Below are 50,213 nucleotides of genomic sequence, written 5' to 3'. Positions count from 1 at the left end.
CTCACGATGGACACCCTTGCTCTTGGCTAGTGGTTGGCCACTACAAGCCCCCACAGCGGACTTTCACCGCCTAGTTAATCGCCATGCGTGGCGCACTAAAAAAGCCCGCTGCCGAGGCAGCGGGCCGAAATTTCCATATCCCCTATTTCAGCTTGCGGTAATGTACAGGGGACATCCCGGCAAACGATTTAAACACCTTAATAAAATAGCTGGTATTGTCATAGCCGAGCATAGCGGCGATTTGATCGATACTTTTTTCCGTTTGCAATAAATACTGCTGCGCTTGCTCCATTTTGACCCGGGTAACGAATTCGATAAACGTCTCTCCCGTTTCCACCTTGAAAATACGGCTAAAGTGGCTTGCATTCAAATGGAGCTTGCGGGCAACTTCATCCAAACCAATTTTGTGCGCCATATGCGTGCGCACGTATTTTTTCGCTTCGACGATTTCGCATCTTTGGCTTTCGAGCGCCGTACGAATGACGTACTCCATTTTTTCAGCAAGAAATGCCCGAACGTAGGCAAACAGCTCGTCCAGCGATTCCAGCTCGAGAAGCGTTTGATGAAGCATTTCGGCCGAATAAGCGTTTGGAAAATGCTGCTGCGAACGATATTTCAGATCAATATCGGACAAAAGCTTGATCGTAAAGCCACGGATTTCCTCCGCTTTATAACGGCGGCTTTCAAACCGCTCTTTCCATTTCGCCAAAGCGCCGTCGACCTTGTCCGACGCGCCTTCCGCGAGATGATGCTTGAGCTCGTCCGACACTTCCGAATAATATTTGTAAATATCTTCATCCGCGGCCTGGAAAGGCTGCCACCTGTAGAGACTTCCTTCTTTGGCGTAAAACCGCAGGTCCTTGCTTTCCGCCATTTCCTTCAAATGCTTCTTGAGGTCTTGGGGGCTGCTTGAAGGCTCCGAGACCATGAACGATACGGTGATTTTTACGTATTTATTGATGTCCGCTTGCGCCGCTCTGAGCCGCTCGGCAATATCGTCCCGAGCCGGACGCCTCGAATTCGAGCGCAGGGGAAGCAGCAGGAATATTTCGTTCATGCCGAATCGCAGGCTGACGCCAAGCCCGCTCGCATCGATAATCTCGCTAATCGCATTTTCCAACGTATACATAAACAATTCATCCGATAGAAACCGCTGTTTCATTCGGCGATATTGATTGGCGTAGCCATACACGGGTAAATATGCATGCTTCGCAAGATCGATTCCAAATTGCCGCGCTGCGGCCAGCCACCGCTCCGGATCGGTCATCGGCTCCGTAAGCGTAGTGCGGATGAAGTTTTCTTTCAGCAGCGAGTTGCTTTGATCGACGAGCGATTTGAGCTGCTCCTGCCTAGCTTCGACGCATGCTCCTCTTCCAGCTGCTGCCGCACCTTCTCCAGCAGCTCGATCATCGTTTCCGGCTGCATCGTTTCTTTCAGAATATAATCGTTGACGTTCAGCTTGACAGCTTGCTGCGCGAAATGAAATTCGTCATGACAGGATAAAATAATGACCTTCAAATGAGGATGAAGCCGCTTCGCCTCGCGGATAAGTTCAAGCCCGTCCATGACCGGCATCCCGATGTCCGTTATAAGGATATGAGGCATGTCCCGCCGGCAGTGCGCAAGCGCCTCTTCGCCATTCTTTCGCAATCCTGCCACCGTCATGCCGAGCGATCTCCACGGGATCATTTGCTCTAGAGAGTCAAGCACAGGGTAATTATCATCCACCATCAGCACTTTCCACGGCACGCTTCTCGCCCCCATTCGGTATAAACAAATAAATGACGGTGCCTTTCCCCAGCTCGCTCTTCATGTCCATTCGGAATCGGTCGCCATATATGATGGTTAACCTCTCATATACGTTGAACAAACCGAATCCGGACATGCCTTGGTTCGTCTCCGGACGAGCCGCGGAATTTTCCACCCCGCCCTGCAGCCGCTGCCTGAGCTCCGCCACCGTAGCTTCGGCCATTCCGCCCCCGTCGTCTTCGACCGCGATCACGAGCAGCTTATCCTCTTTCCACGCCCGGATCCGAATGTTTCCCGCGTACTGCCGCAGGCCGTGAATAATCGCATTTTCAATCATCGGCTGCAAAATGAAACGCGGCACCAGTTCATGCAGCGTTTCAGAGCTCAAATCGATCTCATAGCGGAACGCATCCTTCGAAGTGAAATTCATTAAGTTCATGTATTGTTTAACAAGCTCCACTTCTTCCTGCAAGGATATGAATTCCCGGTTATTTATAAAAGTCATGCGCAGCAAATGAGACAAGGAGCTGATCACGTCGGCGTTCTCCCGGTCTCCCCGCAGCATGATGCGCAGACGAACGGCATTCAAAATGTTGAATAAAAAATGCGGGTTGATTTGCGCCTGCAGCATGGCAAGCTCCGCTTTTCTTTTCAATTCCTGCTCGTAAGTAATTTGCCGGACCATCGTCTCGATGCTGTCCAGCATGTTGTCGAACGATCTGCCCAGCTTCACGAATTCGTTGGAGCCGGTAATGTGAGACCGGATGGACAAATTGCCCGCTTCAATGCTGGCCGCGACTTGAACCAGACGCAAAATCGGCTTCGTGAACTGGCGCAGTAAATAAATGAGAATGACTAGGAACAGGGCGACAAAACCGATTTCAATCAAAAAGTTGGAACGGAATATCTCGTATACTTGCGATGTCGCGGCCTCGTAAGGTGTGAGGCTGACGAGCATCCATCCTGTCAGCGGCAGCATTTTCTTGACTACGATTTGCTCCTCGCCGCCGACGTTGCGGATTAATGAAGCTACCGGCTTGTTGATTTCCTCAAAGTGCGCGTAAGTTTGCCCGATATCGTTCAGTCCGGACAAAATGACTCCGTCCGCGGAAAGCAGCATCATATTCTGGCTTTGGCTGTACTCCTCGATGATGGCGCGAAGCTGCAATTCATTCACGCTGACGATCACATAAGCATACGGCTTATAAGACGAATCCCTGAGTGTTCGAGCGATCGTGATCAGGTATGGGCTTGTCTCCTTCTCCGACTTGATATACGTAGCTGCACGCCGATCCAATACGTTTCGAACGTATCCAGCCGGTCCATCTGCGCAAACCACGCCTCGCGTCTGAATTGATTCGGGTTGTAATCGTAATTGCTGTAATTGCTGTAATAGCCGCCCTCCGACAGAAGTATCGATACATAAACTCCCGGTTTATCGGAAGTAAGCTGATCCAGCTTTTTTTGGATCGACAGCTGCTCCAGAATGCCTTTGTTGCCTTGCGACGGATTTTTCAGAACGGCGACCATTTCCGTATCAAATTGAATATTGTTGGTAATTCTGATCAAATTGTTCATGTTGTTCGTTATATAAGCTTGCGCCACCTGCAGCGACTCCGATGCGGTATTCTCGGCCCGATCTTGAATCAGCTTGGTGGTGAAGGCGCTCGAGATCATCATGATCCCCGCGGCGGGAACGACTAAACAGAGCAGAGAAGATACCATGATCCGTTTTCTCAAAGTGGATTTCGCTATAAAATCAGTCATCCATTTCATCGTGAGCACCGCTTCCTATCCGCATTGCGAACAGCTTAAACCATAAAAACAAGGAAATCAACGGTCTTTAGCAGCGCTAAAAAGACCGTTGACGGATGAACCTGCGTATGGCCGAGCTTTATTTCTTGCTGTTTTTTTGGATAAGATCCTGAATTTTTTGCGATGCATTTTTGAGAGTGGTATCCAAATCCTGTTCGCCGAGCAGGAATTTATCCGTTTCGTTGGCGTACGCTTTATCCGCTTCGTCCTGATAGGCAGGCGGGATGTACAGCTTTTGCGGAATCGAGTTCTGCATCGTATAGAGCAGCGATTCCTTGTCGATCATGTCCGGCGTCTTCGAGCTGGCGATCAAGGTGTCCATCACTTTGTTCAGGTCCGCTTTTTTCCAGGAAGGAATGTATTTTCCCTGCAGCTGAATGCCTTCCGTCGTATACCAGCGGACAAATTCATACGCTTCCTGCTTATGCGTCGACCTCGCATATACCCCCATCAGGTCGCCGCCGATGTACGTCGTTGTCGGATCGTTCTTATTCACTTTCGGATACGGCGCAAATACCGTTTTGAACGTGGCAGGCAGCTTGTCCGTACCGCCGGCTTCGGGAATCATATAATCGCCCGTTAAAATCATGGCTGCCTTTTGGCTGAAATATTGCGGGCGGTAGCTGAGCTTCTGACTGATCGTCTCCGCATACGGCGTTGCCGATTTGTCGACCTGCTCCGCTTGCTTGCGGATTTCCAGCGACTTCTTGATCAGCGGGTTATCCATGTTGGAGGTGCCGTCGGCTTTGACCAGGTTCGGATTATCCATTTGATTATTCAGGGCCATTATCGTATACAGCGGGAACGTATAGAAGAACGTGCCGAACCGCTTGCTCGCGCCTTCGCCTTTCGTCAGCTTTTTGGCATAGTCCAGAAACTCGTCCCACGTCCAATCTTTCGGAACCGGCAAATTCGCTTCATCCAAAGCGCTCTTGTTCAGCATCACGAAGAACGTCGCCTTCTTTGCCGGAAGCGCATAAACTTTGCCTCCGATGGCCGGGTCGGACGTATATTCGTCGCTGACTTTGTAGCCGTCCTTGGCGATATAGGAATCGAGCGGCTCCATCATGTTAAGACCTACACGCTGTGCATATTGCGTTGGGGCACTGAACATCACCACATCGATTTGGTCGCCGGAGGCGGCGGCAAGATCGAGCTTCTTCAAGTATTCCGTGCTGTTGTTGTCGCCGGCCGTCACCGCTTCGACATTGATATTCGGATATTTATCATGGAACGCTTTAAATACCGCATCCCAATTGTCCTGCTTGACGTTGTACCACATATGCAGCTTTAAAGTCACAGGAGCCGCAGCGCCTTTGGCAGCGGATGATTCCCCCGTCTTGGCGGCTTGCCGGCTGCCTTCATTACCGCCGCATGCGCTTAACAATCCCGCCATCATCGCCGTTATACTGACTCCAAGTGCAATTTTTTTCAACATATATTTCATCCCCTTAGTTGTTATTCATTCGATCGAGATTAACAGCTATCAAGCCGATGCCGTTACATCATCCCTTCACACCTCCCATAGAGATCCCCTCGATGACGTTCTTCTGGCCGATAATGAATATAAGGAGAAGCGGTACGATGGCGGAAACCGCCGCAGCCATAATCAATGAGTAAAACTCGCCGTTGACGTCGGCAAATTTGCGGATACCGAGCTGCAGCGTAAACAACGACTCCGATCGCAGAAAAATGAGCGGATTCTGGTAATCGTTCCAGGTCCAAATAAAGCGCAAAATAGCGTAGGTCGCGATCGCCGGCCGGACGAGCGGGACGGCGATGCCGGTAAAGATGCGGAAATGTCCCGCGCCGTCGATTCGCGCCGATTCGATATAATCGTTATGAATGCCCAGGAAAAACTGGCGCAGCAGAAAGGTGCCGATGACGCTGAAGCAGTTGAGAAGAATAAGACCGGCGTGGTTGTCAAACAACCCGAGCCAGCGGTACAGCAAAAATTGCGGCACGAGAATCGCCTGGCTCGGCACCATGAAAGTAACCAGCACGAGCAGAAACCATGCTTCCCGTCCTTTGAACCTGACCTTCGAGAATCCATAGGCTGCCATGCTGGACACCATGATGGAGATGGCCGTCGTCAGTACAGTGACTTTGATCGAGTTCCAATAATAGTGAGCGAACGGAAAATCTCCGGCCCATACCATTTTATAATTTTCAACGGCATGCCACGTCTTGGGAATCCACTGGATCGGATACGTAAACACATCGAGCTCCGGCTTCATGGAAGCGGACAACATCCATAGAAAGGGGAGCAAGAACAAAACGCCGATTGCCCCCATGACGACGGTACTTACGATTTTGACAGGCTGGCTGGTTCGCAACGGTCATTTCCCCTTTCGTTAATAGTTCACCCATTTTTTTTGCCCGGCCCATTGCAGGAACGTCAGGAATAAAACGAAGATCAGCAGGAATACGGCCATAGCGGAAGCGTAGCCCGTTTTCAAATGGATAAACGCCGTTTGGTACAAATCGTATACGATGACCGACGTTGAATTGGCGGGTCCCCCGCCGGTCAGCACGGCAATGAGATCGAACACCTTAAACGTCCCGATGATGCCTGTAACGAGCAGGAAGAACGAGGTCGGCGACAGCATCGGCAGCGTCACATTGCGGAATTTGTGCCAGACGCCGGCACCGTCAATATCCGCGGCTTCATACAAGTCCCGCGGAATATTTTGCAGCGCCGCGATATAAATAATGAGGTTGAAGCCGATCTGCATCCATACCATGATCATCATGACCGAAACGAGCGAATAATGGGTGTCCGCGAGCCATTTGGGCACATTCTGAACGCCAATGGACTGGAGAAAATGATTCACCGGACCGTAGCTCGGATGCAGCAGCACCTGCCATACCGCCGCTACCGCAACTACGCTGGAAATGTAGGGCATAAAGTAAATGACCTTGAATACATCTTTCCAGTACACTTTGTTGTTCAAGATCACGGCCAGGAGCAGGGAAAGCAGCATCGTAACGGGCACGACGGCAAGTAAAACGATATTGTTTCCGAACGACTTCAGAAACACATCGTCGTGGAACAGCGTTACAAAATTTTGCAAGCCGACGAATTTCATTTGCGAAAGCCCGCTCACAAAGTTCCAATTCACAAGGCTGAGCAATATTCCTGCCATCATCGGAATAACGGTAAGCACCATAATCCCGATCAGCAGCGGCCCGATAAAGATATACCCCGAAACCGTTTCCAACCACCTTTTTTGCGTGACCATGTCATCAACTCCTATCCTGATGTCGATTGCCGTCGAGAGGGACCCTGTTGTTTGTATTCTGAATTTTAGTCAACAACGTCAAATAAAGCATCCAATTTTTTTTGCGACTCTTGAAATATTTTTTCTGAGCAAAAATTTTTCCAGAGTCGCAAAAATCGTTGGATGCGCCGCGGGTCGCCGTCTCCGGCGTCGGCATCGTAAACGGCACCTGTGACGTTTGTTACTTGCTTTTAGTGCGCTCAAGGCATAAACCGAAAAGGAAGAGAACCACTCATTAAAGAGAGAGCATGGAAAAACGAATATGGAAAATGGGTCGCTGTCGTTAGCAGCGACCCATTTTTTTCACATTGTTTACGGAAGTTAGGATCTACCCACGAGTTGGTTTGCCGTGTTTATATAGAACCATCTTACACATTCAAACGCGTGCCACACAGCAGCTTCATTAATCATTTTAAGAAGAAGTTCTTCTTCCTGATCCACTAGATTGATATGTTTGTCCAGTGTGTCCCTAATTCCGCTAATAATATCACGGATGGAGTCTATATATGGGAAATAATCGATTAACAACTCTTCCGCCCTTGCGCTTCCTTTATTTATGATCGACATCGCCTCGTCTTCTGAAATTTGATAGCTTTCTTTCAATAGATCTTTAATTCCGTCCAATAAATCGGAGTATTCGTCCTCTTTTAGCATGCCTAAAGTTAAAGTCATTCTATACCCACCCCCAAATGCGTGTGGTCCTTATTCTTTTGTAAATTGACGAATACTTGAAGGGTTGGCGATGTTTCCACCAGCACAATATCGTATAATTAGATTGTATGAACAATGCAATCATAGCTTATTTTTTGGCCAAAAAGTTATATTCTTCAGTTACAAAATATCACTCAGTTGACATCTTAAATAAATATGATGGATGGTGATGATTGTTGGAACATACCAAGCAAATGGATAAACGCGCAAAAGCGTTTCATGTCCTAAAAAATATGGAGATACAACTTCTATATAGAAAAGTATCCACAAAATCTCCTCTTATCTATTACCATTATCACAAAGGGATCGAGGTATTATTTGTCCATCAAGGTAAAGGAAAGCTGACCCTCAACCGCAAGATCTACAATTTAGACGCAGGATGTGTAGTTATTTTACAACCCTTCCAGCTGCACCGTATCCAATTTGATGCCGATGATCAATGCCCTTACATACGATCGGTTTTGACCTTTGAACCCTCCATCGTTGCACCTTATCTTAAAAGCTTTCCTGCGCTATCCAGTTTTTTTGTGCAGGTGTGGAAGGAACAACTATCCGATCAGGTTTTCCGTGATAAGCGCACCTCGCCTTATATCATAGGAATTCTTGAACGATTCAACGACTTGATTTCGGAGTGGAACGAGAAGGATGGAGATCTTGAGACTGCGTCTATGTTGATTCTCAACATTTTAGATTATCTAAACTCACTGCATCATGGAGGATTTGGAGGAGTCGCACGTCCGGAGAGCCATGCTGAAAAAATAATGAATTGGGTCGAGGAGCATTATACTGAACCTTTTGATTTGATTGAATTGGCAAAGGAACTTCATCTTTCCAAGCATCATGTCTCTCGATTATTTCGGACCGATACAGGAGTGAGCATCACCGAATATGTGATCGCGCGAAGAATAAGACAAGCTTGTTGGTTATTAAAAACAGAATCAAAATCTATAGAACAGATCGGTTCGTTAGTTGGAATACCTAATTTCCCCTACTTTTGCCGTATTTTCAAAAAGATAACGGGCTTGACTCCAATTCAGTACCGAAAAAGCCACTTGAATTAAACGGATCTTCTGCGTTTCTTTAGCAATAAAAACATGAAAAGTCCATGTTTCGTTGCTGCTACGCAACAAAACATGGACTTTTTTAATAGGTCAATCCATGACCAAGTTTGTAGATATTGCCATCGCTATCTTTATAGGCATATTCGAGCCCTTCAGGCATGTATTTGTCCTTGTCATAACCCGGTACATCGTTTCTAGACACACATTTACCGTTTTCATCGACCGCAATAACCGCTTCGCTTGCCGGCAATGTCAATGGCAAAACGCCCACAGGCCGGTAATTGCCCGCCATCACTTCAAACTGTGCCTTATAGAATGTATCGTATCCGGCGATCAAGGCATCTGCCAACGGTTCAACATTTGCAAGAATCCACGGCAAAATCACATTGACACTCACAATGACTTTTCCCCCGCGAATATGAACGCTATCAGCAACTTCCTTCAGATGATGCATACCGTTCAAAGTCGTTTCTTCGTACATAGCCCCATCCAAAGCGGTTAATGTTTTTTTCTCGCATATTTCAAGCTCTAAAAGCCCCGGTGTCGCAGTGAAATAAGCTCCGGATTTGGGATGCAGAATCAAAATGGCGATGTCGGCTTCTTCAACCTTCTCCGTCAACGTAAATTGTCCAAGCTCTTGACATTCCTTCCTTGCCCTTTCCGTATAAGAAGCCGCGCGCTCCGGTTCCTTATGGAAAACCTCCACATAAATCTTCTTGCCTGTAAGCGTGTCAGGGGTTAAAGGCAATGTCCGATCGGAATTTTTAAGAACGGTTACCGACTTTTTATGTGCTTCATAAGCAGCGTCCCAGTTTGCTGGATTGCTTACCACGGCAGTTGCATGTTCCGGAGACACATACGTACGATCATCAAATAGACCTAGCGTAAACATTTCTGTAAGGAGCCGCACATTGGCCTCATCAATACGTTTTTCACTGATCCATCCATTTTGGATCGCTAACTTCAGATTTTCAACATCATTTGTATCGGCAACCAAATCCGTGCCTGCATTAATGGCTTTAGCAAAACGTTCAGCTTCGCTCAAATGCTCAACGCCCCAGCACATCTTATTCGTGACGCCGCTGTCGCTATTGATGTAGCCCTTGAACCCTAGTTTCTCTCTAAGAATATGTTGTATGAAATAATGATTGAAGGTAAATCCAACTTCTTCAAAAGGAATATCTTCCCCCTCGAATTGTTGAACTACACTTTTTTTGATACTTGGGATCGAATAATACGGCATCATGGATGAAGTACCGTGTTCTACCGCTGCCCGAAACGGCGGCAGGTGATAGGTTTCCAAGCTTCCCGGCGTTGGGTATAAATTCCATTTACCTTCTTCATAGTGGGGATCAAATCCATTTTCCCTTGCGCCTCCGCCAGGAAAATGCTTCGTCGTCAATGCAATACTGTGATTTCCCAGGGTCTCTCCCTGAAAGCCGTCAATGATGCGGCCGATGGCATCGGCTATAAACTCCGGATCTTCCCCGAACGTACCGTACGTCCGTTGCCATCTAGGATCTGTGGCCACATCGGCCATATACATATAACCTTTTCTTATTCCTGTAGCATCCCACTCGTCATGGGCGATTTGGGCAAATTGGCTGATCAGTGACGAATCACCGCCATTTTTTATATCTCCTTTAGCTGCTGCAGCAAGCCCTAAAGTTCCCGGCCAAGTGGAAAAAATCCCGGCTGCATCGTTCATCCCAAAGACGGCTTCCGCATTTTCGTTTCTTGAATTCGATGCTATTAAACAGGGAATTCCTAGCCGCGTCCCCTCACATACTTCATTCATGGTATTAATCCACTCTGCCATTTGAGCAGGACTCCAATTGTCTCTATGAATGAAGTGGCGCAAATGCATGTTTTCAATCGTATGCGTTGTTCCCCATATTTTTGAAGCGGCAAAAATATTTTCGCCCTTTTCAACGATAGCTTCATCCAGCACACCGTCATGGCTTGTCTTACTCTTATCTTTTTGAGAAAGCCCCATTTGTCGGTAGTGGATCAGCATCATACCCACTTTTTCATCGAGATTCATCAATGAGACCAAATTCTCCGCACGTTCTGTGGGACTTAAACGCCAATCTTCATAAGGCTCTAACTTCCCGCTATTATTCAGATCTTTAAACTTTAACCCGTCCACTTCAATTATGTTCTTTACTCTGACTTCCAAATTCGGTTGTTTATGACGATGCTCCAATTGAATCCCTCCTCTAAAGAAAGAAATGTTTTGTTGCTGCCAAGTTTGTATTCTGAATTGTAGTCAACAACGTCAAATAAAGCATCCAAATTTTTTTGCATCTCTTGAAATATTTTTTCTAAGGGATGTACGACGTAAAAAGGGCTGCTCCTTCGCCTTGACCTAGGAACAGCCCCTATATTAGTTTAATGACCATATGCCTTCAATGCAGTCAAACAAACGATTGAATCCCGCCGATTTCTACCGTTCTGGTCTCCAAACGGGAGCGTTCGGCGGCGAAGCCGATTTGGTGCCCGTAAATCGATTTTTCCAGTGAAGTGCAGGAAATCGAAGGTTCATTCCCTTGAAGAACTCTTACGAAATCCTCAACCAGCAGCAAATCTCCGCCGCCATGGCTGTCATCCGTGACGTTAACCGATACTCGTCTCTCCGAGTATTCGTGCCCTTTTCGCGGATCGGGATGTCTTACTGTAAAGCTGCCGTCTTCCAAAACGCCTGTGACTTCTCCTTTCGTGCCGACGATGTGGATGGTACGGCACGCTCTGGATGTTGCCCCAACCATATTGTGCGTTGCCGTAGATCCGTCCTCGAATTCGACAATCACCGATTGGTGGTCCACTACATCATTATCGCAATGCCATACGCATCGTCCATACGGATTGTCTGTACGAAGCGATTCTAATTTTTGATCATGGCTCAATTCCGCACCCAGATGGGTATTTTCCCATACATAGAAGCCCCACCGCCCCTGATCAATATAATGTTTTCGCGCCGAGTACGGACATTGTTCTTCGATTGCGCAATCCGCCAAGCAGCGGGTGCCCGCCCCTTGCGGGGCATTCGCCGGCTTAAACTGCATCAGGCTTCCGAAGCTGCTTACTTTTTTGGGCGCGGATCCGGCCATCCAGCTTAAAATATCTAAATCGTGACAGCATTTGGCCATCAGCATGGAAGATTTGCACTTTTCCTGAGAATTCCACTTGCCTCGAATGAAGGATACCGCCATATGGTGATAGCTTACATGCTCGGCCGTCTGAATATTGACGATGTCCCCGATTTCCCCTGATCCGACGACTTCGCGAATCGCTCGGTAAAACGGCGCGTATCGCAATACATGGCAAATCATCACGGTTCGTCCAGCTTTTTCGGCGGTGCGATAAAGCTCCATCATGTTCTCTTCCGACGTAGCAATCGGCTTTTCCAGAAGGACGTCATAACCCGCCTCAAGAAGAGGAATCGTCGTTTTCACGTGGAGGTCGTCCATCGTGCCGTTAATTACCGCATCCGCAATAGGGGGCTTGTCAGCCAGCTCGTCTACCGAGGAGAAGCAGCGATCTTCCTCCAAGCCAAACCGTTCCGCCGTCATTTTGCGCCGAACGGGATCAGGCTCCACGACGCCCGCCACCCGAAGCTTGTCCGGATGGTGCTGGGCATAAGAAGCATAGAGCAAGCTGCGATGCCCCGCCCCCACAATGACTACCGTTACCGGCCGGTTTTCCTTCCCGTATGGGGTACGACTCTGGTCCATCGTATAATTCCTCCGCTATCCCGACTATTTTTTATGTCTTGCGTTATACCATTCGGTGGCTTCTTTAATCACTTGATCGCCGCCGCGTTTTTTCCAATCTTCAACGAACTTGTCAAAGCTGTCGAGCGGTTCCTTGCCCGTAACAATCTTGGCCGCCGTCTCCATCCAAAGGTTGTTTTTCCCCAGTTCCGGTCTTGAAAGCAGTGTGGGCGGCAGCGGCATATCCAGACCGTCGCTTTCCCGGCCTTCGTTTTTTGCCACCTTCAACCCGTTCAAAATGAGATCCGAATCCTTGCGGCCCTTCATAAATTCCTCATTGGCCAAATAGGAAGGGCCGATCAACCGCAAAAACATGAGATGCATATTTTCCTTGTTAATGTCATCTACCGTTTTTGCATATTTGTACTGAATCTTGCCGTTCTCTACCGTATAATCTTCACCTTCCAGGCCGTAATCCAGAAACTTCTGGGCTTCGTCGGTGAAGTACCACTCCAGGAACTTCAGAGCCTCTTCGGGATGCTTGTTCGATTTCGGAATTGCCCATACGTTGCCGACAGGGGAAGCTAACCCCATACCGCCTTTGCCGTCCGGGCCGGTTGGAGCCGGAATATTGATGAGCTGCGCATTCGGATCGGCTTGTCTGACCTCCGACTGCCATTTATCGGGATAACTGGGGTCGTGAGCCCACATGCCTACTCTGGCGGCTCCTTTGATTTTGGCATCCCAGTCTTTTCCTTGCTGCACCAAAAATTCGTTGTCCAAGAGCTGATCCTGATACAGCTTGCGATATACGCCGAGCGCTTGCTTCATTTGCGGCCGGATAAAGTTGGGCACAAGCTGATTGTTTTCATATTTCCAACCGTCCGGAACCACATCGTAAGCTCCAAAAAACTCGTCGGTAAACGCGAAATTTTGACGTCCCGACATTGGAATCTCATCCTGCTTTCCGTTGCCGTTGGGGTCTTGTTCTTTGAAAGCTTTTAACATCGCTACGTACTCGTCGATTGTTTTAGGCACCTGCAAGTGAAGTTTGTCCAGCCAATCTTTCCGCACGTACACGACGTTGTTTCGTACGTAATTCTCGCCCGGAATCGCATAAATTTTTCCGTTTTCGCTGATCATGGACGAATCCCATAATTGCTGCGGAATTTTCTTCAGCAAATTGGGGGCGTATTTTTCAAGCAGATCGTTCAGTTCGTAAAACGCACCGTTTTTTACGGCAGGTGCCGCTTCAGTCGAATTGATTCCATTGATCTGCAAAATGTCCGGCAGATCTCCCGCCGCCAGCATCAAATTAAGCTTTTGCGTAAACTCCTGGTGCGGGATCAGTTCGATATTTACGTTAGTCTTGGACAATTCCCGGAGTTTTTTTACATACTTGTCGTCATTAATGTTGGATGACCCCTCTACATAAGGCAGCCCTCTCGTTTCAATCGCGATTTTGACGACAGGCGTCTCCGCAGTCTTCGCCCCATTCTTGTTGGTGCCCGAACCGGTTTGCTGGGAGCAGCCGGCAAGGATACCGATTGCCGCAACCATACATAGGGCTCGTCTAAAAATGATGTTCTTCATGCAAACTCTCCCTTCTCATAATGGAATTATATGAAACTTACCCTTTAACCGATCCAAGCATAGCCCCTTTAATAAAATGCTTCTGGATCAATGGGTAAATCACCAACACGGGTAAGGTGGCAACAATAATTGTCGCCATCTTGATTCCTTCCACCGACTGCATCGTCATTTGCACGCTTTGCATGACATTCGTCGCATCGCTGGCGATGAGCAATTGACGCAGCTTGACTTGCAGCGGATAAAGACCGGGGTCGCGCAAATACATAATTGCGGAGAAATACCCATTCCAATGGCCAACTGCATAGAACAGCCCGACCGTGGTCAAAGATGGCATGGACAACGGGAGCACAATGCTCCAATACGTCCGGTATTCTCCGCTTCCGTCGATTCGGGCGGCCTCGATCAATCCTTCCGGAATCGCTTGAAAAAACGATACCATGATGATTAAGTTAAAAGCGCTGATTAGGCCCGGTATGATTAAAGCCCATAAGGTATTCAGCATGCCTAGCGACTTGATAAGCAAATACGATGGAATGATCGGAGCCGGAAAGATCATCGTAAACAGAACAAGGAGAATGAAGAAAGTTCGTCCCTTCAGCTCTTTTCTGGCTAAGCCGTATGCCATCAGGGAAGTGAACAGCAAATCGATCAGAGTTCCGACAACCGTAAGAAAAATAGTCACGCTGAACGATTTCCAAATGGCCGCGTTATTGAAAACGGACTCATAATTGGATAATGTGAATTCTACGGGAAATACCGTTACTCGGCCTTGCAAGATCGCATTTCCGCCGCTGAAGGATCCCGCTAATATGTTGACGAACGGCAGCAGCATGACCAGTCCGACAATCGTAAGGAATATATAATTGATGGAAATAAACCACTGTCTCGATGCATGCATCCTAATCACGGAAGGAGCACCTCCTTTTCAATCAGTAGAGCGAATTGCCGGTCAGTTTTTTGCTGATCTGGTTGGCTCCGACAATAAGAATCAAACCCACTACGGATTTGAACATGCCGATTGCCGTTGTATAGCTGAATTGCGAACCAAGCAATCCGACATCATAAATGTAGGTGTCGATAATGTCACCCGTTTCTTTGACAAGAGGGTTCAACAAGATGTAAATTTGCTCAAAGCCCAAATCCAGGAAGTTGCCGATTCTTAGGAGAAGCAGCACCATAATGGTAGGCAATAAGGCCGGAAGTGTAATGCTGATTACCTGCCGGAACTTGCCGGCCCCATCCACCTCCGCAGCCTCGTAAAGCTCCGGATTGACATTTGCAAGCGCTGCCAAATAAATGATAGTTCCCCACCCTATTTCTTTCCATATTCCGGAAACGACAATGATGCTGCGGAAAAATTGGGGCTCCTGCAAAAAGAAAATTTTCTGAAACCCGAAAGAACTCAGCATACTATTCACGATCCCGTAATTGGGAGACAACGCATTGATGACCAAGCCGCCAACAATGACCCATGAAAGGAAGTGAGGCAAATAAATGACTGTCTGGATGGTTCGTTTGAACACCATCTTCCGTACTTCGTTTAAAAGAATCGCCAATACGATCGGCGCGGGAAATCCGAAGACTAGTTGATATAGACTGATCAAAATCGTATTTCGCAAGATTCGATAAAATTCGGGGTACATAAACAAATTTACAAAGTGTTTGAATCCGACAAACTTGCTGCCCAAGACTCCTGAAAATACATTGTAATCCTGAAAAGCGATGATGCTGCCGGCAATCGGAATATATCGGAATAAAATAAAAAACAGCAGGCCCGGCAAAATCATCGAATAGATCGGCCAATGCTTCCAAAGATAATGTTTTCTAGCCATTTAAACTCCTCCTCCCGTTAGTTCTTTGGACTTTTCCATCGTAATCTCCAGCGGGCCTATCCGTATATGATTTTTCTTCGAAAAACTGTCGTTTTTTCTGCAACTTCATTTGAATAAAAAGAACCTTGAGCAAGCTCAAGGCTCTAATCAAGGCCCATTCTACTTCTGTAATCTTTGGGAGTGTACCCGAAATATTTTTTGAATGTTCTGGTGAAATGAGGATAATCATTATATCCAACCTCGCGGGCGACTTCATACGTTTTGCTGTTCAGGTTCAGGAGAAGCTCCTTGGCTTTTTCCATGCGAAGGCCTGTTAAGTATTGAACAAAACTTTTTCCCATGAAATCCTTGAAGGATTGGCTTGCATACGATAACGACATGTTCATCCGGTCCGCGATCGTTTGCAAGGAAAGCTCTTCGTCCATGTAATGCTGCTCAATGTAAGCCGCAGCCCATTTAATAGTTTGAAATGAGCCATGATTGCGCCTGACTCGTACCTCCTTCAAATGCTCCATAACGCCGTTTTCCAGCCGCCGCCATGCATCCTCCGGATCGGACACTTCGTTAAACCACGTGAACTCGGCATTTCGTATCGCATCTGGATCATAGGTTTCCAGCTCTTTCTGGATAAACAGCAGCAGCTCAAAACAGAGGTGATTGGAAAAAGGCTGCGGCAATCCAAGCTCCACATATTGTAAATTGGCGTCAGCCAGCACATTCCGAATTCCATTCTCGTCAAGATCCCATATGAACCTGGCGATCTGGTTTCCGATTCTTTTGCAATACAATGACCAATTGCTTTGATCCAACAGCAACTTTTGCCGCAAATCCAGCCTTTCCCGTACAGTCCGCAGCATATTGTCCATCTGCTCCGGCCGAACCGGTTTGAGCAAGTAATCCGTTACGTTGGAGCGGAGGGCCTTTCTCGCATATTCAAACTCTCCGAAACCGGAAAGAATGACGATCTCGCAAGGCAGCCCGCGGAGTCGGCATTCCTGAATGAGCTCAAGTCCATCCATTACCGGCATGCTAATATCGGTAACAATCAGATCAGGCTGCGTCTGCAAGGCAACTTCCAACGCTTCCTGCCCGTCTTCGGCCTCACCCACGACCATGAAGCCATACTCGCTTTCGGAGATCATTTTGTGCAGGCTCTTTTTGATCATAAATTCATCGTCAACGATTAGCGCTTTGTACATATATATGTTCTCCCGATTTGGATGTATTTTGGGCATCATAGGGCAGCAACATCTGGATGTTCGTTCCGTGTTCTCCGGATTGCAGTATTTGCAGGCCATAGGGCTCTCCAAATAATAGGCGGGTTCGTTGATGCACATTCAAAAGTCCAATTTTCGTTAATTCATCTTTGTGTTTCTCATCCTCGAGGTCTTTGCCTTCGTAATTCTGAAACAATCGGTTATAATCTTCCTTGGTTTGGGCTTCCATTCCTTTACCTTTGTCAATAATCCGAAGCAAATAGCCGGTTTCTCTCCATTCGCCGAAAATTCCGATATAAACCGGCTTCAGTCGATGCCTTTCATAGCCATGCCGAAAGCAATTCTCGACAAGAGGCTGTAGTGACAATCGTACGGCCAGGATTTGAGAAACCGCTTTCTGATCGACATTCATCTCAATTTGCAAGTACGGAAAGCGTTCTTTTTGGATTTCCAAGTACGTTTGCACATGTATCAGCTCAACTTGAAGCGGGATGACCTGCATCGCGTCGCTGATACTAAAGCGGAACAAATCAGCCAGCCCCGTAGCCATTCTGCTGATTGGCCTGATCCCTTCCACTAGAGCGTAGGAGCTGATCATTTCCAAAGTGTTGTACAAGAAATGCGGATTGATCTGGGATTGAAGAGCTTTCAAGGTGGACTCCCTCTGCTTGATGACCAGTTCTCTCTCCCTTATTTGCGACGTATGTACTTCTTCAATCAACCTTCGTAATTCGCGCACCATTTTATTAAATCCCCGATACAGATTGCCCATTTCGTATCCCCGGTGTTCCGGCGCTTGGACATTGAGATTGCCGTTTTCCGCCTGTCTCATAAGCCGCTGTAATTTGGAAAGCGCATTCGTAAGAGTAAGGGAGAAGCCTCCAATCACTAGAATCACAAGAAGCACGAGGATGAGTACCCCCCATAAGGTTGCATTACGCAACAATAGAAGGTCTCCGGTTAATTCATGAATCGGAACCTGGGATACGATTGTCCAATCGGTATAGGGGGATCTGTTGAAGACCACTAAATCTTTAATGCTATCGTCAGTACGGATAAAGGTACCGCTAGTACGATTTTGAATTTGCGCGGCATACCAATCGGGGACTGCAGTACCCCATTTTGACTTTTCCGGATGGTAAATGATTTGCCCCGCAGTGTCGGCGATCCATAAAAATCCATTTTCGCCAAGCTTAATATCGCCTACAATTTTTGAAATTTCGTTTAATCGAATATTGATGATTAAAACGCCGGATGTCCGATACGTAGCAGCATCATGAAATTTGCGGATAATCGTTAGAAGCGGCGTATTGCCATTCCAACGGAGTCCTACGACGGAATAGTTTTTACCCGGCATGTTCAAATAAGCCTCATAGTTCTCCTCTATCGAAGATGAACCCGAACTGGAAACCGAAAGCCCCTTGCTCGAATAAATGATAAACGAGTAAATTTCCGGACGGCTAAAAACCATTTGCTGCAAAAGCTCTTCTTGAATCTTTCTCGTCAGCTCAAAGCGTTCGTAGGTTTGCTCAGGAGTTAATTTCATAAAATCGCGGATTAACGGATGGGTGATGAGCGGAAACGTCGTCCGTTCCAAATCGAGAAAGTATGCATCTAAATGCCTGTTGGCTTGTTTTAAAATTTGCTCTTGAAAATCTGTGGCCGAATGTTCGATGGATAAAGTCGACCTCACATACCATAAGACTCCAAACACAAGAAAGGGAATGCATACAAAAAAAACAAACAAGGTAATTAACTTCGTGCGTATGGTTATTTTCCTCATTTTGTTGAAGTTCCTTTCGTATGATTGTACCATTATCCTCAAATCGGTATGGGAATGAATTCAAATTGAACCGCTCGAATTGTTTGGAAGGGCTTTCGTTTTGAATTCTTGTCGTTTCTAAAATCAATTATGCTCGTTATCAAGCTCCATTACAAATAGCATTATAGAAATTCTATCACCTTATTTATCCATGCTGGAGAAATTGAGAGTCAAACCTCTCCACCGATTTTTCCGTACTCTGTGCTCCTCTCAAACATTCCGCCAACAGTCAGTCGAAGAGAAAAGGCCGCCATTTGGCGGCCTTCCAGATAATAACTTTATAGCAATTACCAATATGAAGTATAAACAGGAGCACTGTTTGGATTCAATTCTGGTACATCCAGGGCTCCGTCGGTACCGCCTGGGCCCTCGTCATAATAATCTTCATATGCTAGTTTGCCTGCCGAGCTCAAGCTGTTGAACAACGACCACATTTTCTCGATATAAAATGGATTGTCATTACCATGATGCGAATCTCCGTGGTATAATCCCCATTCGGGGAAGCTGACTTTCTTGCCATGCGAGGCGGCAAAATCGACCCAATGCTGGATTCCATAAGTTCCACCCATATGATAAGTATCCCACGCCGATTGGGTCAACGCCGGTTCCCACATGTCGTACTCGTCGATTCCAATGTAATCGACATAGCTGTCGCCTGGATACACTTGTGCCGGGTCTCCGCCGCCAGCACCTTTCAAACCGTCCCCGCGGTTTACATTCCAATCGATCTTGACGTCCGGGTCCGTTTGCCGAATACTCGTAACGACCTGCTTAAAGCATGCTACCCAATCGGTCATATTCGAAGTTGTCACTGCGTGGTTGTACCAATTGCCGTTAAACTCCCAACCAAGTCGGATGATGGCGTTTCCTTGGTGGTGAGAGACCAGGTTGGTGCCGAACGTATTCCAGTAGGAATTGTAGCTGCCTGCCGCGCAAGCCGCGAAATTGGAGACGTTGTCCTCCGGAAAGAACGGAACAGCCAGCACAAGCTGGTATGGTTTCCCGTCCCATGCGGCCACTTGGGTGGAGTTCGTGATTTGGGACCAATTGGAACGGTACACAAAGTCGGTCACCATATCCACAGGCCGTCCGCGCCAATTTTCAAAGTCGTTGATTTTGGTGGGATCGCTAGTTGCTCCTGTTTTGAATACGCCGGAGCCCCAGTTCATTGCGCTGCGATAAATCGGGTAATTGACAATCGCGAAAGGGGCTTTGACGCCGCTCCATGCGGTATTGCTGCTGCCCAGCTCAAAATCGCCGTTCACGAGCAAGTTGCTGCCGGACGCTTCTCCGAAAAATACGTCATCGATGTATACGGTAGCGGGGATGCTGCCTTGGTATACATCCTGTATTTGCGCATGATACACTCCTGCACCACTGGCGGGCACGGTATACGTCGCGGTGAACTGCTGCCAATCGGCTGAAGCAGTAAATTTCTGATAGACGACCGAAGAGCTCCAGTCTCCTTTTTGCAGCACAAGCGCGATCGTTCCGGCGCCTCTAATCCATGCCTTGTATTGATACGTTTTACCGGCTTCCAGCGTCACATTCTGATTCGGCCCTCCGTACGTCGGGGTTCCGGACATGGAAGCGACCATCACCCAACTGCCTCCGTGTACATTGGTAGAGGCGGAGGCGGTCGTAGAACTGACGATAAGAAGTCCTAACAACAGGCTACAGATTGCAGCCAAACCGAAAAATTTTCTTTTCTTCATCAAATTACCTCCTTTACTATCTTGATATGAATATCTTAAAGCCACAAATATGTGGACTTTTCAATGCCTCGCCTCCCCCCAGACCGTTGACTCTACTTGCGGCTTTAATTCAATATCGGTACAGTTTGGCGGAGAGGCATGACATGAAAAGGGCCATACCTCTCCCCTCGCGTTTGAAGCAGCACGCTAAATCGTGCTACCCCTTGATTACAGCTTGCGCATCCCACAGCAAATAGCGGGCGGCATCTTCCGCGATATGTTTGCCGCTTTGCGCCTGCACTTCGTTTACGAAAGCGGCCAGCGAGTTCGCGGCCAACTTGCTTTGCAGGCTATTGGCGATACCTGCGTTGTCGATCCATCCCATATTCGTAAAACGTGTAACCAACGCCTGCATGGACCGGATGCTTGCCGAGGTTTGGAACACAATGGTTTGACTGCTCGTATTCCCTGCCATATCGCTTGCCGTCACGATCAACGTATGCGAACCGAGCGGCAAAGTATAGAGTGGAATGGTCGTTCCTTGCTGCACGGTTTGTTGTACGCCATTCGAGCTTATAGTGACCGTCGTCTTGCTGCTGTCAACTCCGGACAAGTTGTCGCTAAGCGTAACGACCGGCGTGATATCCATCGAATCGCTGTACGTACCGTACTCCAAACCGGATAGCGCAATCGTCGGCGCGGTCGAGTCTAGGTTGAAGGCGATCGTTTTCGCCGCTTCCACATTGCCGGCGACATTCGTCGAACGGTAGCTGAGCGTATATTGGCTGTCTTGACTCATCGTTACCGGTGCCGAATAGGTTAGCCATGTGCTGCCGCCGTCCAGACTATACTCGGTTTTGGCCACAGCCGAAAAATTGCCGTACGCGCTCAAGGTGACCGTTACCGGATGTACGTACCAGCCATGTAGTCCGTCAGGCTGAGCCGGCGTAACAACAGCCGACGTGACCGGAGGAGTCGACCAGTGTGACATATATATAGGAGCACTGTTTGGATTTAATCCAGGTATATCTAAGGCCGATTTGATACCGCTCGGTCCCTGGTCAAAATAGGCTTCGTAAGCTAGTTCGTTTGCCGAATTCAAGCTGTTGAACAACGACCACATTTTCTCGATATAAAATGGATTGTCATTGCCATGATGCGAATCTCCGTGGTTTAATCCCCATTCGGGGAAGCTGACTTTCTTGCCATGTGCGGCGGCAAAATCGATCCAATGCTGGATTCCGTAAGCTCCCCCCATATGATAAGTATCCCACGCCTTTTGGGTTAACGCCGGTTCCCACATGTCGTACTCGTCGATGCCAATGTAATCAACGTAGCTGTCGCCGGGATACACTTGCGCCGGGTCTCCGCCGCCAGCCGATTTCAAACCGTCCCCGCGGTTTACATTCCAATCGATCTTGACGTCCGGGTCCGTTTTACGGATACTCGTGACGACCTGCTTAAAGCACGCTACCCAATCGGTCATATTCGAAGTTGTCACTTTGTGGTTGTACCAGTCGCCGTTAAACTCCCAGCCAAGACGGACGATGGTATTTCCTTGATGATGGGAAACCAGACCGGTACCGAACGTATTCCAGTAAGAATTGTAGTTGCCTGCCGCGCAAGCCGCGAAATTGGAGGATCCGTCTTCCGGAAAAAACGGGACCGCCAGCACAAGCTGGTATGGTTTCCCGTCCCATCTGGCCACTTGGATGGAGTTCGTGATTTGCGACCAATTGGAACGGTACGTATAGTCGACCACCATATCCACGGGCCGTCCGCGCCAATTTTCAAAGTCGCTAATTTTCGTAGTATCACTTGCTCCGTTTTTGAATAAGCCGGAGCCCCAAGGCAAACCGCTTCGATTGGTAGAGGCGGAGGCGCTCGAAGAATTGACGATAAGAACCCCCAGCAACAGGAAACAGATCGCAGCCCAACCGACAGATTTGCTTTTCATCACGAAGTTCCTCCCTTATCGGTTTGAAATGAATATCTTAAAGCCACAAATATGTGGGCTTTTCAAAGCTTCTCCTCCTCCAGGCCATTGACTCTACTTGCAGCTTTAATTCAATTTCGGCAAAGATTGGCGGAGAGGCATGAGATGAAAGAGGCCATACCTCTCCGTCCGCATTTGGAACAAATCGTAAAATCGTGCTACTCCTTCATTACAGCTTGCGCATCCCGAAGCAAATAATGGGCGGCATCTTCCGCGATATGTTTGCCGCTTTGCGCCTGCACCTCGTTCATAAATGCCCCTATGTCCCCGTGCTCCAATTTTTTTTGCAGACTGTTCGTGATGCCCGCATTATCGATTTTCATCATGCCGGCAAAGCGCATAACGAGCGCTTTGAGAGAATCGACGCTTGCGTAAGTAACGAACTTCACCGTAGCGACGGACGTGTTTCCTGCCAAATCTGCTGACGAAACGGTAAGGACATGCTCACCGAGCGGAAGCGTATAAAGCGGGATGGTAACTCCCGGTTGGTACGGGGACGCGTCCAGTGCGATAGACGTTTTGCTCCCGTCAATCCCGGCCCCGTCATCGCTCAGAACAATCGTCGGCGCAATCTCTTCGGTATCGCTGTATGTGCCGTACACCAAACCGGTGACGGTGATGGCCGGTGCAGTCGAATCCAGCCTGAAACCGATCGATTTCGCCGCTTCTTCATTCCCGGCTTTATCCGTTGAACGGTAAGTGACGGTATATATACCGTCATGATCGAGTGTAAAAGGAGCCGTATAGCTCTGCCAGGATGTCCCGCCGTCCATTCTGTATACCGTTTCCGCAACGCCGGTCTGATCATCGCCGGCCTGCAAACTCACGGTTACCGGGTGAACGTACCAGCCGTTCAGGCCGTCCGGCTGCGCCGGAGCCAAGCTCGCAGTCGTTACGGGCGGCGTCGTGTCGACCGACTGGATGAATACGGCCTTCCCCCATTTATCGCGATTCTGGGCATTGCCGTCGACCCCATTCCACAGGTACTGCCGCTCCCGCTTATTACCGCTGCCGTCGTCAAAGCCGATATCGAAGCGGATCGTCTTGCCGACCGCGGCATCGGAAATATTCAGCCCCGACATCGGAATCGCCGCTTCCACAGCGTACCCTTGCCCGTCATCGTCCTTTTTCACGGCCATTTGGACTGGACTTTGCGGCGCGTTATTATACCAATAATACTGAACCGCACCGTTGCTGAGTCCCCCGGACAAAATAAGCTGGCTGTCCTTCGGTTGAATGGCTCCGCCTTGGTCGATATTTTGCGGACCGATGAACAGTTCGACGGCGTCGCCGTTCCAAATGCCGCTTCCGGCATAGGCGTTCATCATTGGGGTCGGGTCTTTCATATGGGCATATACGTACAAATTCGATTCATCCCACGCAAGGCGCATATTGGCGGATACGCCCGATTTGCTGGTGCCCAAAATACGGTCCATATCCGTCAGCGACGCTTCTCCTCCCGCTGGCCACGCCGTATCCAATGTGCCGTCGACAGCAATAGGCGATAGCGCCTTCGGGATTTGCAGCACCTTATTCGCATTTCGCTCCCCTTGACCCGGTCCGAATGGATAAGAGTAAGGCTGTTTACTCCCTGTCATGACGTCGTAAATGTGGTAATTGGTCTCCATGACGGAATTCAGGAAATCTTTGTACGGTCGGTCCGCGACGTTCACCAGTCCAATCGCCCCTGCTTCGCCGTTGTAGCCTTGAAACCAACGCCCCGTAGCAGCCTGGTCCAGGTATTCAAACCAATGTGCGCCGATGACGTAACCGGAAGCTGCCGCCTTCTCGACATAGTTCCGGTACATGAGCCCTTTCTCGTGCTCGTTATCGGCCATTCTTACCCCAAACGTCAAGCCTTCCGTCGGTTCGCCGTAATGGAATTCCGTAAACAGCAGCGGCTTCCCGCCGGACTGTTCGAACATCGACTTGATGCGGTTCATGTCCAAATCGTACGTGTAATAATTGTAACTGATCGCATCCAAATACGGTCCCGCCGCTTCACAGATAATCCCTCTCAGTTTGTCGTCATTCATCGGTGCGGTCAAATACCGGTCGCCAAGCAGCATGTGGTGAGGATCGTATTTGCGGAAAACCGCCGATACGGTGCTGTACAATTTATCCATATACTGCTTCGTGAATTCGTCCATATCCTTGGATGCCGCATCGGTCGTCACGTTGAATGAAGCTTCGTACAAACTGTCAAAGCTCCCGTTGTTCAGCCCCCAAGCCGTATTGAAAGCACTGATATCATTCCCGTACTTGTCTTTGAGCATATCGACAAGCACTTTCTTCGACGCCACTTGGCTGGCTTTCTTGGTGGATATCGTTCCTTTGAGCTTGTGATACTCAAACTCGTTGCCGACAAAATACCCGATGAGACGAGGATCGTTCGCCCTGGCCGTTAAACTTTGGAAAGCGGTATCCATATCGGCGGCTGCCGACGATTTATAAATATCGAACAAATTGACCCCATTGATCATATCGCCGGAAGGCAGATTAATAAAGCGAACCTGCGGGAAATTCGTATCACCGGATGACGATGCAGCCGAAAAGCCGCCTTCGCTCGTAAATCCCCATTTTCTCAGCCTGTCGACGCTCTCCTTGTAAAAGGAAGCAGCAGCATACGGCAGCCCTGTCTTTTTAATTTTGTTCGCCAAATAAAAGGAGAAGTTGTTTCCATTCGGGTCCAAATACGCGGTTTCGTATGTGCTTCCTTTCTCGAAGGGAGGAAGCCACTGATAAATCTCTTGTCTGCCGGAAACCTGTGTGTACGTATCGCCGACGGCGCCGACACCGTTGACGCCAAGGCTGAAATACAAATTGCCGCTCGGATCGACGAGCGCCGCTTTGCCGTTTGCCAGCGTCTGAGTGTGAAAGAAACCCGTCGCCTGCAATCCGTATGTCTCTCTGCTGTTCGGCAAACCGCCGTACTCATCCCGCTGCGGCGGCGTTAGGCTGCCGTAATATGCCTGATCAGCGGCCAAGTCCGCCTTTAACTCGTCATCGCTCTTCACTTTTCCGGCGAAATCGATATTTTTCATTTGGCCGTAAGGATCCACGATTTCATCGGCAGTCGAAGAGTAAGCATAAGTCAGAGCGATGCTGTTGCTCATGCCGCTCTTTTTGGCATAGGCGGTTATTTTTGCAGAGCCGGTCAGGTGGATGGGACCCGTGTACAACGTTTCCGGAGCGGTCGCCGTGCTGTAGTAGATCTGGGCGCCAACCGTCCTTGTCGACAATGTGACGTCGATCGGTCCGCTGATCTTGGCAGGCTCCGGAGTCGCATCGACTGGAGCGGTATTCAAATTGATCGTTACCGATGAAATTTGCGTCGCCCAGTAATTCGCATCCACGCCGTTATACGGGATGACGATTTTTAAATATTTGGAGCCCGCTGGCAGATTATACGACTCATAAACGATCGGCGTCCATGAACCGGACGTGAACGCATGCTTTTCCAGCGTCAATGGCGTATAATTTTGTCCGTCTGCCGAAGCGTACGCTTTCAGATCGGTAACCGCCATACTGGACCAATAGTAGGATGATATGGAGAACGATTTGATGTCGTAGTCGGTCTTGTAGATGAAATAGCCGTCAGCAGACGAGCTTTTGGTGAGCCTCGATGTATCGCCGCCGAAATTGCCAGAGTTGGTCGTGTCCATGCCGATGTTTGCCGACTTCTGGTAGATGTAATTGTAATTGTTCAGCGGATCGATGAATCCGTTCGCATTATTCGCGTCCTGATTGACGATGGCGAAAGGAGCTTTGACGCCGCTCCATGCGGTATTGCTGCTGCCCGACTCAAAGTCGCCGTTCACGAGCAAATTGCTGCTTCCGGACGCCTCACCGAAAAAAACGTCATCGATGTAGACGGTAGCCGGACTGCTGCCCTGGTATACGTCCTGTATTTGCGCATGATAGACTCCTGCACCACTGGCGGGCACGGTATATGACGCGGTGAACTGCTGCCAATCGGCTGAAGCGGTAAATTTCTGATAGACGACCGAGGAGCTCCAGTCCCCTTTTTGCAGCACAAGCGCGATCGTTCCGGCGCCTCTGATCCATGCTTTGTATTGATACGTTTTGCCGGCTTCCAGCGTCACATTCTGGTTAGGCCCCCCGTACGTCGGGGTTCCGGACAAGGACCCGACCAACGACCAACTGCCGCCGTGCACGTTGGAGACCGTGCTTGTTCCGCCGTCATCCGCGAACGCGGTCGGCATAGACACGACTGAAAGCATCCAAGCTGTGAGCAAACCAATGAGCAGCTGTTTCCATTTCCATCGATTCATAAGGCTCCTCCTGATCATTATTTATGAATATGACTTCAACGTTTTTTACATCAAATACTGGAGGCTGATCGTAATCGTGAAGAACGTACGCATCATCAATGCGCTTTGAAAGAGTCTTGCCACAAGCAAATAGAGCGTTCCCGGCAGCAATAAGAGAACGAACAAATATTTTTGCTTACGGAAATCCTAGAATAAAGAGCGTCTGACTGGCTTGAGCGTCATGAGTTTACTTCCCATCGATAATCGCACCTCACCCTTTTTCGGCCTATAGTTTTATTATAAAACGCCCTATCCGACCAACAAGATCGCAGTCCGACCACAGTTGCAGTATTCCGACCATATGACCGGATGAAAGAGAAGAAACGGTCAGAACCTTTTGCGAGCGTAATAGGTCCGGACCGTTCTATTCTTCTACTTTTCTGGAGACGGCATTCTATGAAATTTGTGATGTAATCAATCTTTTTCTCATTTTAAGTATCGATCCGCAAAATCCATAAACTGTTCCCAATCATATTCCGTTAAATCATGAACGCCGGTTCTTAGATGATAGCCCATCCTGTCCCCATGAATAGGCGTGTCCGGCTGCGGGAACCGTTCAGTTCCGAGCGCGTGTTTACCGAATAATTGATATACGGGAGCAGCGTAAATTAATGACAAAAACTCGGACAGGGGATCGGCCCATTCATCTTGAGTAGCGCTCGAAACGTAGACAGGGCGAGGTGCGATAAGGGACAGGAGCATATGCTGATCAACAGGGAGATCTGGCTCCCTGCCGTTGAACCTCTTATAATTGGCATTAAACCAATGAGGGAAGCGATCGTTGATGTCCTTGATCGTTTCCCCCCTATTGCCGCGAGCAAGCGCAGCCCCCGTACACCCGGAGTTGTTGCTTATGACCATGGCGAACCGCTCGTCGAGGGCGCCGGCCCACAGCGCCGTTTTGCCTCCCCGCGAGTGGCCGACGACCGCAACCCTAGCCACGTCCACATCGGGGTCCGTCTCCATGTAGTCCATCACCCGGCTGGCTCCCCAAGCCCAAGCCGCGATTGCTCCCCATGCATTCGCGGGCCGAGAGCCTTCGAATTCGTCGAAAATGCCGTGAACCCCGTTTCGAAACCCGTCGTCCTCATCCGGATCGAGATCGGTATAATTGATGACAGCGGCGGCGTATCCGCGCTCCACAATCCACTCTGCGGGCCAGAACGGCGACCGCCTCTCCCTATCCGGATCCGTATGCTCGGCTCCCCGGTTGTTGACCAGCAGGAATGCCGGAGCCGGTTTCTCACGCCCGACGGGCACGAACAGCAGCAGACGAAGAACCCCTTGGCCGCCAGGGCCTTCATACCGGATGTCCACCTGCTTACGGATCGCACGATTTCCCATCAGACCTTGGGTAACATTGGTATGAAAGGACAGTGCCGCCGGCCGCTGCACACTCTCATGACCATAAACATACTCCCGGAATAACGTCACAATTTCCGGTCGGCGCTTCCGTTGCCATTGCTCCACTGTCGTAATTTGTTCCCCATCCGCGGTTGTAAGCACATCCGGCAACATTCTTGTAAAGCTTTCTGTGGTCATACGCGTTTCGAATGGCTCTTTTTGCATGGTGATCGTCCTCCTCTTATTGGCAAACAAAGATCGGTACAAGATGTGCCGATCCTCGAAGTTGCTTCATTCTTTGAAACCGTAAACGCATAAGATGCAAGACAGGGACGGCAGCCATCAGCCGTCCCTGCCGTCCTTTCCTACTTGTTTGCGTTGGTTTGAGCCCACTTATCAAGCTGTTTTTGCTTTTCTGCAATGATTTTATCCAGGCCATTCGACTTTAATTTTTCGACCATCACGGGAAGATTCTTATCTAAGTCGAGGGATCCGGAAAGCAGCCCGGCTCTATATTGGTTATAAATGATCGCACAGGCGTTGATCTCGTTCTGGACGGGCGTCGGATCGAAAATGAACCCCATCGCTTTCGATACCTTCGCCGAATCGTTGAACTGCTTGAACTTATCCCATTTATGCGGATCTTCCGTTTTCAATACATAGCTGTTGAATTGATTTCCGAATATCCATTGATCGCCTTGTGCGCTGTACCCGACCGTTTGCGAATTCAAGCCCGGAGGAAAATCGATCACGTTATCGCTCACTTTGACATAATGCTTGCCTTCGATTCCCCAATCGATCATGTTCAGCAATGTTTTGTCCGAATACAGGAGGTTCAGAAACTTCACGACTCGCTCCGGATCCGCAGACGTTCTGGAGACGGCGAGAATGGCCCCTGTTACGTCCGCCGTTGTCGAATACGGCTCGGAAAAATCGACCTGCTGCAAATCCATCCCGGTCGTCAAGCTTTTTTCCTTGTCGATCCCCGGTTTGGACGACACCATAAACGAGAACACTTTGCCGTTCTTCATATATTCGTCGCGGGTCACTTGCGTAGTCGCCGCGTCCTTGATGATATAGCCTGCATTATACCAGTCGCGCAATTGATGAAGGGCTTCCAAATATTTAGGATTCGAAAAAGCGTCGATAACCTTCAGGTCGTTTGCCGATTTGTCCAGCACGCCGAAGTAATCGCCATTGAATAGCTCAAACAGGCTGGCCATAATGGAACTGCCGTCCCCGACGCCGGCAAACGGCGTAATGTTCGGCTCCCCGTCCTTGATGACTTTGAACCAGTCGGTAAAATCGTGATACGTTTTGATTTTGGACGGGTCCAAATTGTACTTCTGCATGAGATCCTTGCGAACGAGCAACGTTTGGCTAGCCGCATACTCCTTGTTGGATGGAACACCGTACATTTTGCCGTTGATCTTTGATCCCTTGACATATACGGGCGCCAAATTTTTCAAGATGTCTTGTCCGTATTTCGCTATCAGATCATCCAGTTGAAGGTATGTTCCCTTGGCAACCTCGTTCGCGAAACCATATGAATTGGCGGTATACATCAGATCGAATTTTTCCCCGGATGTGATCATCAAGTTCGTTTTCGTCGTATAATTGGCCCATTCCGTGAAATTCAATTTGACCGTTGCGTTGATCTTGTCTTTCAAATAGGCGTTGATCGCCTGCTCGACCGTACCGACCTCCTTGGACATTTTCCCGGGTATGTAAATATTGATTTCGTAAGGCGCAAGACTGGAAGCCGCCTTGACGTCGCCTGACGGCGAATCGGACTGCCGGCCGCCGCCATTGTCTTTAGCCCCGCTGCATGCCGCGAGCATCAGCGACGATGCAAGGATGACGCTTGCACTCACTTTGGTTCCTCTTAATTTGAACCAATTCAAGAAAACCCCTCCTCGAAACTCTGCTTTATGTGCTAACCGGTATTGGGCCGGGATTAGCCTTTCACTGCGCCTACCGTTAAACCTTGAATAAAATAGCGCTGAAAGAAAGGATACGCAAACACGATCGGGCCGATGCCGATTATGGCCATCGCCATCCGGGCGGATTCGCCGGGAAAATCGATTCTCGCCTGCGCCGTGAGGTTCGGATTATTGAGCAAATATTGGATATTGAGCAACGTTTTTTGCATCAAATATTGAAGGCTGACGATGTTGTCGTTATTGATGAAGATCATGCTGTTGAACCAGTCATTCCAATAGCTGAGCGTATAGAACAATCCGACTGTGGCCAGCACCGGCTTCGACAATGGCAATACGATACGGAAAAAGATGCGCAAGTCCCCTGCACCGTCGATCTCGGCCGACTCGTAAACTTCATTCGGTATCGTAATCGTGAAGAACGTACGCATCATCAGGACATAAAAGGCTCCCATCAGCAAATTAGGTATAATCAAGGCATAGATCGTGTTCCCGACATGCAGATACTTGTTGTATACCATGTACATGGGGACCAAGCCGCCCTTAAACAGCATCGTGAAAAACACGAAAAAGGAGAAAAAGTGACGCAGCCGGAAATGCGTTCTGGATAACGGATAGGCATAGCAGGCGGTCATGAAGAGACCGGTTACGGCGCCTACCGTCGTCACCAGCACGGTGACCCCATAAGACCGCGCAATGGTCTGCCAATCCTTGAACAAAAAGCGGTACGCGTCCAAGCTGAACGATTTCGGAATAAAGCCGTAGCCGTAGGCAGCGATTGTTTTCTCGTCCGTGAAAGATACTGCGAGTACAAGTAAGATCGGCAGGATACAGAGCAGCGTATAAAAACTGAAAAATACGATGATGGAAGCTTGTGCCGGGACTGACAAAGCATTCGGCGCATACCGCTTTTTCTTGGCATTAGCCGACTCCTTACTGGGAAGCGCTGTTAGTTCCATTTGATATCACCTCGATTAGAACAATGCATTTTCTTTGTTGATCTTGCGAATCAAGCCGTTAGACAACAGTACCAATACGAATCCAACCAAGGATTGATACAGCCCTGCCGCCGTTGCCATGCCGAGATCGCCATGAAGCGGGCTGGTCAAGATGTTATAGACATAGGTATCGATGACTAACGTCGTCGGATACAACATCCCGGAATTCAGCGGCACTTGATAGAAAAGTCCGAAATCCGCATAAAAGATATGTCCGATACTCATAAGCGTCAGGATGGTGATGATCGGCACCAGAGACGGGAGCGTGACGTTTGTGAATTGTTTCCACTTGCTTGCCCCGTCAATTAGAGCCGCCTCGTAGTAGCTGGCATCCACGCCGACAATCGCGGCCAAATAAATCACGGTTCCATACCCTACCGACTTCCATAAATGCACGGACGTCAGAATGAACGGCCAATAGTTCGGCTCGTTATACCAATTAATCGGATCCTTTCCCAGGACGCTGAGAAGATGCTTGTTCACAAATCCGTTCTCGATGCTCAGCAGCGAATATACAAGGTAACCGACAACGACAAAAGATAAAAAGTGAGGAAAAAACAATGCGCTTTGAAAGAATTTTGCCACAAATCGAATGCGGATTTCGTTCAAAAGAACCGCAAACGCCACCGCGAACAAAAGTCCTAGCGCAATGAACACCAGATTGTATAGAACCGTATTTCTCGTAATGACGTACGCATCGGTCGTGGTAAACAAAAATTTGAAATTGTCAAACCCGACCCAAGGGCTGCCAAATATTCCTTTCACGTAGTTGACTTTCTTAAACGCAATAATGGTTCCAATCATCGGCAGGTAGTTGTTGACGAGCAAGTAGAGCGTGCCCGGCAATAGGAGAATGAACAAATATTTTTGCTTGCGGAAATCCGAGAATAAAGAGCGTCTGACTGGCTTGTGCGTCATGAATTTACTTCCCATCGATTTATCGCACCTCATCTTGTTTCGGCCTATAGGTTTATTATAAATCGCCCGTTCCGGCCAACAAGATCGCGGTCCGACCACAATTGCAGTATTCCGACCATATGACCTACTTTTTATATTTTTTTCGGTATTCCTGCGGGGAAATCCCGATCACACGCTTAAACAATTTCGTAAAATACGTAATATTCGAGTAGCCGATTTGTTGTCCCAGATCGCTGATTTTTAAATTCGTTCCCGTTAACAGTTCCTTCGAACGCTCCAGCTTGCGCTGAATGATGTACTCCTGCAGCGATAATCCCGTCTCCTTGCGAAAGATGCGGGTGATATAATCTGCGTTCAAATATACGGATGCTGCAATGTCGTCCCGCGAAAAGTCGCGGTCGAGATGCAAGTCGATATACTGCTTGATCTTCGCCACCGCGGCAGACCCGTCTCCGCCGCGCATATGGAAAATGCGCGCTCCCTCCGCGATCGTCCTGCGCGTCCATAGCCGGAATTGAGACAACGAACGCAGCAAAACGTTCGGGTCGGTCGCCTCGTTCGCCTCAAACAGCTCTTGCACGGAAATTCCCTGCTTATGAAAAGCCCGATAAATCATATTGACAACCGCCAAATGAAGCGCTTCCAAAGTTTCATGCATCAAGCTTTGATTCGATTCAATCGCATGCATGTAAGCCTCGACTCTGCGCAGCAGCTCGTCGGTTTTGCCCGTTTCGAACAAAGCGCACCAGGACTCAAACGGAAGGGGCGGCACCGAGCGAAGGTCACAGGGCGAAAGCTCTTCGTCCAGCGTCATAACGGTTCGGGAACGCATGACGTTTTTCTTGTACATATCGGCCAATCGCGCATATTGAGAGGGCAAGTCGGCAATAGCGACCGGTTCTCCGATGAAACAGGAAAGCTGACAATAAAAATAACGGTCGCTCGCTTGAATGAACGCCCGGCATCTGCGCTTCAATTCCGTATCGGAAATATCCGGACGGTAGAGGAGCAGCACATTGCTCCCTTCGCGGTCGCGGAACGCGCTCCCTTGCCGAGTACCCAGAATCAATTCCTCGGCCGATTTCCTTAATGCATAATTCATGATTTCCTTGTCTTTAGCGCTAAGCTCCCTGCGCCACTCCTCCACGCCGATCAGAACCGGCAACACGGAATCGCTTGCCGACAAATCCAAATTGCTGGCTGCTCTTAATTTAACCAAATGTTCGTCGGTCGGACGAAGGCGTCTTTCCAACACATCTTGCCAAAAGCGTTCGATAACAAGAGGCTTCTGTTCCTCCCACAACCTGCTGTATTTGTCGTAGAGCTCTTTAAAACGTTGCGATTCGGTTTCCTGCATGATTTTGACGACAAGTTTGTGCATGATTTGATGCATTTGCTCATAATTTACCGGTTTAAGCAAATATTCATAGATTCCCAGCCGAATCCCTTTATGCGCGTAGTCGAACTCGGGATGGCAGGTCAGAAAAACCGTCTCCATGCGAAACGCTCCAGCTTTGACCCACTCGAGCAGCTCGAGTCCGGAGCCGCCCGGCATTTCAATATCGCAGATCATCGCCGCAATGTCGTTCGTTTCGATCAATTGCTTGGCTTGCTCCGTGGAGTATGCTTCGTGAACCTTCGTGAAACCGATTGAATGCCAATCCACGTTATAGCTCAATGCCTTAACGGCATATAGTTCGTCGTCCACAATCAATAGCTGCATTTAGACCGCCTCCTTGCTTGAAAATGGGAGACCTATCGCGACAACCGCCCCGCCGCCGATTGCGTTGTCAAACCTCAGCAGCGCTTTCCCGTTATAAGCAATCAAGAGGCGCTCCATGACATTGCGAATGCCGATATGTTTGTCCGGCAAGTCGGCCGAACCCCGCCAGCGGGCGAGCTGTTCTTGGGAAAAGCCGTTTCCGTTATCCTTTACCGTCAGTTCGAGGCCCCCCTTCTCCGCCATTCTCACGATAATTTCAATGTGAAAACTTCGATGCTCTTGAAAAAAACCGTGTTTAATGCAGTTTTCCACGAACGGCTGTATGATTAACGGCGGAATAAGGATAGACTCCAGTTGATCCTCCGTATCGATGAAATAGGTCAAGTTGTGCGGAAACCGCAATTTATGGATTTCCAAATAGTTTCGGATATGATCGATTTCTTGCTTTACCGTAATCCATTCCCGATTGTTTTGCATGGTGAACCGAAGAAATTCGACAATATGCTGCACCAGCTTCCGGACCAGCTTCGTTTCATTCAGTCCTGCCAGACTATAGACAATGTTCAATGAATTCATAAAAAATGAGGGTTGATTTGAGATTGAAGCAAATCCAACCGCGCTTTCTGAGCTTGAAGCTGCTTGACGAACACATCCTCTTTCAAACGCGTAATTTCTGCCGCCATTTCGTTAAACGTGGAGTTCAGCAGTTCGAATTCTTTGGACAGTGAAGTTTCCGGGAGCCGATATTCCCAGTTGCCTTTTTTTATTTTGAGCATGCCTCTCGTTAAGCGCTGAATCGGCTTCAGCATCAGCTTCCGGAGAAACAGCAAATAAAGTATAAACAAGCTTAAGACCATGCCTTCGATCGCATAAATCCATTGTTTGTATTTCAGCAGGCCGGCAAGCAAGCTTTTTTCCTGGATGGTATAAATGACGGAGAACCGAGCCAATCGCGGCGTTTTCCCGATAACCATGAACGAATAACGAGCCATCTTGTCGTCCACGGTCTGGAAAGAATCGAGCGTTGCCGCTTTCTGTTGAATGGCTTGCAGGCTGGAGGCCGGGAAGCCGGTTGTGATTACCATATTCCACTGATCGTCCACCAGGTTGATCCCTTCCTTGAGCGCCGGATCCCATAGCGGCATGGAACCCGCGAGCTGCTTCGCTTTGATAGCGGCGCCTACGTAGACGTTGTTGTTGAATTTCACGATCCGGATGAAATAAGAATCGCCGTCGATTGCCATCGGATACCAAAGCGACGTATCGGGATTCGGCTTTTGCAGCTCTTTCCTGATCTCGGATTCAAAAACAAGCTGGCTTTGGCGCGCGTAGCAGAGCAAGTCGTCTCTTTGCTTGGAATAGATGAAGAATCCGCCTACTCTTCTGCGCATCTCAAGCTGGATGGTCAGCTTCTCCTTCAGCCGCTGCTTGGCAAAATAAGAGTCGTCTTGATCCCGTTGTGCCCAAAAGGTGAACACATCGTTGTCCTGCATCACCAGTCCGTATAAATAGTTATTGATCTCTTCCAGTTCCTTGTCCATCTCCGATACGTAGGTCATGATCGAGGTTTGGTTCGCGTTCGCCACCTGTGATCTTACCGCATTCATTGCATAGTTGTTATTGTAAAACAGCAATGCGATCAAAAGAGCCGCCACCGCAATAAACCCCGACAGCAGCTGGAACTGAAGATTTCTTAGTACGGACATTGGAGATGTACCCCCTGCCCCAGGCTATTCTTTGACGCTTCCAAGCACGATTCCCTTCACGAAATACCGCTGCAGGAACGGATAGACGATCAAGATCGGCAAAGCGCCGACGATGATTTGCGCCGCCTTGGTCGTACGGTTCGAAATGACGGCCAGCAAGTCGATATCCTCCTGCTTCAGCTGCGAATAATCCATCTGGATGATGACGGTTTGCAAATAGCTCGACAGCGGGTAATGCTTCGGACTGTTCATCAGAATCAAGCCGTCGAACCAGGAGTTCCAATGGCCGACCATCGTAAAAAGCAAGATGGTGGCGATAGCCGGCATGGAGATCGGAACGTAAATTTTCCACATGGTCGTCCAATGTCCCGCGCCGTCGATAAACGACGACTCTTCCAGTTCCTTCGGCAAACTCCGGAAGAAATTCAGAAGCAGGATGACGTTGAATACCGGAACGGCCCCCGGCAAAATGAGCGCCCAAATCGTGTCGAGCAAATGCGTCATTTTGATCGTCATATACCAGGGAATCAGGCCGCCATGAAACAGGATTGTAAACACGAACACCCATACATAGACCGTTCGGAGCCGAAACGACCGATTGTCTTTGGACAGCGGGTAGGCGAGCATGATCGTGAGCAGCATATTGACGGCCGTACCCAATGCGACCCGTTCCAGCGTGATGCCGAACGACCCGACAAAAGCAGGGTTGCTGACGATATAGCGATAAGATGCAAGCGAAAAATCGACCGGCCACAAGCTGACTTCTCCCGCGTTCACTGCCGGACTGCTGCTCAAGGAAGTGGCCAGTACGTTGATAAACGGCAGCAGGCAAGAGCAGGCCAACAGCACAAGAACGGTGTAGTTGACGGTAAGGAAGATGCGCCTTCCAAATGACAATACGTGCATTGCTGCGGGCACCCTCCTTAGAAAATCCGATAGTTGGCGAAGCGGTAGGCGAGCCAGTACGAGACGGATATCAGGATAAACGAGACGACTGATTTGAACAATCCGATCGCCGTTGCCAAGCTGTATTGGAAGCTCTGCAGCCCCATTCGGTAAATCATCGTATCCAGAATATCGCCGGTTTGGTACACCGAAGGACTGTACAAAACGAGCACTTGCTCAAAACCGGCATTCAGCACATTGCCGAGGCTCAAGGTAGCCATCAGAACCATGATCGGAAGCATTCCCGGGAGCGTAACGTGAAGCGTCTGCTTCCACCGGTTCGCGCCGTCCATAATTGCCGCCTCGTAAAGGGTCGGGTTGATGCCGGCTATCGCAGCCAAATAGACGATCGTATTAAATCCGAACTCTTTCCACACATCCGATATCACGAGCACTCGCGGAAACCAGTCGAGATTGCCGAGGAAGAAAATCGGCTTCAACCCGGCCGCCTTCAGCAATGCATTCACGATCCCTTCGGACGGAGATAAAATATCGACCAACACGCCGCCCAATATGACCCAAGACATGAAGTGGGGCAAATAAATGAATGTTTGGATGCCTCTCTTGATCCAAGCCCGGTTCACCTCATTCAACAGTAAAGCCACAAGGATCGGAACAATGAACCCGGCTGCGATTTTCATCGTGGCGATATAGATCGTGTTCCAAACGACTTGCATCGTATCTGGCCGATTGAACATTTCCTCAAAATATTTCAACCCAACCCAAGGGGATCCGAACCAGCCGTGAAAGGGAGTGAATTTCTGGAAAGCAATGACGATGCCGAACATCGGCATGTAGCTAAAGATCAGGACCAGGACCAGACCCGGCAAGATCATGGCATGTAACGGCAACTCTCTCCGCCATTTGAACGAAATCATATATGCACCGCCATCTCTGTTCCGCTTCTTGTGCAGGAAAGGGAAGGCTGAGATGCTCCCGACCTTCCCCTTCTTCTCGTTGTCCAGCGAACAGCTTAATTTTGTGAAGCAAGCCAATCGTTCACTTCTTTTATGATCGTATCGCCGCCGAGTTTTTTCCATGTGGCGACGAAATTGTCGAATTCATCGACGGAAGACGTACCCATAATGATTTTCGTAAACGTTTCTTTCTCCAGCTTATCGAGCGCTTCCCACTTCTCGCCCATCGTTTGCGTTCTTCCGCCGAATTCGGTCGTAAGCAGCTTATCGCCTGTATAATTGTCGAGCAGCACTTCGTACGCGTTGAATTGCCGTCCTTGACTCCAGTAGGCCATGTCCCCGTTTTTCTGGAATGCCCGCACCGGATCGAATTTGTCGGTTTCTTTCAGCGCGTCCTTGAGCACACTTTTATCGTCTTTCTGCAGCGCTTCCCGAAGCAGCTTGAGTGCCTTCACGACAACATCGTTGCCTAGGGCCGATTGTACGACCGCATATTTGACCGTTTCGATCCGATTTCCGTTTTCTTCGACGGTTTCGAACGGATTTACCGCTTGGACCGGCGTTTTGAATCGGGTATCCTGATACAAATTCAACATGCTGACTGCAGCTTCCGGATGTTCGTACCCTTTGCGGACAACCACATAGGCGTATGTCGGGAAAGCGACTCCCGCTTTAGCCGGCTCATTGTCGACAGATGGAATCGCATAAGCTTTCCAATCCATACCCGGATTTTTCTTAACGGCGTCAATCAGCGGTAAGTAGGGGAGCCAATTGGCGCCGAACAGCATGCCCAGTTTATTGGAAGCAATGTCCTCTCCGAGCTTCGCGGTATCCTTCACGCCGAACTCGGTATCGATCTGGCCGCTCTTGTACATGTCCTGAAGCTTGGCCAGCGCCGCTTTCATCTGCGGCTGTATGCTTCCGTACGTGATCTTGCCGTCGCTGCCTTTGATCCAGAGCGTCGGGTACGCGTGGAAAGCGTTGGCGAAACCGTTCAATTCCCCGACACCGGCGTTCAATAACGTCTTGCTCAAGCCGAGACCGATCGTATCTTTCTTGCCGTCGCCGTCCGGATCCTTGTTCGTGAACGCTTCCGAGATGGCGTACACGTCCTGCATCGTTTTCGGTTCGGGAAGGTTCAGCTTCTTCAGCCAGTCGGTCCTAATCCATAGCAAGCTGGGGCTGTAGATATTGGCATTGATAGACGGAATGGCCAGCAGCTTGCCGCCGAATGTTGCCGACTTCAGTCCGAGCCCTCCGTCGCTGTTCATATTTTGTTTGGTAAGCGGGGAGGCGTATTTGTTGTACACCTCCGTCAAATCCGCCAGCTGTCCTGCATCGGCGAGCTGCTTGAGCTGCGTTGCGTTGACGGTGAAGAGGTCGGGCAAATTGCCCGAAGCGATCGATACGTTCATTTTCTGATCATAGGTTGAACCGTCCTCTGCCGTCCAATCCAATGCCAGCTTGATGCCCAGCTTTTCTTCGTACGCTCTGGTCCAAATGTTGTTGTTCAGATCGTCGCCTTTCGGATATTTCCAGTTTTGGCTTGAGGAACGTGCGATATGCAGCGTAATAGGGGGGTTATACTTTGCGAGCGCCCCATTTTGCTCTGTTTTCGCCGGCTCAGCCGGTTTGCCGCCGGATTCCGGCTTCGCCTCGCCTCCCCCCGCCTTACTTGAACTGCATGCTGCCAGCAGCATCGAAGCGGCCAACATGCAAGCTATCAACGTGTTACTTCTCTTGATGCCCATCCCATAGTCCCCCTTGTCTGGTTGAGAATCGTTTCTCGACTACATTATACGTTTGTACGAATTGCCGCATCTACTCACCGTTTTCCATCTTTTATTCGCACTTTTTGACATCAAAGTTCCAGTTGATGGAATTGCCGGCTAAGCGTGAAGCAACGGGATCAAAACCGCATGCATCGACACGCACTGAACTGACAAGAATATTACCCTCACCAACCTTCATGGAAAAAAGAGGGGTTCCGCCGTACTTTTTATAATCTGTCGGTTTATTGATATAACCGTGCCATTCGAGTGTCTCTGCCAGGACGCTTATATCGCGGTTGATCCTATCCACGCTATAGCGCCCCAAAGCTGCATACGGAACATTGCAACCGTCGCTGAACCAGGCTGGATCGAGAATGCCAATACCGGCGAAAATCGAACTCTCGGGAACGTTCATAGTTATGATCTCCTGACGGTGTGCAGTAAAAGGCGCTTCTGTTTCGCCAAGTATTTCTTTCGGCAAATCTTGTTGCCCGAGAAGAATAACCTTTCCTCCCGAATGTGCAAACTCCCGCATAAGCCGGCCATCATTGCCTCCGATGGTACCGGTGACGACTAACCGCCCTTGCTGGCCGGAAAGCTCAGACAGATCGGAACATTCGACAGCTTTAATGTTATAGCGGGCCAACAGCTCTCGGCTGGTCGCATCGCTTTTAAGACAATAATAGGAATCCTCGCACGGCACATGACCTTTGCCCCACTCTTCGCTCGCAAGCAGTATGTCATACTCGTTTTTTGAAATAACGACGCCGTTTGCTTTGACCCTCATAATCAGCCTGGCCTCAAGCCGCTCTTCGGGCAGTTGGGACGGCAGCGGCAGGAACAGTTTTTTGGTTGCGGTTTTAAAATAGGCCAAAGTATCAAACAGCAGAGATTTGCTAGCGAGTGTTTTGCTTCCTGCAACAAGAGAGAGCTCTACCTGCGGTAACTCAAGCGTCTCTTTTCGTTCAGAGTCATTGATAAGAGTTATGTTTGTTTCAAGCGTACCACCGGCATAAAAATGTCGTCCCCACAGTTCGGCACTTGCAAGTACCGGTTGATAAGCCATTTTTAATTTCATTGCTGAAAGATTTGGTTGTATGCGTCGGCTGTCATGCTGATTGTAGAACAAAGTCTCAAATGCAAACATGTTAACGCCGCATGTCCGATCATGCTCGACACGTCGGAACATCTCCACAAGTTCCTTGGTCATCATGGCATGGCGGCTTAAAAAATAGGCAGGATCGCAATGCTCATACGCCTTCTTGCCAATTATCGTCTGAGGCGTCTGATGAACGAACAAATAATAGCGTGTGGGGAGACCATCCTCCGCCCGCGGATAGCCGGTCGAACATTCCTGGGACATGCACGGTCTGCCCGGTGTTGCATGATCTCTGCCAAACTGCCCGTTAAAGAGATGAAAAAAGGAAACGCCATACCAGCCGAAATATGCGTGCGGGTCATCCATATCGCCGTCATCCAGTCCATTCGCTAAGATGATCCGCTCATATAGGCCGGATCTTTGCGCATGTTTACGGAAATAGGCAGAGTCGGCAACAAGCGGAAGATGAGGAGCCGCTTCGCGCACCACCTTGATTCCTCCGTCCAAAATCCGTCCTTTCTCAATGACGATTTCGTCGGGTGCTTCGTGCAAATAAATTTTCATTTCATTATTCATGGTCATGAGGAACAGAGACGGTCTGTTTCTGTGACGTTTTATCAGACGTACGAGTTCCTCTTTCCAGATCCTGATAGAGCGATTGCTGGGTATATGCTCAAGCATCAGCCAGGTCCATGTCCCCTCAAACGAAACCATTAAACCTGCCTCATCTGCGGCGTCAAGCCAGGTACTGCCCCAAGGAGCGACATGAGTTCTGGTCGCAATGACATTGTGCTTAAGCGCCAAAGACATAAACTTCTGTGCAAGCAGGCGATCCGTCGGTTTAACGTGAGCCGGCATGTGATTGCCGCCCCTTACCCACAGCGGACTTCCGTTATACAAAAGAGTTTCTCCGTCAAACGCCACCGTCCTGAACCCCACTTGCTCACTGTATGCATCCAGATACTCGCCGTCTTGAGTTATGGTAAATGTAAGGGTATAGAGGTTGGGAGTCCCCGGTCCCCATAGCTGTGGAGTGACCTTGGGAGTAGTAAAGGAAAGGGTCCGCTTTTCCCCGGCATCAAGCGTATAATGGTCCACAACACCTCCGCACAAATATTCACCGGTTGTCCGATGAATCATCCGGTAGGAGACTTCTATATTTTTGGTCAATAAACCGCTGTTGGAATACTGAACCTGAACGGTTGCATCCTCAAGAGTTGGGTTGAAAAAAAATTCGTCAATATGAACTTTGTCGCTGATAACGAGACCTACGCTTCGCCAAATCCCACCCGGATTACCGACGTAAAAACCATGCGGGATATCGTCGGTACAAAATTCCCTGCGCTCACATTTGGTCTCTATCTCCTCCCCTTTTTCATGGGCATCGAGAATATCCCATGCGGTCGCGTAATGATCATCGACAGATGATGTTTTGATTGCCCGTTCGGATTCGTCAGTCAGACGGCGATGAACTTCAACCGCAACGACGTTTCGCCCCTCCCGTACATATTCACTCACGTCAATCTGCATGGGAGTAAACATACCGATATTCTCGCAAACCCGGACACCGTTAAAGTAGACGGCACTTATAAGAGCAATACCTTCAAAATCGAGAACCACCCGCTTATCCGAAATACCTTTGGGAAGATCAAGGTAGTGCCGGTACCATGCAGATTTCGTCCGCTTATAATCAAAAGTCTGGTTAAGACAGCGGGTAAGTTCCTCAACATGATAGCTGTCGTTCATGCCTTTGTTAAGGGTATGATCCATGAACTCACCCTCAAGCCAGGCATGCAGAGGAACCCATGAGGCAGGTACTGTCATAACGTGAGAGGCACTATCGTCATAGTCGAGCGCAAGCGGTCTTTCCGTTATTTCATAGTCAGGAATAAAAAGCCACTTTCCGTCAAGTGAAAGCTCCAGCCTTTCATCTGGAACTGTAGGAACGACAAACGGTCTGTAGGCCGAACGCTCTCTCAACCGAGTCTTTTCCCGATCTTCATCCGTAAGCGAAACCGTTTCATGGTACTCCCGTCCTGTTCTGACTCCCGCCAAATAATTAGCGTCGACCTCTGATAAATTTACATGTTTAAACTGTGTCGGAAGATAACTTCCGCCAAGAGATATACTTCCCGTGTTAAACGGGGCATCGTCATCTTCTACGCATAGAAGAGGCGTTTTATCCTCACCCAAATAAACAGCTATAGTCGTACCGGCACAGACGATGCGCAGCCTATACCAAATACCGGGGATTGGCGAAAAGGAAAGCGGGCGCAATGCGAGCATTTTATCGTACCCCTCAGCGCCAAGGCGCGCAACATAAATGTCGTTATTATTGCCGCCGCGAAGGGCCACCACATAACGGTAATCTCTGCTGTAATGTCGGAAACCTGCCCAAATCTGAACCTGCAGCGCATCCTCGGGAGAACGGGCGGAAAATTCTAAAGCTAAATTTTCCATATTCACTTTTGAAGCCGTCACCCAGCCATCTGTTACCGTCAAGACTCCGTCCTCTATGCTGAAACTCCCTCTGTCGTATGTAAGCCACTCGCCGCCGCTAATACTCGTTGTACTAAACTTGTTGGAAAATTGTTCACTCATAGTCGCACCCCATTCCGCCGATCTTCTCGACTCTAATTATAGGTTTGTCCGGATTGCAGCATCTACTCGCCGTATTCCATCTTTCATTCGCACTTTTTGACATTCTCCGCTCGAAAGCAAACGGCGCGCCGCTACATGAGCGGCACGCCGTTTTCATTTCCTATGCTTATGCTTATCAGAGAGCGGCGTCGTTGACAGGGCCGTTAGGCTGTTTACCGCTCCATCGGGGGTTGGAATGGCCGCGAGGCTGTTTGCCGCTCCATCGGGAATCGACCGCTTCCCGGGACGATTGGTAGCGCGTGTCGACGCTGAGGCGATATTGGTTCGTCGTATTTTCCAAAGAGCAGTGCATCAGGAACATGCCAAAGATGAGCACGTCTCCGGCCTTGAATTCCGTCGTGGCCCATTTGCCGCCATACTTGTTCGTGATGACGAGGGGGTCGTCCGTGTAAGCGCCGATGTCGTCGCGATCCGCATCTTTGGTGCCGTAAGACTGTTTCAAATCCTCGAATCGGTGGGAATTCAGGCAGATCGCCAGCCCGCCCATCTCGTAGCTGATGTCGCCCAGGGGCGACCAGACCGTATACAGATTGTGGGTGCCGCGGCCCATGTATATGATGTCATAGTGAGCACCGGTGTAATCGCCTTTGCCGACAGCCCTCAGCCATTTATAGTGATACGTCAGCGATTGCTCGCCGAGCAGCTGGTCAAAGAAGCGCATCACGTGCTGTCCATTCAACACGTCAAGCAATTCCGGCAAGTCCTCGTTGGTTCCCCCCAAAAAAAGCGATTTGCTGCCATCCGCCATGAAGCCTTCTTCCAGCAACGTATCCCGGGCAAGCTTGCCCATCTTGTCCATTTTCGCCAGAACGGCAAGCCTTGCTTTCAACACCTGCTCCTGATCGTGGAAGCCTCGCAGCAGCAGGTAGCCGTCGTCAGCGATTCGCTGCCTCAATGCAACTACGTCATGCATAATGTCGTTCGAATCCCGCAGTTCTTCCAAATGAGGCCCGCCGAGTTCCAACTCGCGTTTTCCTACTTTTACGAACATTGTCATACGCTCCTCTGCGTCGTTGTAGCTTTCGTTCCCGAACCGGCATGTCGCCGAGCCGTTACATGCAGGGGTTGAAGCTCGATTCCGCCAAAGCTGCGCTGGAGACGACCCGTTTATCCGTCAAGGAGATCGCTGCCGCGTTGCATTTTTACGATGAGTTCCACTTCTCCAAATTGTTCAAGCAGCGGTACGGGATCAGTCCGCGCGAGTATCGACGAAACTTGCTATATTAGCGTTCAGCGGAACTGCAATGATTACTTGATTCCAACAATATGATACAAACGCCTTTCATAAGCCCCGGTCCGCCCTGCATCGATGGTTCCGTCGGAGTTGATAGAAACCTTAACCCAATTGTATTGCCCTGATCGATATCCGAATGTAAGTCCGTCATCCTCATAAAGTATGCATTCTCGTGCCTCGTCGCCGAATTGCTGCAGAGTCACTTCAAATATGGCGTCATCAGCTACATACTGCTGCGGTTTGGCCAAAGGTAACAGAGTGCCGTCCTTTACAAACACAGGAATTCGTTCCAGTCCAGGAGAGAACGTGTAGGATTGCCCGCCTTCATAAACAGCTCCTGTCCAGAAGCATCGCCAGGTTCCTTTCGGAAAATAAACGCTTCGTTCCGAACTTCCGGTTACGATCGGAGCAACAAGTACAGATTCTCCCATCATATAGGCGTCATCGATATCGTACGTATACGAATCGTCCGGGTTATCCATCACCAAAGCCCGGAACGGCGGACGGCCTTCCATCGCATATTTCGCATATGCCGTATACAGATACGGAATAAAAGCCATGCGCAGCTCGAACAGATTGCGGCAAATATCGCGAGTCTTATCGTAGCCGGCCATGAACTCGCCGCGGATGTTTTTGTCCCTGTCGACCTGCATCCAGGGAGGGTTAGGAATTCGCCAGCAGTTCAATAGCGCCATTGGCGAGAATACCGCCGTTTGAATTCTGCGGATCAGATCCTCGGCCGATTCCGCCTGACGCACCTCCGGTGACCAAAGCAATCCGGAGAACCCGCAGTTCACGACCCCGCGGATGAATACTTTATGATTGTACAGATCGCTATAAAGCACGAAAGGAAAAGACGAAGCCAAAGCACCGGAAGCCCGGACTTGGGACAAAGTTCTTTTGCCGGCTTTCTCGAATGGACCCTGAATAGTGGCCTGATAGAGCGTTCCCAGCTGGTTGTGCATCTGTTCGCCGTCCATACCGGACGGGAACTCCGCTACATCCGGGAATGACCAGTTGGAGTGTACATAGTCGGAGCTGTCACACTCATCCAGCTTGAATCCGGCAATGCCTTTGTCGACAAATTCCTTCTTGTGATACTCCGCAAAAATGCTCCTAGCCTCCGGGATCGACAGATCGGGGACCAAACCTTCCCAAACCTCATAGTTGCCGGAATGTGACTTCAATTCAGAATAGATCGGTGACATTGGATGCAAGAAAAGATGCTCCCATAAATTCACCCGGTAATTCATGCCGTACAGCTCTCCCAGCATCGTCTCATGCTCTGGAAAACGTTCCTCATCCCAAACCAAGGAACAGGAGTACGCTTTCGTCTGCCAACCAGGCTCGAAGCCGAAGACATCGACGGGCATCCTTTCCTCCCGGAATGTGTTTGCCAGCCGCATCACATCCTCGCGCTTAGCGGCACTGTAGGTACGGTACCACATGCCTAGACCCCAAGCAGGAGGCAGGCAGCCCCCGCCTGAAAACAAATTATATCGCTGAACGGCCGTCGCGAGATCGGGTCCTTCGAAAACATAAAGATCGATCCCTTTGGCAGTTGGAATATCTACCACAACGGTGCGATTGCTTTCAGAAGCTTGGCGGCTGTACAATTCCATTTCCGAAGTGCCCACTGTCTTTTGTTCGTACTTCTTATACTCAGAGTCCCCTTTACGCAAGTTCGTTCCGCAATAAAAGGTTGCATAGCGCAAAGTGTCCACGTAAACGCCATAACCGGAGGTCGATACGTAGAACGGAACGGGCGCATGGCTGTCCCCTGTGTCCGCGACGGGGTCGCTGTTGACACGAATGACCTTTTTTCTGCCGGTGTGATCGACACGATGCAGCTGCAGGCCGAAGCCGTAGATGTGTTCTTCTGCCGCAAGCGGCAGCTCGATTTGGACGCCTCTATTTGTTTCTTTCAAGCTGACTTCATCGATGGAAAACGGCGGCGTTCCGGTACATTTCAGCTCGTTTAGCTGCTCCGTTCGAATTTCCGTTTCACGAAGTGTAACCGGAGTATGTTGTTCTGGCTGTCCAAAGCGCACTCTCCATACCCCATTGGCAATCCTCTCCATAAGCAACCTCTTTTCGTTTTGCCGATCTTCAGCTCTCGACTCGATTATACGTTTGTCCGGATTGCCGCAACTACTCGCCGTTTTCCATCTTTCATTCGCTCTTTTTGACATTCTCCGCTGACTCCCGATATTCTTGCGGCGTCTGCCCCGTCGCTTTCTTGAAAAAGCGGTAAAAGGACTGCTCGGACGCAAAGCCGACAGATCGGGAAACGTCGCTAATCTTCAGAACGTTTTGCGCGAGCAATTCCTTCGCTTTCGTCAGCCGGACATTCGTCACGTATTCCGACAATCCTTCGCTTGTCAGCTGCTTATATAATCTGGAGAGATAATACGGATTCAGGCCAACGACCTCGCCGATCCGGGTCAGCGAAACGTCGCCTGCCAAATTTTGCTCCACATACCTTTGGATATGCCTGACCACGTCGTTCTCCTGATGAATGCGTCCGTTCCACTTGATGTCGAACAGCGATTCCGCCAGCCGGGCATAGTAATCCACCGTTTCCTTCCACGATGCATGGCGGTCGAAACGGATCAGGCGGCTCAGGTCATGGCGGTCGCCGATTTCGGTCTGAAGCCCCCAGCGATTGATGTAAGCGAGAAAAATGGAGGCGAGCGTTACCGCGATCTCCATCTTCAGATGCCCATCTTGAGCCGGGCCTTCGCCGACGAGTGAAATCAGCCGCGAATACTCGTTGAAAAAGTGGTACCTCTGGCCGTTCTCAAGAAGAGCGGCAAGCGATTCGAACCTTCTCAGCTCCGTACGTACCTCGTGCTTGTAGCCTTGCGGCACCGCCTGTTCCGGCAGGCCCTTGTCGACCAGAACGGTCTCCTGACCGAGTCCGAGGCCGCAGTTCAGCATCAGCTTCAATTTTTCGAACTGCTCGGCTGCAGCCGCCCAATCCTTCGCATCGCCGGCCAGAGTAAACGACAGCTTGAGCCCCAACAGTTCCTTGCAGGATAGCCGGATTCGCTCAGCCGCCCCTTGCAGAAACTCTGCCGTTTTCGCCCAAGGTGCGGTTCTCGATGGAGCCGGTCCGCCCTGCGTCTTGAGCGGCTGAAGCATCCAGACGATCTTGTTCTTATCGAAGACGAGCGAGAAGGAGTGCGCAAACGCGCTTACATATTCCTCCGCAATGTTCTGTATGGCATACAGCATTAATTCCCTGTCGGCATCGCTGTAATCGTCCCGCCAATCGTCCACGCGGCCAACGGCGAGCAGCACTCTCTCCTGGCTGGAGAGCGGCAACTCCAACTCCTGGAATGCTTGCCTTGCTTTTTTAAGCAAAGCTGAGTCGCCCTGCAGCAGAGACCACACGTACTCCCTTCTCAAGACAGGCTTCGCCGCCTCCAGCTGCACCCTCGCCCGTTCGATCAGACGGTCCGCCTCCAATGCTTCCTTCAGCTGCGCGGCTGCTTTCTTCACCGCCAGCAGCACAGTCTGCTCCCCCTCGGTTTTAAGCAAATAGTCCACGCTGTTATTGCGAAGCGCCTGCTGTGCGTATTCGAAATCGTCGTAACCGGATAAAAAAATCACCTTGCATTTCGGCCATCTCGCGATGATTTCCCGCTGCAGTTCGAGCCCGCCCATCACCGGCATGCGGATATCCGACAGAACGATGTCGATCTGGGTTTGATCCATCAGCTCCAGCGCCTCCTGCGCGGAATACGCGCCGTACACTTCGAGCTGCAGCTCCTCAGCCTTGACGAATAAATCGACCAGATTTTCTACGATAAGCCTTTCGTTGTCCACGATCAGCAGCCGATACATGCTACTCATCCTTTCGGTATGGAATCGCCATTTGCACCTGAAGTCCGCCTAACTCGCTCCGGGCCACCCTCAGTCCGAATTCCGGTCCGAACGTAAGCTGCAGCCGCCTGTGGACGTTCAGGATACCCGTTGTTTCCTTCACGTCGCCAGCCTCGCGCAACTGCTGCGACAGGCGTTCGATCTGCTCGTCCCGCAGCTGCTCGCCATTATCGTCGATCAGGACGGTCAATTGGTTATCCACCACCCGAAACCTGATTTCCAGCCTGCCCTCGTTCGCTTTCTCCTCCAGGCCGTGCCGGTAGGCGTTCTCAACGAGCGGCTGAACAATTAACCGGGGCACCGGTACAGAATGCCATGCTTCGGGAAGCTCGTCCCAAATAACGTCGATCGCACCGGAAAACCGCAGGTTCTGAATTTCCAAATAAGATACGGCGTGTCTGACTTCCGTTTCCAGCGGCACCTGCTCCGAACCGCTTCTGGTAATGAATTTGAAGTATTCTCCCAAATTGTCTAACATCTTCAGCGACAATCCTTCCTCTCCCCTGCGCACCAGCCCCTTTAAAATAAAGAAGCTGTTGTAAAGGAAGTGGGGATTGATCTGGGCCTGCAGCTGCTTGAGCTCCGCTCGTTGAGATCGGATTTGCTGTTCGTACACTTCCTGAATCAAGATTCGCAGCCGCTCCACCATCAGGTTGAATTGCCTGTACAAATAACGGAACTCGTCCGAGTGCCGGTAATGCACCGCAATCCCGAGTTCCCCTTTCTCCACTTTGCGGAAGGCCCCGACCAGATTTCGCAGCGGCTTATGGATAAGCAGGAAAATCCCGTACGAAAAAATGGCGATCAGGACGAGTGAAGTGACAGACAACAGCCACAGCCAATCGCGATATTTCGTTAGCGGCGACAGCATCTGTTCGATCGGGACGTCGACGGCAAGCGTCGCATCCAGAACTTTGGAATATTCGTACGCGATAAAATACGACCGTCCCTGTACATTGACGTTGGTCTTCCCGGCAAACGGCGTCCCTGCTTCTTTTCTCTCCCGATCCAGCCTGAGAAATCCTGCAGAACGCCATCGGTGTTTCCGGCCGCAACGGACCAGTGCTCCCTCGAATTGAGCAGCGCGGCCCCGCCCTGCTCATGTTTGACAATTTCCGACAGCGTGCTCTTCAGCCGACTTTCCGACAATTCGATCTCCAGCGCCATAATCGGCAAATGATTGTTGTAAGCGGTTTTCGGATACAGCTCGCTCATTATGAGACGCCCTTGATAGCTGAATATTGCAGATTTCAAATTAGCGGGCTCGAGAAGCGCCTGTACCTCCTCTTTCGGAATATTGTCGCTGAGGTCATTAGCGTTCACGCTTCGGGAAAGAGTCGGAAAAAATACTTTTACGTTTTCCACGAAGGGTGTCGAACTGCCTAGAAGAAACAGCTTGTTCTTGACGCTGAGAATCGCCTGAATGCGCTCGTAGTCGCCCATCAGATCAAACGCCGTACCGAGCCGCTGAAAATCGTCATCGTGAACGTATTCCGCCTTAAGTACGATCAGACGCGATATTTCCGTTTCCAGCGAGGACAAATAGAAGTGGATCTGCGACTGCAGTGCCTCCGAGAGTTTGTCCTCAACAAACTGTTTCCCCGACTGGTTCATCATCAGGCTTACTCCGTAAATCGGGACGATTACCAGCAAAAAGGAAATAACCAACTTCGGATAGATGGAAAGGGCTTTCAAGTCCAACCGTTTTCTCAATCGTTGCTCGCCCTCCCGGCTGATGTAATGTCCGTCTTGTCCACAGTATACCTCCACCTTTTTGACCACGGCGACTCGCCGATATTAACTTTGGGCTCGCATCTCTTTACGTCCCGCTTCTTGTTAATGTCAGTATAAGGGAAAGTGTGCCGGCGGGGTCAATCATTCAGAGAGATATCGGGGCACAATTTTATAATTGTGGGCAATTAAACACGGCGGGAAGAACATCAATGGGGGAACCCACTGAAGCTGAAGTGTAAGAGCTTTTTCGGTATGCGGATATTCAAAAAGGAAGCGCCACTATAAAAGGCTTCACTTGTTATTAAGAAAAAAGAGGCAATCCACGTCCCGCTGGTGAAATGGGACCATATAAGAATAGCGTTTCAGGAAAACGACGCTTATCAGACAAATAAACAAAAGAGCGGCTCTACAGAACCGCTACCCGTTTGCATCGCTTTTTTGCAAAAATGTAAAAATCACGATCCCCGCTCCTACACCAAAAAAAGCAAAAAGCATGGTTAGCCAAACTGGGCCAAG

General features: G+C 49.6%; 37 protein-coding genes (1 of these 37 only partly in view). 2 read left to right on the top strand and 35 right to left on the bottom strand.

Annotated elements, in window-relative coordinates:
• Positions 1 to 142: 142 nt before the first annotated feature.
• The 8 genes from SD70_RS11855 to SD70_RS11815 all read right to left on the bottom strand — a co-directional run bounded on the left by SD70_RS11855 (position 143) and on the right by SD70_RS11815 (position 7,517).
• Positions 143 to 1,267, bottom strand: a complete 1,125-nt coding sequence (locus tag SD70_RS11855; RefSeq protein WP_041047769.1) for a helix-turn-helix transcriptional regulator — start codon at positions 1,265 to 1,267, stop codon at positions 143 to 145.
• A gap of 35 nt (positions 1,268 to 1,302) precedes the next feature.
• Positions 1,303 to 1,749, bottom strand: a complete 447-nt coding sequence (locus SD70_RS11850) for a response regulator (RefSeq protein WP_197081012.1) — start codon at positions 1,747 to 1,749, stop codon at positions 1,303 to 1,305.
• Positions 1,721 to 2,926, bottom strand: a complete 1,206-nt coding sequence (locus tag SD70_RS11845) for a sensor histidine kinase (RefSeq protein WP_156157991.1) — start codon at positions 2,924 to 2,926, stop codon at positions 1,721 to 1,723. Before SD70_RS11845 ends, SD70_RS11850 begins: the two co-directional genes overlap by 29 nt.
• Before the next feature lie 62 nt (positions 2,927 to 2,988).
• Positions 2,989 to 3,525, bottom strand: a complete 537-nt coding sequence (locus SD70_RS11840; protein ID WP_041047766.1) for a hypothetical protein — start codon at positions 3,523 to 3,525, stop codon at positions 2,989 to 2,991.
• Positions 3,526 to 3,643: 118 nt separating this feature from the next.
• Positions 3,644 to 5,002 (bottom strand): ABC transporter substrate-binding protein, encoded by a 1,359-nt coding sequence (locus SD70_RS11835; protein ID WP_041047765.1) that lies wholly within the window; start codon positions 5,000 to 5,002, stop codon positions 3,644 to 3,646.
• 67 nt (positions 5,003 to 5,069) lie between these two features.
• A complete protein-coding gene (locus tag SD70_RS11830; RefSeq protein WP_052487328.1) occupies positions 5,070 to 5,858 on the bottom strand; it encodes a carbohydrate ABC transporter permease in 789 nt (262 codons plus the stop codon).
• A gap of 60 nt (positions 5,859 to 5,918) precedes the next feature.
• Positions 5,919 to 6,806: a carbohydrate ABC transporter permease gene (locus tag SD70_RS11825; RefSeq protein WP_041047763.1), complete on the bottom strand. Its 888-nt coding sequence runs from the start codon at positions 6,804 to 6,806 to the stop codon at positions 5,919 to 5,921.
• A 360-nt stretch (positions 6,807 to 7,166) separates the two neighbouring features.
• A complete protein-coding gene (locus SD70_RS11815) occupies positions 7,167 to 7,517 on the bottom strand; it encodes a hypothetical protein (protein ID WP_041047761.1) in 351 nt (116 codons plus the stop codon).
• A gap of 215 nt (positions 7,518 to 7,732) precedes the next feature.
• Between SD70_RS11815 and SD70_RS11810 the strand changes: the two genes are divergently transcribed.
• Positions 7,733 to 8,617: an AraC family transcriptional regulator gene (locus SD70_RS11810; RefSeq protein ID WP_156157989.1), complete on the top strand. Its 885-nt coding sequence runs from the start codon at positions 7,733 to 7,735 to the stop codon at positions 8,615 to 8,617.
• A gap of 82 nt (positions 8,618 to 8,699) precedes the next feature.
• Here SD70_RS11810 and SD70_RS11805 read toward each other — a convergent pair whose 3' ends face one another.
• The 22 genes from SD70_RS11805 to SD70_RS11700 form a co-directional block, all read right to left on the bottom strand.
• Positions 8,700 to 10,823: a glycoside hydrolase family 3 protein gene (locus tag SD70_RS11805; RefSeq protein ID WP_052487325.1), complete on the bottom strand. Its 2,124-nt coding sequence runs from the start codon at positions 10,821 to 10,823 to the stop codon at positions 8,700 to 8,702.
• 211 nt (positions 10,824 to 11,034) lie between these two features.
• Entirely contained in the window at positions 11,035 to 12,351 is a 1,317-nt protein-coding gene (locus SD70_RS11800; protein WP_052487324.1) for a Gfo/Idh/MocA family protein, read from the bottom strand.
• Between the two features lie 24 nt (positions 12,352 to 12,375).
• Positions 12,376 to 13,890: an extracellular solute-binding protein gene (locus SD70_RS11795; RefSeq protein WP_197081011.1), complete on the bottom strand. Its 1,515-nt coding sequence runs from the start codon at positions 13,888 to 13,890 to the stop codon at positions 12,376 to 12,378.
• Between the two features lie 70 nt (positions 13,891 to 13,960).
• Positions 13,961 to 14,821, bottom strand: a complete 861-nt coding sequence (locus SD70_RS11790) for a carbohydrate ABC transporter permease (RefSeq protein WP_041047758.1) — start codon at positions 14,819 to 14,821, stop codon at positions 13,961 to 13,963.
• A gap of 31 nt (positions 14,822 to 14,852) precedes the next feature.
• On the bottom strand, positions 14,853 to 15,755 hold the full coding sequence (locus SD70_RS11785) for an ABC transporter permease (protein ID WP_041047757.1): 903 nt from the start codon (positions 15,753 to 15,755) through the stop codon (positions 14,853 to 14,855).
• Between the two features lie 143 nt (positions 15,756 to 15,898).
• Positions 15,899 to 16,954, bottom strand: coding sequence for a response regulator (locus tag SD70_RS11780; protein ID WP_041047756.1), 1,056 nt, complete (start codon positions 16,952 to 16,954; stop codon positions 15,899 to 15,901).
• Positions 16,932 to 18,665: a sensor histidine kinase gene (locus tag SD70_RS11775; RefSeq protein WP_197081010.1), complete on the bottom strand. Its 1,734-nt coding sequence runs from the start codon at positions 18,663 to 18,665 to the stop codon at positions 16,932 to 16,934. The genes SD70_RS11780 and SD70_RS11775 overlap by 23 nt, the downstream gene beginning before the upstream one ends.
• Before the next feature lie 416 nt (positions 18,666 to 19,081).
• Entirely contained in the window at positions 19,082 to 20,509 is a 1,428-nt protein-coding gene (locus SD70_RS33200) for a carbohydrate binding domain-containing protein (RefSeq protein ID WP_082053281.1), read from the bottom strand.
• A gap of 196 nt (positions 20,510 to 20,705) precedes the next feature.
• The gene (locus SD70_RS33195; protein ID WP_052487322.1) at positions 20,706 to 22,445 is read right to left on the bottom strand and encodes an OmpL47-type beta-barrel domain-containing protein; all 1,740 of its coding nucleotides are present in this window, start codon (positions 22,443 to 22,445) and stop codon (positions 20,706 to 20,708) included.
• A gap of 197 nt (positions 22,446 to 22,642) precedes the next feature.
• Positions 22,643 to 26,779 carry an OmpL47-type beta-barrel domain-containing protein gene (locus SD70_RS33190; protein ID WP_052487321.1) on the bottom strand — a complete coding sequence of 1,379 codons (4,137 nt, stop codon included), beginning with the start codon at positions 26,777 to 26,779 and terminating at the stop codon, positions 22,643 to 22,645.
• Positions 26,780 to 27,244: 465 nt separating this feature from the next.
• Positions 27,245 to 28,387 (bottom strand): glucuronyl esterase domain-containing protein, encoded by a 1,143-nt coding sequence (locus tag SD70_RS11755; protein ID WP_231571168.1) that lies wholly within the window; start codon positions 28,385 to 28,387, stop codon positions 27,245 to 27,247.
• Positions 28,388 to 28,527: 140 nt separating this feature from the next.
• On the bottom strand, positions 28,528 to 30,066 hold the full coding sequence (locus SD70_RS11750) for an ABC transporter substrate-binding protein (RefSeq protein WP_052487320.1): 1,539 nt from the start codon (positions 30,064 to 30,066) through the stop codon (positions 28,528 to 28,530).
• A gap of 53 nt (positions 30,067 to 30,119) precedes the next feature.
• Complete coding sequence (locus SD70_RS11745; RefSeq protein WP_082053279.1) at positions 30,120 to 31,061, bottom strand: carbohydrate ABC transporter permease; 942 nt, start codon at positions 31,059 to 31,061, stop codon at positions 30,120 to 30,122.
• A gap of 15 nt (positions 31,062 to 31,076) precedes the next feature.
• Positions 31,077 to 32,018 (bottom strand): ABC transporter permease, encoded by a 942-nt coding sequence (locus SD70_RS11740; RefSeq protein WP_041047754.1) that lies wholly within the window; start codon positions 32,016 to 32,018, stop codon positions 31,077 to 31,079.
• 124 nt (positions 32,019 to 32,142) lie between these two features.
• The gene (locus SD70_RS11735) at positions 32,143 to 33,741 is read right to left on the bottom strand and encodes a helix-turn-helix domain-containing protein (RefSeq protein ID WP_041047753.1); all 1,599 of its coding nucleotides are present in this window, start codon (positions 33,739 to 33,741) and stop codon (positions 32,143 to 32,145) included.
• Positions 33,742 to 34,317 (bottom strand): sensor histidine kinase, encoded by a 576-nt coding sequence (locus SD70_RS11730; protein WP_041047752.1) that lies wholly within the window; start codon positions 34,315 to 34,317, stop codon positions 33,742 to 33,744. It abuts the gene before it with no gap.
• Positions 34,314 to 35,447, bottom strand: a complete 1,134-nt coding sequence (locus tag SD70_RS11725; RefSeq protein WP_041047751.1) for a sensor histidine kinase — start codon at positions 35,445 to 35,447, stop codon at positions 34,314 to 34,316. The genes SD70_RS11730 and SD70_RS11725 overlap by 4 nt, the downstream gene beginning before the upstream one ends.
• A 24-nt stretch (positions 35,448 to 35,471) precedes the next feature.
• Positions 35,472 to 36,353 (bottom strand): carbohydrate ABC transporter permease, encoded by an 882-nt coding sequence (locus SD70_RS11720; protein WP_041047750.1) that lies wholly within the window; start codon positions 36,351 to 36,353, stop codon positions 35,472 to 35,474.
• A gap of 17 nt (positions 36,354 to 36,370) precedes the next feature.
• Positions 36,371 to 37,270, bottom strand: a complete 900-nt coding sequence (locus SD70_RS11715; RefSeq protein ID WP_041047749.1) for an ABC transporter permease — start codon at positions 37,268 to 37,270, stop codon at positions 36,371 to 36,373.
• Between the two features lie 95 nt (positions 37,271 to 37,365).
• Positions 37,366 to 39,060 (bottom strand): extracellular solute-binding protein, encoded by a 1,695-nt coding sequence (locus SD70_RS11710; RefSeq protein WP_052487319.1) that lies wholly within the window; start codon positions 39,058 to 39,060, stop codon positions 37,366 to 37,368.
• A 91-nt stretch (positions 39,061 to 39,151) separates the two neighbouring features.
• A complete protein-coding gene (locus SD70_RS11705) occupies positions 39,152 to 42,781 on the bottom strand; it encodes a glycoside hydrolase family 2 protein (RefSeq protein WP_041047748.1) in 3,630 nt (1,209 codons plus the stop codon).
• 175 nt (positions 42,782 to 42,956) lie between these two features.
• The gene (locus tag SD70_RS11700; RefSeq protein WP_041047747.1) at positions 42,957 to 43,832 is read right to left on the bottom strand and encodes a phytanoyl-CoA dioxygenase family protein; all 876 of its coding nucleotides are present in this window, start codon (positions 43,830 to 43,832) and stop codon (positions 42,957 to 42,959) included.
• Here SD70_RS11700 and SD70_RS34765 point away from each other — a divergent pair.
• Positions 43,832 to 44,068 (top strand): helix-turn-helix domain-containing protein, encoded by a 237-nt coding sequence (locus tag SD70_RS34765; RefSeq protein ID WP_269432460.1) that lies wholly within the window; start codon positions 43,832 to 43,834, stop codon positions 44,066 to 44,068. The genes SD70_RS11700 and SD70_RS34765 overlap by 1 nt on opposite strands.
• Before the next feature lie 21 nt (positions 44,069 to 44,089).
• Here SD70_RS34765 and SD70_RS11695 read toward each other — a convergent pair whose 3' ends face one another.
• From SD70_RS11695 to SD70_RS11675, 5 genes are all read right to left on the bottom strand, one after another.
• Positions 44,090 to 46,267 carry a glycoside hydrolase family 31 protein gene (locus tag SD70_RS11695; RefSeq protein ID WP_231571167.1) on the bottom strand — a complete coding sequence of 726 codons (2,178 nt, stop codon included), beginning with the start codon at positions 46,265 to 46,267 and terminating at the stop codon, positions 44,090 to 44,092.
• Positions 46,248 to 47,924 carry a response regulator gene (locus tag SD70_RS11690; RefSeq protein WP_052487318.1) on the bottom strand — a complete coding sequence of 559 codons (1,677 nt, stop codon included), beginning with the start codon at positions 47,922 to 47,924 and terminating at the stop codon, positions 46,248 to 46,250. Before SD70_RS11690 ends, SD70_RS11695 begins: the two co-directional genes overlap by 20 nt.
• Before the next feature lies 1 nt (position 47,925).
• Entirely contained in the window at positions 47,926 to 48,834 is a 909-nt protein-coding gene (locus SD70_RS11685) for a sensor histidine kinase (RefSeq protein ID WP_052487317.1), read from the bottom strand.
• The gene (locus tag SD70_RS11680; RefSeq protein WP_041047744.1) at positions 48,819 to 49,676 is read right to left on the bottom strand and encodes a hypothetical protein; all 858 of its coding nucleotides are present in this window, start codon (positions 49,674 to 49,676) and stop codon (positions 48,819 to 48,821) included. Before SD70_RS11680 ends, SD70_RS11685 begins: the two co-directional genes overlap by 16 nt.
• A 438-nt stretch (positions 49,677 to 50,114) precedes the next feature.
• A protein-coding gene (locus tag SD70_RS11675) for a hypothetical protein (protein ID WP_041047743.1) crosses the window boundary here: on the bottom strand, positions 50,115 to 50,213 show its end. 366 nt of this gene lie beyond the right edge of the window; only the last 99 of its 465 coding nucleotides appear in the window; the start codon falls outside the window, past its right edge; it ends in the stop codon at positions 50,115 to 50,117.

The sequence above is a fragment of the Gordoniibacillus kamchatkensis genome (genome assembly GCF_000829455.1).
GTDB classification, from domain to species: domain Bacteria; phylum Bacillota; class Bacilli; order Paenibacillales; family NBRC-103111; genus Gordoniibacillus; species Gordoniibacillus kamchatkensis.
The sequence above is the reverse complement of the archived record's forward strand: the minus strand, read 5'-3'. Positions and strand labels throughout refer to the sequence as shown.

Bases quoted from the DNA above. Each gene is read 5' to 3' on its own strand.
- SD70_RS11795 (WP_197081011.1), bottom strand. From the start codon at position 13,890: ATGGTTGCGGCAATCGGTATCCTTGCCGGCTGCTCCCAGCAAACCGGT.
- SD70_RS11815 (WP_041047761.1), bottom strand. From the start codon at position 7,517: ATGACTTTAACTTTAGGCATGCTAAAAGAGGACGAATACTCCGATTTA.
- SD70_RS33190 (WP_052487321.1), bottom strand. From the start codon at position 26,779: ATGAATCGATGGAAATGGAAACAGCTGCTCATTGGTTTGCTCACAGCT.
- SD70_RS11780 (WP_041047756.1), bottom strand. From the start codon at position 16,954: ATGTACAAAGCGCTAATCGTTGACGATGAATTTATGATCAAAAAGAGC.
- SD70_RS11785 (WP_041047757.1), bottom strand. From the start codon at position 15,755: ATGGCTAGAAAACATTATCTTTGGAAGCATTGGCCGATCTATTCGATG.
- SD70_RS33195 (WP_052487322.1), bottom strand. From the start codon at position 22,445: ATGAAAAGCAAATCTGTCGGTTGGGCTGCGATCTGTTTCCTGTTGCTG.
- SD70_RS11840 (WP_041047766.1), bottom strand. From the start codon at position 3,525: ATGAAATGGATGACTGATTTTATAGCGAAATCCACTTTGAGAAAACGG.
- SD70_RS11830 (WP_052487328.1), bottom strand. From the start codon at position 5,858: ATGGGGGCAATCGGCGTTTTGTTCTTGCTCCCCTTTCTATGGATGTTG.
- SD70_RS11800 (WP_052487324.1), bottom strand. From the start codon at position 12,351: ATGGACCAGAGTCGTACCCCATACGGGAAGGAAAACCGGCCGGTAACG.
- SD70_RS11720 (WP_041047750.1), bottom strand. From the start codon at position 36,353: ATGCACGTATTGTCATTTGGAAGGCGCATCTTCCTTACCGTCAACTAC.
- SD70_RS33200 (WP_082053281.1), bottom strand. From the start codon at position 20,509: ATGAAGAAAAGAAAATTTTTCGGTTTGGCTGCAATCTGTAGCCTGTTG.
- SD70_RS11700 (WP_041047747.1), bottom strand. From the start codon at position 43,832: ATGTTCGTAAAAGTAGGAAAACGCGAGTTGGAACTCGGCGGGCCTCAT.
- SD70_RS11790 (WP_041047758.1), bottom strand. From the start codon at position 14,821: ATGCATGCATCGAGACAGTGGTTTATTTCCATCAATTATATATTCCTT.
- SD70_RS11730 (WP_041047752.1), bottom strand. From the start codon at position 34,317: ATGAATTCATTGAACATTGTCTATAGTCTGGCAGGACTGAATGAAACG.
- SD70_RS11755 (WP_231571168.1), bottom strand. From the start codon at position 28,387: ATGCAAAAAGAGCCATTCGAAACGCGTATGACCACAGAAAGCTTTACA.
- SD70_RS11710 (WP_052487319.1), bottom strand. From the start codon at position 39,060: ATGGGCATCAAGAGAAGTAACACGTTGATAGCTTGCATGTTGGCCGCT.
- SD70_RS11705 (WP_041047748.1), bottom strand. From the start codon at position 42,781: ATGAGTGAACAATTTTCCAACAAGTTTAGTACAACGAGTATTAGCGGC.
- SD70_RS11695 (WP_231571167.1), bottom strand. From the start codon at position 46,267: ATGTCAAAAAGAGCGAATGAAAGATGGAAAACGGCGAGTAGTTGCGGC.
- SD70_RS11715 (WP_041047749.1), bottom strand. From the start codon at position 37,270: ATGATTTCGTTCAAATGGCGGAGAGAGTTGCCGTTACATGCCATGATC.
- SD70_RS11740 (WP_041047754.1), bottom strand. From the start codon at position 32,018: ATGACGCACAAGCCAGTCAGACGCTCTTTATTCTCGGATTTCCGCAAG.
- SD70_RS11735 (WP_041047753.1), bottom strand. From the start codon at position 33,741: ATGCAGCTATTGATTGTGGACGACGAACTATATGCCGTTAAGGCATTG.
- SD70_RS11825 (WP_041047763.1), bottom strand. From the start codon at position 6,806: ATGGTCACGCAAAAAAGGTGGTTGGAAACGGTTTCGGGGTATATCTTT.
- SD70_RS11835 (WP_041047765.1), bottom strand. From the start codon at position 5,002: ATGTTGAAAAAAATTGCACTTGGAGTCAGTATAACGGCGATGATGGCG.
- SD70_RS11855 (WP_041047769.1), bottom strand. From the start codon at position 1,267: ATGACCGATCCGGAGCGGTGGCTGGCCGCAGCGCGGCAATTTGGAATC.
- SD70_RS11745 (WP_082053279.1), bottom strand. From the start codon at position 31,061: ATGGAACTAACAGCGCTTCCCAGTAAGGAGTCGGCTAATGCCAAGAAA.
- SD70_RS11690 (WP_052487318.1), bottom strand. From the start codon at position 47,924: ATGTATCGGCTGCTGATCGTGGACAACGAAAGGCTTATCGTAGAAAAT.
- SD70_RS11685 (WP_052487317.1), bottom strand. From the start codon at position 48,834: ATGCTGTCGCCGCTAACGAAATATCGCGATTGGCTGTGGCTGTTGTCT.
- SD70_RS11725 (WP_041047751.1), bottom strand. From the start codon at position 35,447: ATGTCCGTACTAAGAAATCTTCAGTTCCAGCTGCTGTCGGGGTTTATT.